Origin of the sequence: Dechloromonas agitata is5, from assembly GCF_000519045.1 — a bacterium.
Lineage (GTDB): Bacteria > Pseudomonadota > Gammaproteobacteria > Burkholderiales > Rhodocyclaceae > Azonexus > Azonexus agitatus.
Genome location: NZ_KI912532.1, coordinates 2,709,960 through 2,764,785, shown reverse-complemented (window position 1 = coordinate 2,764,785; position 54,826 = coordinate 2,709,960). Strand labels below are relative to the sequence as shown.

Below are 54,826 nucleotides of genomic sequence, written 5' to 3'. Positions count from 1 at the left end.
CGGACGGCAGCCAGTGCCGCGAGCAGTTCGGCCAGCACGAAGTCTTTGAGCAAATAGCCATCGGCCCCAGCCTGCATGGCTTCTTCGATGGTTTCCCGGCGATCGATGCTCGACAGCATCAGGATGCGGGTTTCCTGATCTACCAGGCGAATGGCCCGAGCGACTTCGATCCCCGTCGGGCCCGGCATCGCGATGTCGAGCAGGATGACATCCGGCTTATGTTGCAGGACGGCGGCGATCGCCTGATGACCATCGCTGCATTCGGCGACGAGTTCACACTCCGGCAAGGAATCCAGCAGGGCATGGATACCCGCCCGAATCAGCAACTGGTCGTCGGCGAGAATGATGCGAATAGTGTTATTCATGGCCGAACCTCATGAACTCCGACGAAATACATTATGCGCCGATTGCGGCAAACGGTTATCGCTGGTGTTCCTTCATGGCCCGCTGCGCCTCGCGCTTCGTGTCCTTTTCCATCGTGGCGGCGCGCTTGTCGTGCTGCTTCTTGCCCTTGGCCAGACCAATCTCCAGCTTGATGCGGCCACGCAGGAAATGCAGGTCGAGGGGCACCAGCGCGTAGCCGGCGCGTTCGACCTTGCCGATCAGCTTGCTGATTTCATGGGCGTGCAGCAGCAACTTGCGGGTGCGTGTCGGATCATGCCGGTTATGGGTCGAGGCGGTGGTCAAGGGGGTGATGTGCATGCCGATCAGGAACAACTCGCCCCCCTTGATGATGACGTAGGATTCCTTGATGTTCATCCGGCCGGCACGAATGGCCTTCACCTCCCAGCCTTCAAGGACGATTCCAGCCTCGTACTTGTCCTCGACGAAGTAGTCGTGAAAGGCTTTTTTATTGACCGTAATGCTCATGCTGCCTGGCGATCCATTAAAATTGCGATTCTACAGGATTCAGGATGCACTGCCGCTGCATGGCTCTGGTTGAAAAGACAGTATTGATCGAACAATCGGCCGAACGCATGTTCGAGCTGGTGGATCGTTGCGAGGACTACCCGGCCTTTCTGCCGTGGTGCAGCCACACCGAAGTCAAATTTCGCGATGCGATGAAGACGGTGGGAACTTTGCACATCAATTACCACGCGGTGAAATCGTCATTTACCACCGAAAACGACAAGGTTTTCCCGAATTCGATGAATATCCGCCTGGTTGACGGTCCATTCCGCCGACTGGAAGGGACTTGGCATTTCAAGGCTCTCGCCGAGAATGCCTGCAAGATCGAATTCCGGCTGCATTACGAATTTTCCAGCAAGTTGTTCGAAAAGGTCATTGGCCCGGTCTTCAGCCACATTGCCAACACCTTCGTCGATGCCTTCGTGCGTCGGGCTAACCACGTTTACGGAGTCGCCCATGGCTGAAACGTTGAATATCGAAGTCTGCTACGCCATGCGCGACAAGCAGGAAGTGGTTCGTGTCCGCTTGCCGGAAGGGGCCACGCTGCAACAAGGCCTGGAGTCCTCGGGTCTGTTGGCCAAGTACCCGGAAATCGACACCAAGAAAAACAAGTTCGGTATCTGGAACAAGTTGTCCAAGCTCGATGCCGTTCTGCGCGACAGGGACAGGATCGAGATCTACCGGCCGCTGATCGCCGACCCGAAGGAAGTCCGCAAGCAGCGTGCGGCGGAAGGGAAGGTCATGAAAAAAGGCGCCGGTGATGCCGACGCCTCGGAAGGCTGAACCGCCAAGCCGGTTGGCTTACTGGCAGGTTTCGGCGATGACCCGCTGGGCGCGTTCGATTTCCTGCTGACGCAGCGTGGTATCCAGCACCTTGCGTTGGCCGTTTTCATCCAGTGTGACCATCGGCTGATTGTTTTCCAGCGCGGTCAGGTTGCGCTTGGCTCGTTCGCAGTTTTCCCGCTTCTCGGCCGTGGCAGCCTCTTCCTTGGCCTGCTTGTCGGCTTTTTCCTTGGCTTCCTGCTGGCGCTTCTTGAACTCCATGTCCTTTTCAGCAGTCGTTTTCGGCCCTGCTGCAGCAGCCGTTTTTGCGCCGTCAGCCGCTTTTTCGACCGGCTTTTCGCTTACCACGCTGGGTTGCTGCCCTCCGATGGAGCGGCGGTTCTTGGCGGTGGCCGGCGGTGGTGTGTCGGAAATGATGGTTTGGCCGTTGCTATCCTTCCATTGAAAGGTTTCGGCGTGTGCTGCACTCCCTAGGCTTGACAGGGCAGTGGCAACTACACAAACAAGAAGGGTGTTCGAGGTCATCTGGGTTTCCTTGGCTTTTCTGTATAATACGATTTTGTGACCTTGGATCAAAGGCCATGCGACTGCTGCAAAAAGCCCTTACTTTCGACGACGTCCTTCTCGTCCCTGCACATTCTCAAGTCCTCCCGCGCGACGTTAGCCTGGCCACCCGGCTGACCCGCAACATTACCCTGAACCTGCCGCTGCTCTCGGCCGCCATGGATACCGTGACGGAAGGCCGACTGGCCATTGCGCTGGCCCAGGAGGGTGGAATCGGCATCATTCACAAGAACCTGACAGCGAAGGCCCAGGCGGCCGAAGTCGCCAAAGTCAAGCGTTTCGAGTCCGGCATCCTGAAGGACCCGATTACCGTCTCGCCGATGATGACGGTGCGCGATGTTCTTGAAATCACCCGGCAGTACCGCATTTCCGGTCTGCCGGTAATCGATAAGGCGGGGAAGGTGGTCGGCATCGTCACCAACCGCGACCTGCGTTTCGAGACCAATCTTGATCAGCCGGTCAAGTCGATCATGACCCCGAAGAAGCGCCTGGTCACGGTCAAGGAAGGCGCCAGCGTCGAAGAGGCCAAGGAGTTGATCCGTACGCATCGTCTGGAGCGTGTCCTGGTCATTGACGATGAGTTCCATCTGCGCGGTCTGATCACTGTCAAGGACATCCTCAAGTCTACCGAACACCCGCTGGCCAACAAGGATGCTTCCGGGCGTCTGCGCGCCGGTGCGGCGGTTGGCGTTGGTGCCGGCACCGAGGAGCGCGTCGAACTGCTGGCCGAGGCTGGTGTCGATGTCGTCGTTGTCGATACGGCGCATGGCCACTCGCAAGGTGTGCTGGATCGCGTCAAGTGGGTCAAGAAGAATTTTCCGCAAATCGAGGTTATCGGCGGCAATATCGCGACGGCCGACGCGGCGCGGGCGCTGGTCGACATGGGTGCCGATGGCGTCAAGGTCGGTATTGGCCCTGGCTCGATCTGCACCACCCGTATCGTGGCCGGTGTTGGCGTGCCGCAGATCACCGCCATCCAGAACGTGTCCGAATCCCTGAAGGGAACTGGCGTGCCGATGATCGCCGACGGCGGTATCCGCTACTCCGGAGACATTGCCAAGGCGATCGCTGCCGGTGCCGATACCGTCATGCTCGGCGGCCTCTTTGCTGGTACCGAGGAGGCGCCGGGTGAGGTCGAACTCTTCCAGGGGCGCTCCTACAAGTCCTACCGCGGCATGGGCTCGTTGGGCGCCATGCAGGCCGGTTCGAGCGATCGCTATTTCCAGGAAGCCACGGCAAACGTGGACAAGTTCGTGCCCGAGGGCATCGAAGGCCGCGTTCCCTACAAGGGCTCGGTACTCGCCGTGATTCATCAACTGATGGGCGGCCTGCGCTCCTCGATGGGCTACCTCGGCTGCGCTACCATCGCCCAGATGCACGAACAGGCCTGCTTCGTCGAGATCACCTCGGCCGGCATCCGCGAATCCCACGTGCACGATGTGCAGATCACCAAGGAAGCGCCGAACTATCATCTCGACTGATCGGTCGGATTCGGCACAGGGCGGCTCGGTGAGCCGCCTTTTTCATTCAAGCCCACCGTTTTCCGGATTGTTTCCATGAGCCACCAGAAAATCCTCATCCTCGACTTCGGTTCCCAGGTCACCCAACTGATTGCCCGCCGCGTCCGCGAAGCCAAGGTCTTCTGCGAAATCCATCCCTACGATGTATCGGAAGATTTCATTCGCAACTATGGCGCCAAGGGTATCATCCTGTCCGGCGGACCGAGTTCCGTGACCGAAGGCGATACGCCGCGCGCGCCGGATGTCGTTTTCGAGCTCGGGATTCCGGTGCTCGGCATCTGCTACGGCATGCAGACCATGGCCCAGCAACTGGGCGGCAAGGTGATGACCGCCGAGGCCGCCGGCAAGGCGCGCGAATTCGGTTATTCGGAAGTCCGCGCCCACGGCCATACTGCGCTGCTGAATGACATCGCCGACTTCTACAGTCCGGAAGGCCACGGCATGCTGAAGGTCTGGATGAGCCACGGCGATTCGGTTATGGAACTGCCATCGGGCTTCATCAAGATGGCCTCGACCGCCTCGTGCCCGATCGCCGCGATGGCCGACGAAAGCCGCAAGTTCTACGCCGTGCAGTTCCACCCGGAAGTGACGCACACCATGCAGGGGCGGGCCATTCTCGAGCGTTTCGTGCATGGCATCTGCGGCTGCGGTACCGACTGGGTGATGGGCGACTACATCGCCGAAGCGGTCGATGCCATCCAGCGTCAGGTGGGCGATGAGGAAGTCATCCTCGGCCTTTCAGGGGGCGTCGATTCCAGCGTTGCTGCAGCGCTGATCCACAAGGCGATCGGCGATCAGTTGAGCTGCGTCTTCGTCGATCACGGCCTGCTGCGTCTGAACGAGGGTGACATGGTCATGGACATGTTCGCCCGCAACCTTGGCGTCAAGGTCATCCGCGTCGATGCCGTCGATCAGTTCATGGGCAAGCTGGCGGGTGTCTCCGATCCCGAGCAGAAGCGTAAGATCATCGGCAAGGAGTTCGTCGAAGTCTTCCAGGCCGAATCGAAGAAACTGACGTCTGCCAAGTGGCTGGCCCAGGGCACCATCTATCCGGATGTGATCGAATCGGCCGGCAAGAACAAGAAGGGCGCCCATACCATCAAGAGCCACCACAATGTCGGCGGCCTGCCGGAAGACATGCACCTGAAGCTGCTTGAACCGCTGCGCGAACTGTTCAAGGACGAGGTCCGCGAACTCGGTGTCGCCCTCGGTCTGCCACGCGAGATGGTCTATCGCCATCCCTTCCCCGGTCCCGGCCTCGGGGTGCGCATCCTCGGTGAGGTCAAGCGCGAGTCGGCCAGTCTGCTGCAGCGTGCCGATGCCATCTTCATCGATGAACTGCGCGCGACGCATGCCACCGAGCGCGATGCGGCTGCCGGCCTGTGTAGCGAAAAGGATATTGGCAAGAGCTGGTACGACCTGACCAGCCAGGCCTTCGCCGTCTTCCTGCCGGTCAAGAGCGTCGGCGTGATGGGTGATGGCCGGACCTACGAAAATGTCGTCGCCCTGCGCGCCGTAGTGACCAGCGATTTCATGACTGCCCACTGGGCACACCTGCCGTACGAGTTGCTTGGCCGTGTGTCGAACCGCATCATCAACGAAGTGCGCGGCCTGAACCGTGTCGTATATGACGTTTCCGGCAAACCGCCGGCGACGATCGAGTGGGAGTAATCGGGCGCGTGGTCATCAGCCGGCTGGTATGCTTACGGTATGAAAAGCCATTACCAGACCCTTGGCCTGCCTTCGCCGCAGGCCACTCCTGAGCAGATCGAGGCGGCCTATCACCGCCTTGCTGCTGAATTTCCGAATAACGGCGACTTCCAGAAAGCCATTGCCGCAGCTCATGCTGCGTTGATCGACCCGCAGCGTCGGGCGGCCTACGACCGCCAGTTGCAGGTGAGCCAGAGCGCAGAAGCGGAGCAGGCAGGACGGATTCAAGCCACATCGGGGCGTGGCTGGCGTTGGCTGGGATTGGCCAGCCTCGCCTTGATTGCCGTGGGGTACTACCAGACCACGCAGCCCAAGCCGGCTCAGCCGGAAGGGGCGGTAGTGGGGCAGGGGGGCGACATGGCGCCGGTTGCAATGCCAGCCGAAGAAACGCCGGTCATGCAGCAGGCCATGGTGCCGTCGCCGCCAACGGCGATGGCACCTGAACCGATCGTTCGCCAGGCTCGTGAAACCCAGGTACGCTTTGTTCGCCCGGACCGTAAGCCCGGCTTCGATGCCGCCTACCTGGCCTGGACGACCTATCTGGTGGTGGGTGGCAGGAGCCGTGGCTCGGGTGTCATGGTGGCGCCGGACCGGATCTTGACTAATTGCCATGTCGTCGCCGGTAATGCGATGAGCGGCCTGATCGTCATCAACAGCGCCACGCATGAGCGGGCGAAGGTGGACAAGTACGCCAAGCTGGAGGACGACGAGGATATCTGTGTTCTGAGTGCTCCCGGCGCACCGCCCTACATCGCGGAATGGGGCCGATCCGAGTCGCTTGATCCGGGCGCACCGACGCATACCGTCAGTTTTCCGGGCAACGAAGGGCTGACCTGGTCATCCGGCACGCTTATCCGGCGCGAAATGCCGCTGGGCATGGAAGTCCTGGTCACTTCGAACTACTGTCGGCCAGGCGTTTCCGGTGGCCCGCTGTTCGACGACAAGGGGCAACTGATCGGCATCACGTCAGCCGGCCGGATATTCCGTGGCGGCGGCGGTGAATGCATGTCCCTGACTGCCGAAACCGCGAAGAAGGTACTTTACAAACCGATGGTGCCGATTGGCCTGGCACCGGCGCAATACGATCCGGCCATGTTGAGACGATGAACGATGAATTTTTCATGCGCGAGGCGATTTCGCTGGCGCGCGCAGCCGAATGCCTGGGTGAAGTGCCGGTCGGAGCCATCGTGGTCCGCGAGGGACTCATTGTCGGGCGTGGCTTCAATACGCCGATCGGCGAGAACGACCCGACCGCCCATGCCGAAATCGCAGCCTTGCGCGATGCGGCACGCAATCTGGGCAACTACCGTCTGCCGGGGTGCGAATTGTTCGTTACCCTCGAACCGTGCGCGATGTGTGCCGGGGCCATCATGCATTCGCGGATCAGCCGTGTCATTTACGGGGCACGAGACCCCAAGACCGGCGTGCACGGCAGTGTGGTCGACCTGTTCGGCGTCGAGCGCCTGAACCACCACGCGACGGTGGAGGGCGGTGTGTTGGCCGATGAATGCAGCGCGTTGCTGTCGGCCTTCTTTGCCAGCCGACGCCGGAAAGCATCATGAAACTGCATGTCTCGGTGGGGCGCCAGCGCATGCAGGTGCTCGATGACGAGGGCAATCTACTGCGCGAATATCCGGTGTCGACAGCCCTGGCCGGGGTTGGTGAGCTTTCCGGCAGTTACCGGACGCCGCGTGGCAGCCACATCATCCGGGCCAAGATCGGCGCGGGTTTGCCGGAAAACACCGTATTTGTCCGCCGTCGCCCGACCGGCGAAATCTGGACGCCGGAACTGGGCGAGCAATATCCCGGGCGCGACTGGATCCTGACGCGTATCCTGTGGCTTTCCGGCTGCCTGCCAGGCTTCAATCGGCTGGGATGCGTCGATACCATGCGTCGCTACATCTACATCCACGGCAGCCCGGACCACGCCGAAATGGGCACTCCCGGCTCACATGGCTGCATCCGCATGCGCAACACGGATATCGTCGAACTGTTCGACCTCGTTCCCTGCTATTCCCCGGTGGAAATTGCCGAGGACTGAAGCGGCTGGCCATAGGGACCAAAGCACCTTTCCCGGATGGTAACGCCACCGTCGCGGTGCAGCCAGGTCAGCGTGGATGCCCGTGTGCCATAGGTTTCCGACTTGACGAAAACGGCTGACAGCAGGCGTTCCCAGGCCAGCGGCACGCCGGTGTTGGGCAGGTTTTCGTCGGCAACGATCTGCTCGTCGGCCAATATCCGGAAAAACGCGTCCGTATCCGGCAAACCTGGCAAGGCTTTGGAGAAAGCCTGGCGGGCCGCCAGCAACTTCGGCCACGGACTGTCGAGCAGGTGGTTGGATAAGCCGTAGACCCCGGGGGCCAACGCGCGCGGCTCGCCGTCGCGATTCGAGCAATAGACCAGCGTGTCGCCGTCGGCCAGCAGCAGGTTGAAACCCGAGTAATCTGCGTAGGCGATGGTGTCAGCGTAGTGCTTGGGCGGCAGATCCGTAACCAGGAAATTCCGTGTCAGTTCGCCGCGCGACAGGGTTCCTTTCGCCATACCTGGTTCGCGGACATTGGTGACGGCAGCAAAGCGACCGCCTTCAGCGATACCCAGCCACGTGCCGCCCGCTTCGAGGTCACGCCCACCGATGACTTGCGGCGCCTGCGGCCAGCGCCCGATGGGCGTGCTCGGGCGGGCATAGAACTCGTCGCGGTTGGCGGCGACGACCAGCGGGTAGTCGGGATGAACCCGCCAGCCGACGACGATCAGGCACATGCCGCCCGGCTCAGGGATTGACGGCGACTGCCTTGACGACCGGACCGTCGAGCGAGCCGAGGCGGACGTTTTCCGAGTAATTGGACTGCACCACGGCCAGTGCCTCGTAGCCACCGGCCGGCGAGGGCGCGGCGGTCATCACCATGCCGCAGGACTGGTCCGGGTTGTCCGGCGAGTGCAGGACATCGCCGGGCTTGAGTGCCTGGGTACTGGTCAGCCGGAAGAGGTGGCGCTTGACCTTGCCGAGGTATTGCGTACGCGCGACAACCTCCTGACCCGGGTAGCAGCCCTTGTGGAAACTGACGCCGCCGATCTTTTCAAAATCGGCCATTTGCGGAACGAACTCTTCCTTGGTGGCCAGCGTGACCAGCGGGAAGGCAGCCTGGATGTCGAGCCAGCGCCAGGCAGGAAGGCCGGCCGGCCGTGCCTTGACGGTCAGCTTCTGCCACAGCCCGGCCATCGCCGACTCCGGGGCGACGATCAGCAGGCGTGAATCATCGAGGCGGATGACGGTCGTTTCGTCCTGCATCGCCATGGTCAGTGGGGTGGATGGGCAGGGCAATCCTGCGTCGGCCAGGGACTCTTCCGCCTGCGGGCCGGAAACGCCAAGCATCAGAGTGGTATCGGTCAGGGCCGCCAGCTTGACCTTGGCGCGCAGAACGAACATCTGCAGCCGCTTCAGGGAGGCTTCCTGCAGATCGGCTGAAAGGGCCAGCAGATAGCGTTCGTCCTGGCGCCAGGTCAGGAAACTGGCCTGCATCCGGCCTTTTGCCGTGCACCAGCCGGCATGTTGTGCCAGGCCTTTGCCGAGGTGATTGACGTCGCTGGTTAATTGATTGTGCAGGAAGGACTTGGCGTCTTCGCCGCTGGCCTCGATCAGCGCCAGATGGGTGAGCGGTACGACAATCGTTTGCTGCCTGGCAGCCAGCAGTTCGCCGGGTGCATCGCCAAAGCTGAGTAGTTCAGTCGAATCGCCGTCGAAAAGAGCTTCGGCGGATTCCAGAAAGCTGCGCCAGTGGGGGTTCATGGAGGCTCCAGAGTGGTTTCGGATATTATATCGCCCGTTATAACGTGCTCGTTCTTCACGGGCAAGACCTGGCAAACTGCCAACGAGTTCCCGTGCGCCTACCCATCAAACTATTTCTGGCTTGCCTTCTGTCCATGGCCGTTTCGGCTGGTGGACTGTTGTGGTGGGCGGAGCAGCCGATCACCCTGCGCAGTTCGCCGCTCGATTTCCGTATTGCCGCTGGCAGCAGCTTGCGCTCGGCCATCACGCAGATGCGTGAAGCGGGTATTGAGATCAATCCGACACTGCTCGGTTGGCTGGCCCGTGCCCATCGTGCCGATACCGCCATCAAGGCCGGCAGCTATGCCGTAAAGGAAGGCACCACGCCGCATCAATTGCTCGACAAGTTGCTCAAGGGCAAAGTGACGCAGGGCGATCTGACTTTGGTCGAGGGCTGGACCTTCCGCCAGTGGCGCGCCCGTCTCGACCGGCATCCCGACCTGCGGCACGACACACAGGGCCTCAGCGAGGCGCAGATCATCGAACGTCTCGGCTTGACAGCACCAAGCCTGGAAGGCCTGCTGTATCCCGACACCTATCTCTTCGACAAGCAATCCAGCGATCTGGATCTGCTCGCCCGGGCCAATCGGGCCATGCAGCGCAAGCTTGAGGCGGAATGGGCACAACGTTCCGGAGGTTTGCCTTATAAATCGCCGGGAGAGGCGTTGATCATGGCTTCCATCATCGAAAAGGAAACCGGACGTGAAGCCGACCGGGAGTTGGTTGCCGCGGTTTTTGTCAATCGTCTGCGCAAGGGCATGTTGTTGCAGACCGATCCAACCGTGATCTACGGCCTGGGGGAAAGCTTCGATGGCAACCTGCGCAAACGGGATCTGCAAACCGACACCCCGTACAATACCTACACGCGCCCCGGTCTCCCGCCAACGCCGATCGCCATGCCCGGCCAGGCCTCCTTGCGGGCTGCCTTGAACCCGGCGGCGAGCGATGTACTCTATTTTGTGGCGCGGGGCGATGGCAGCAGCGTTTTTTCGCGGACGCTCGACGAACACAATCAGGCAGTCAATAAATTTCAGAGAGGTGGGAAGTGAAAGGAAAATTCATCACTTTCGAGGGTATCGACGGTGCCGGCAAGAGCAGTCATGTCGAATGGCTGGCTGAAACATTGCGCCAGAGCGGCCGCGTCGTCCATGTCACCCGGGAACCCGGGGGGACAGAATTGGGCGAAAAGCTGCGCGAATTGCTGCTCAACGAACCGATGCATCTGGAAACAGAAACCTTGCTGATGTTCGCGGCGCGCCGGGAACATCTCGCCCGGTTGATCGAACCAGCCTTGGCGCGGGGCGAATGGGTGGTCTGCGACCGCTTCAGCGACGCGACTTACGCCTACCAGGGCGGGGGGCGCGGCCTCGATCGCGCCAAATTCCTCACGCTTGAACATTGGGTGCACGCCCACCTGCAGCCCGACCTGACCCTGCTTTTCGACCTGCCGCTTGACGTGGCACGCGAGCGCATTGTTTTGGCCAACCGCAGCCTTGACCGCTTCGAGCAGGAGCGGGTCGATTTTCACGAGCGGGTGCGCCTGGCCTACCTGGAGCGGGCGCATGCCAGCCCGGCAAGGTTCCGTGTCATCGACGCCAATCAATCCATCGACAATATTCGTAAACAACTTGAACAAACAGTCTCAAGTATTTGTTCATGAACGTAATTGAGCTTCATTCACGAATCTGGCTGTCGCTTCAGGAGCGCCGCCAGCGCTTGCCGCATGCCTTGTTGCTGGTTGGGCAAAAAGGACTGGGCAAGTTCGACCTGGCTCGGCGTTTTGCAGCCAGCCTGCTGTGCGAATCGCCCCGACCGGATGGCTTGGCATGCGGATCCTGTCTGGCCTGCAACTGGTTCGAGCAGGGCAACCACCCAGATTTCCGCCTGTTGCAACCGGATGCGTTGGGCGATGAGGCCGAGATCGACGAGGGCAAGAGGAAGCCGAGCCAGCAAATCACCATCGACCAGGTACGCAGCCTCGACGAGTTCTTCAACGTCGGCACCCATCGGGGTGGCTTGCGCATCGTGCTCGTCAATCCGACGGAGGCAATGAACCGGAGCACGGCGAATTCGCTTCTTAAGACACTTGAAGAACCGGCGCCAGGTACCTTGTTTTTAATGGTTTCGAGCGAGCCAATGCGCTTACTGCCGACTATTCGCAGTCGCTGCCAGGTGGTGCCGGTCCCGGTGCCTCCGAGCAAGCTGGCGGCGCGCATTTTGGCTGATGAGGGGCTTGAGCAGGCCGAGCGCTGGCTCGCCCTGGCCGGCGGTGCCCCAGGTCTGGCCTTGGGATTGGCAGAATCCGGCCAAAGCGCCTGGCTCGACTTGCTGGCCAGGAGACTGGCGGCCGGCCGCACGACAGACCCGCTCGCGACGGCAGCGGAACTCGAAAAGGCGGTGAAAGACAGCAAGGGCAAGCTGCAGTTGAAACAGGTTGTCGAAGCGCTACAGAAGTGGCTGGTCGACTTGACCCTGTCCCGGAATGGTTTGCCCGCACGTTATTTTCTGCAGCAGCAAGCCACAATTTCAGGGCTGGCTGATATGATTCCGCCTGCACGCCTGATACAGTCGTACCGTGTAGCGATCAACCGCCGCCAGGAGGCGGAGCAACCCCTCAATGCCCGGCTTTTCCTGGAAGGCCTGTTTCTGGACTATCGAGCCCTGTTCGCCAATTGATCAACGATGAGTGAAGCAAAACCCGCTCCCCAGCGCCCGAGCGTTCTCTCGCTGAACATCAATTCCAAGTCGGCTCTCTACGCGGCCTTCATGCCGCACCTGAAATCCGGCGGCATCTTCATCCCGACGACGCGTGGCTACAAGATTGGCGACGAGGTTTTCATGCTGCTTTCCCTGATGGAAGACCCGGCGAAGCTGCCGATTGCCGGGACGGTCGTCTGGGTGACGCCGGCGGGTGCGCAGAATGGCCGGGCACAAGGCATCGGCGTGCATTTCAACAATGATGAAAGCGGCCAGGAAGCGCGCCGCAAGATCGAAGGCCTGCTCGGCGGCGTGATGCAGTCGGCCCGCCCCACGCACACTCTCTGATCGGCGGCATGCTGGTCGATTCCCACTGCCACCTCGATTTTCCCGATCTCGCCGGCCGTTTGCCGGAGGTTTTGCAGCGCATGCGGGAAAACCAGGTCGACCTGGCTGTCTGCATTGGTGTCAATCTCGAAGACTATCCGCGTGTCCTCGCCTTGGCCGAGGCACAGGAAAACCTCTATGCGACGGTGGGAGTGCATCCGGAATATACGGATATCGAGGAGCCGACCGAGGAAAGACTGGTCGCCCTGGCCAGCCACCCCAAGGTCATTGCCATCGGTGAAACCGGTCTCGACTACTACTGGCAGAAGGACAAGCCGGAATGGCAGCGCGAGCGTTTCCGTACGCACATCCGTGCTGCCCGGGCCAGTGGCAAGCCGCTGGTCGTCCATACGCGCGAATCGGCTATCGATACGCTGCGCCTCCTGAAGGAGGAGGGCGCCGATACCGTCGGCGGCGTGATGCACTGCTTCACAGAAAACTGGGAGATCGCGCGCCAGGCGCTCGATCTCGGCTTCTATCTGTCGTTTTCCGGCATCGTTACCTTTAAGAACGCCACCATCGTCAAGGAGGTGGCGCAAAAATGCCCGCTTGACCGGATGCTGGTCGAAACTGATGCGCCATACCTGGCTCCGGTGCCTTATCGCGGCAAGCCGAACGAACCGGCTTACGTGCGCTATGTCGCCGAAGAGATCGCTCGCCTGCGTTTGTTGAGTTTCGAGGAGGTTGCCTGGGCGACTACCGAGAATTTCAGCCGTCTGTTCAAAATTTCCAACATTCGCTGTTCATCATGAAGAAAAAACTGCTGGGTACGCTGCTGGTTCTCGCCTTCTCGACTGTTGTCGGTGCTGCCACCTACGATGATCTGATCAGCAGCGCGAAGATGGGTGACACGGCTGCGATTTCCGAACTGGTGCGTAAGGGCGCTTCGGTCGACACCACCGATATCGACGGCAACACCCTGATGATGCTGGCGGCGCGGGATGGGCATGCCGAACTGGTCAGCTTCCTGATCAGTCAGCGTGCCAAGCTCAATGCACGCAACTCGGCCGGCGATACCGCACTGCGCCTGGCCGCCTTTCGCGGCCACCTGCCGGTTGTCGAACTGCTGATCAAGGCGGGAGCAACGGTCAACATGAGCGGCTGGACCCCCTTGTCTTATGCGGCATTCAGCGGACATCTGGAGATTGCAAAGCGCCTCGTCGAGGCGGGAGCGGATGTCAATTCGCCGAGCGAGAACGGCACGACGGCACTGATCGCAGCGGCGCGCGGCGGTCATGCCGATGTCGTTAAACTTCTTCTTTCCAGAAAGGCTGATCCCAACCTCAAGCTGGATACTGGGGAGACCGCGCTGGATATCGCGTTGAAGAACGGCAATACCGATATCGCTGCTCTTTTGCGTCAGGCTGGCGGCCATTCCGGACGCAGTGTGACCATCGAGGTCCGTTGATCGGCAATTGAATGGCCGGTGGCCCTGCAACCGGCCAATGGGCAAGTGGACTGCCGCGTCAACGGACAATCGCCGTGATGATATCTACATCACGCTCCTGCATTGGCTTGTTGCTGCCGGGCTGTTTTTTTTCATTCCCATTCCGGTTGGGCGACCGGTTGCTTCCGTTGCGGCGTTCATTTTTCTGCACAACCTGCTTGAGCGCTTTGTCGGATGTGGCAGCTGCCGGTTTTTGCCGGCGATATTCCGCATCGGCCAGACTGGTGCGGGCATTTTCCTGAACAACCTCAGATGCAAGGCGCGGCGCCGGGACAGAAGCATTGATTGTCGCGCTGTTGTTGGCGAGTGGGGGGGCGGGCAGTTCACTCCCGGCGACGGGAATCTCCTTTTTGGCATCTACGCCATCCGTCCCCGAATTTTTGCCAGGTGCCGTCGATCGTAGCGACGGCACCACTTCGGCGGCTTCTTTCCTGACCGGACGGTCAGTTGCGAACCAGTAGACCGATCCCAAAACAAGCAAGAGTACCCCCATCCATGTCGTGGCCTTGGGAGTCATCAAGGGTTGTTTGTGAAGTTTTGCGTACTGCGGATCCAGATCTTGCAAGATGCTCATTGCGGTCTTTCTGATGTTCTATCGGGCTATGCATTGATGCTGATCGCTGATCGATATTGGATTTCAGCGAGAATCGCCGCAAGACTACGATAAGTTCATAAAAAAATCCATTTGCATTAAAATAGGACGGATGACTAATGACGCCTGCATTCGTGGCTATTCGGCTGGCGGATTCAGGCCTGTACCGTGAGATTGATGCGTGGTTCCGGCTGTAGTGTTGGCTTATTTTCTGATTGTTGTGACCGGTGTGGCGGTGCTTGTTTTTCCTGCCTGTCGCGATCGACTTTTCGCCGCCCTGGCTGCTTTCCTGAACGCTGGAAAGTGGCCGTTCTTGCGCGCCGGCTGCTGGTTTTTCGCGAGTTCACGACGCCTGAATCTTTCACTCAAACAATCGGCTGGTGAGGGGAAACTATTTATTTCAAGCAATCCCGCCCTCGTGTTTGGCGCATTCCTCGTACTCGTTACACCGGCGTCGCTCGCGCTGCTCATCAAAAAACCGGCGGTCTTTGATTTTGCGGATGAGTTGAGTGTTGCTGACCGGCAGATCGCCATCCTGCTGGAAGGCGAGCAACTGGCGCCACCTTTGCCGTTGCCGCCAGAAGCATTCACGACGCGTGAGGTCGAAATGGTTCGACCGGATGCTGCTCAAGCCAGTCGCAACTGGCAGCTGCTTGATCCCGAATTCATGCAGCGCCTGCTGGTTGTCTTCCGGCTGATGAAGGAACGGCATGGCTACGAGATGGTGTTGATCGAGGGATATCGCAGCCCGGAGAGGCAGGCCAGCCTGTTTGAACTGGGCGCGCACGTCACCCAGGCGGCGGCAAACATGAGCTATCACCAGCACGGACTGGCAGCGGACTCAGCCTTTTTCCGGGATGGCAAGGTAGTCATCTCCGAGCGCGACCCCTGGGCCATGCGGGGCTACCAGCTCTATGGCGAGATCGCCGCACAGGTCGGGCTAACTTGGGGGGGCAACTGGAAAATGCAGGACTACGGTCACGTCGAGTTGCGCCGCGCCGGCGTACTGGGCCGGGGAATACAAAGCACAGGGAGTCGTGGATGAGCAGACCGTTTATTTTGCTGGGCGACAAGACTGATCATGGCGGGGTGGTCATCTCGGCCTCGGAGACCAGCGACTGCAACGGCAAGGGTGTAGCCCGTGTCGGTGACAAGGTGACCTGCCCGAAGCAAGGACATGGGCGGGTGACGACCATCGTGACGGGTGATCCGAGCATGTTGATCGACGGTCGCCCGGCAGCCCGTCATGGTGACAAGACAGCCTGTGGTGCAACCTTGATCGCCAGCCAGTCGCTGACCACGGACTAGGTGTTAGAGACGAAATGTGGCCAAACGGATTGAAGCTGCTCGGCGGCTGCCTGCTCACCTTTGGGCTGGTTTGGGGCCTGGTTCTCGGCTGGTGGCAGTCGAACGACCATGCGCCGAGCCAACTGGATCTGGGCTTGTACCTGGTGGCATTGCCGCTGGCACTGGTTGGCGGATTCCTGCTGCTGCGTGGCTTCATCGACCATTTGAAGAAACCGCCGGAAGCATTGCCGAGGCCAGAATCCGGCCTGCGCGATGAGGATCCGCTGGCTCTGGCCACAGCCAAAACAGCGGCGGCCGAGCGGGCTTTTACGCTTGGTTTGATCGATGCGTTCATCGTGACGGCTGGTGGCGATACGGTCGACGATACGCTGGCGGCGTTGGCCGATGGCAAACGCCCGGAACCGAGCACGCGCCTGACCAACGACAGTGGCTATCCCGTCTTTGTGGCAGAGGTACCCGACCTCGATGTCGACACGCTGATCGACACCTTGATCGAAGAATCTGCCGCCCCACGCGCCTTTGTTGAGCGGGGGGAGGTGATGCGCGCCTTGGCCCTGGCGGAGCGAGTTCTGGAGGCGAGTATCGAACGGTTGCGTGATCTGCTCGAACAGATGGAAGAAAAAGCCAGCCTGCGTGTCGACTGGCTCGTGCCTGCCGCCTGGATGGAACTTGATCTCGCCCCGCTGAAGACATGGTTGCAAGGTTGCCTAGCCACCAGGCTGCCGGAGGAAAGCTTGACGATCACCCTGCGGTCGGCCACACACGAACTCGATGCCCTGCTGGCGCTCGATGAGCTTATCTTGCGAGCCAATCGTGATGCCCCCCCTTCCGAAATACGCCTTCTGCTTGGTGCATCCTCGGCGGTCGACGAGCAGACGGTGGCCCGCTGGGAGTCGGAGAACCGCCTCTTTTCGGCACACCAGCAACAGCGACAGATCCCGGGCGAAGGTGCGGTTGCGCTCATTCTTGCCAGACAGGAGTTGATCGCGCTACTGGATCTGGTCGATGGTGTGTGTGTCACCCGCCTCAACGCCGCACGGCGTGACAAGCCGGTCGACGCGGGCGGGCGAATTGGCGGCAAGCTTATCGAGCAGTTGGTCACCGGTTTGCTTGACCTGACGGGGGTTGAGCCGGCCGCAATCAAAGCGGTCCTGCTCGACACCGATCATCGCCCCCGTCATCTGACCGAGGCGCTGGAAGGGCTTGGCCCGCATGGCGAGCATCTCGACCCGATCCAGGACTGCCTGGCACTCGGCACACTGGTTGGCACGCTATCGCCCATCGGCAGCCTGGCAGCGCTGGCCTGCGCCCGGGGCAAGGTCCTGGCCAGTGAGGCACCCGTCCTGTGCATCAGCAACCAGCACCCGCTCGAGCGGGGCGCACTTCTCGTCCTGCCTTTTGCCCCCAACCCCGACACCCAATCCAGCAGCACTTGAGCAAAGTCCAATCACGATGTACCAACTTCGCAACTTCCTGACTGACTCCCGCTTCCTTTCCTTCATCGGCATCGCAGCCATATCCACATTTTTCTTCCTGGGAGCGAAGACACTCAAGGTCGCCATGCTCTGGGCGGTAATTGCCAGCGCGGTCATCCTCGCCGTCTGGGGGGGCGTATGGCTTTATCGCCGGAAAAAGTCGCGGCAGGCGAGCGAAGCCATCGGCTCAATGCTTGAACAGCAGGCCGACAAGGCGAGCAAGCGAGTGAGCGGGGCGGCCGCGGCTGAAATCCAGGCGCTTCGACAACGCATGCTGGAAGCCGTGAAAACGATCAAAACCTCCAAACTTGGTCAGATGTCGGGGGCGGAAGCGCTCTATGAACTCCCCTGGTACATGACGATTGGCAATCCGGCAGCCGGCAAGAGCACGGCTGTGGTCAACTCCGGCCTCAAGTTTCCGTTCGACGACGGGGGTGATGCCGTCATCAAGGGAATTGGCGGGACGCGAAATTGCGACTGGTTCTTCACCACCGAGGGCATTCTGCTCGACACGGCCGGGCGTTACTCGGTGCATGAGGAAGACCGTGAGGAATGGCTGGGATTTCTCGGTCTGCTCAAAAAGAACCGGCCACGGGCGCCGATCAACGGCATCATCGTGACGGTCAGCATCGGGGAATTGATGGGCAATTCGCCCAGTTTTGCCATCAACCTGGCGAAGAGCCTGCGCCAGCGGGTGCAGGAATTGACCGAAAAGCTCGAGGTATTCGCACCGGTTTATGTGCTCTTCACCAAGGCAGACCTGATCCCCGGTTTCCACGAATTTTTTGTCGATCTCGACTGGAATGAGCGGGACCGCGTGTGGGGGGCGACCATACCCTACGCACAGGCTAGCGGCAATGAACTGATAGCGCTGTTCGACAAGCATTTCGACGAGTTGTATGAAGGCCTCCGCGCCATGAGTGTGGCCCAGATGTCGCGCCAGCAGGGCGAGAACACGCCGCCCGGGTTGCTGACCTTCCCCTCCGAGTTCGCGTCGATCAAGCCGGCCCTCAAGGCGTTCATTGCGACCCTGTTCGAGGACAACCCCTTCCAGTTCAAGCCGGTTTTCCGCGGCTTCTACATCACCTCGGCAATCCAGGGCAATGATATCCAGCCGGTGACGAATGACCGCATCCTGCGCAAGTTCTCGTTGCAGGGCGGTAGCTCTGGTCAGGTCCGTGCGGCGCTCAGCCATGGCTATTTCCTGAAGGAGCTGTTCTCCAAGGTGATCTTCCCGGACCGCAACCTGGTTCGTCAGCACACCACCCGGGCCAAGGCACGCCTGCGCCAGTTTGCGGTGCTCGGTGCGCTGTGCTGCCTTGGTCTGGCTCTCGGCGGCTGGAATTGGTCCTATGTGAACAACCGTAGCCTGCTGGCCAATGTCGAACAGGATCTGGTCAAGGCTGTCCGGATTCAGGAGGGCAGGATCGACCTGCAGTCGCGTCTCGAAGCCCTGGAAATCATTCAGGACCGGCTGGCCCAGCTCGAACAGTTCAACCACGAACATCCGTTGTCCATCGGCCTTGGCCTCTATCAGGGAGAACGGATGGCCGAGCGCCTGCGCCACGAATATTTCGCTGGTGTCAGCAATCTGATGCTGCAACCGGTCAAGGAAAATCTCGAAGCCTTCTTGAATGAGGTCAATGCGCACGGCGACCGGCTCAAGCCGCAAGCGGCCACGACGGCCAAGGCGAGTGGCAGCAGACAGTACAAGGATGCCTCGCCGGCTGATGTTGAGGACAGTTACAACGCACTGAAGACCTATCTGATGCTGTCCAGCCGCGAGCATGTCGATGTCGGACATCTGTCCGACCAAGTCACCCGCTTCTGGCGCGGCTGGCTGGAAGCCAATCGCGGCACCATGAGCCGGGAGCAGATGATCCGCTCGGCTGGCCGTATCCTGACCTTCCACCTCGAACACGCCAATGACCCGGCCTGGCCGCTGATCGCCAATAACTTGGTGCTGGTCGACGATGTGCGCGACAAACTGCGCCAGGTGGTGCGCGGCATGCCTGCGGCTGAGCGGGTCTATGCCGAAATCAAGGCCCGTGCCTCGACCCGCTTTACGCCTGTGAGCGTAGCCACCATCGTCGGGCAGGACAATGCGGCGCTGGTGGCCGGGAGCCATGTCGTGTCGGGTGCCTTTACTGTCGAGGCCTGGCGGGATTACGTGCAGAATGCCATCAAGGACGCAGCCACCAACGAGCAGAGCAACACTGACTGGGTGCTGCAGACCTCGACCAAGGATGATCTGACGCTTGAAGGCAGCCCGGAACAGATCCAGAAATCCCTGGTTGCCATGTACAAGCGTGATTACGCGGAGGAGTGGCGGCAATTCGTGCAGGGGGTCAGCGTCGCTTCCTTCGAAACCTTCCCCGAAGCCGTTGCCGCGATGGATCGCTTGGGCGATCCGCAAATGTCGCCGATTGGCACCGTGATCAAGGTGGTATTCGACCAGACAGCCTGGGACAACCCGGCGATGGCCAATCTCGGCCTGGAACGGGTGCAAAAGGGCTTCATCGAGTGGTTCAAGCGCTCGGTGCTGCAGATGGCGCCGAGCCGGGTGCAAGTCGATGTCAATGTTTCCGGCAAACAGCACGAAATCCCGATGGGGCCGATCGGCAAGGAATTCGCCGGTTTTGGCCGCCTGGTCATGCCGCGCGACAAGGCCGATCCGCTGGTCGATACCTATCTCAAACAACTGTCGAAGGTGCGTACCCGCTTGAACCAGTTGAAGAACCACGGCGATCCCGGGCCAGGCTCGCTCAAGCTGATGCGTGAGACGATCGACGGCAATGGCTCCGAACTGGCCGAAACCTTGCGCTTCGTCGACGAGCAAATGCTGACCGGCCTGCCGGATAACCAGCGCGCTGTGCTGCGCCCGCTTCTGGTCAGGCCCCTGCTGCAGTCCTATGCGTCAATCATCCGACCGGCTTCGGAGGAGCTGAACAAGACCTGGGAAGCCCAGGTTTATGAGCCGTTCAACCGCAAGCTGGCAATCAAGTACCCCTTTGCCGCCAAGTCGAATATCGAGGCATCGCCGACCGAAATCGGCCAGATGTTTGGCCCGGAAGGCGCCATTTCCAAGTATGTCGAAAGTGCGATGGGGCCGCTGGTCGTCCGGCGTGGCAACACCATCACGCCGCGCACCTGGGGCGATCTGGGTATTACATTGCAGGCAGAATTCATGAATGATTTTGCCCGCTGGGTTTCGCCGCTCGAAGGTGGTGCGGCCGGTGCGGCGGGCGGCAACGCGGGGAGTGGCAGTGAGGCACAAACCGCCTTCATGTTACGCCCCCAGGCTTCGCCGGGCACTACCGGCTACGTGATCGAAATCGATGGTCAGAAATTGAATTACCGCAACGGCGTCGCGCAATGGGCCAATTTCGTCTGGCCAAATCCATCCGGAGCGCCGGGCGCCAAAATTGTCGCCACCACTTTCGAGGGCAAGGTCGTCGAGGTGGTCAATGTTCCCGGACGTTTTGGCCTGGAAAAGATGATCAACGCAGCGAAGCGTACCCGCCTGCCCGACGGAGCCTTTCATTTGACCTGGTTGACCGATGGAGTCGAAGTCGGCATCGATCTAAAGATTGTTAGCAGCCCAGATGTTCAGGCGAGCACTGGCAGCGAGGGACAGCGTGGTCTGGCCGGCATTGTCCTGCCGCGTGCGGTGGCCTCCGGCAAGGCCGGCAGGGCACCAGAGCAGGGGGCTGAAGCCAGTCCGGCCACCGCTTCCGAGACGGCTTCGGCCAGCCAGGGAGGGAAGGGCGCATGAGCAAGCTCATCTCATCTCCGGCGACTTGTTTTGGCAAGATTCCGTCGCGCGGCGACTTCATCAAGGGAAATAGCCAGCACCAGCTGATCGGTGTGCTTGACCGCTGGGTGTCGCAAGGCATGGAACGCCTGTCGGAAGACCCGCGCTGGAAGATGGCCTACGACACCGCTTGTAGCGTCGATTTCGTCTTCGTCGGGGCACGCAGCCGCCTGTCGGTCGCCGGCCACTTGCGGCCCAGCCTGGATTCATCGGGACGCCGCTTCCCTTTGATCGTTGCCGCTACCATCGAGCGCGACGATGCGCTGATGTTCCGTTGCGCCCCTGCCGGATTGGCGCATTGCTTCGGTGTGCTGGCCGGCATTGCCGAATCCGGCACCAGCGGGGCCGAAGTGGCGGAAATCATGGCGGATCTGGATACCGTGGATTGCGCAGCCGATTTCGAGGCCGCAATGGGTAGTGATCCCCTGGGCAATTTCGTGCGGCGCAGCAGTCTCGATTCGCTGGCATCGCTGATCGGTGCTCACAGCACCGACGCCGTCAGGCGCATCATTCTGGCTATCGGTTTGCTGATGCGCCCGGCACTGGGTCAGGGGCACATCGCTATCGACAAGGAGATCGTGCTGCCGTTGCCGGCCGATGAACGGAATCGCAATCTGGTCGCCGCATTCTGGCTCTATCTGCTGACCGCCTTCCTGCGCCGGACGCTGGTCGAACTGCAACTGATCGTCGAGCGACGTGACCAGCAACCCCGCCTGATCATCGGCTTCAACGGCTCCTCACCGGCAACGCTGGTCGCAACCTTGTCGCCGGACAGCGCAGCTGATCGGCTCATTCCCCTGATCGACCCGGAATGGGTCGAGGATCAATCGGCGCTGATCGATGACTACGGTGTAGCGAAGTTGTCGTCGTACTTGGCCCAGCCGCATATCTCCCTGGAACAGGCGATCAGCACGTTCCGTGAAGTATTTTTAGGCGAATGAACATGAAATTCTCCCTCTTTGTATTAGTTTCCTGTCTGGCCTGCCAGACTGCCGTCTTCGCCGAGACTGCCCATGTTCCTGCGAAACCAGCCGAGGAGCCAGGAAAGGTGGTGGCCAGCGGAACCGTGCCCGATGAAGCGGCTCGGGCTGCCATCCTGACTCGCTTGCGCGAACTCTACGGCGCGCAGAACGTGGTCGATCGCCTGGAGGTGGGGGGCGTTGTGCCACCACCGAACTGGTCGGAAAACATGGCCAAGATCCTGACGCCCAACCTCAAGCAGGTGCATAAGGGGCAGCTGCAGGTGAATGGTACGCAGATCGCCATCAAGGGCCAGGTTGGCAACGAGGCGCTCCGCCAGCAGGTGGTCAGCACCCTGGCAACCTCGCTCAACCCGACCTATTCCATCGACAACGGCTTGGTGGCGGCCGGTGGCGAGGCACAAAGCCTGCTTGACAAGACCTTGTCGAACCGTGTGGTGGAGTTCGAAAGCGGCTCGGCAACGCTGACCCCGGCCGGCCGGACCATCCTCGATGAAATGGCGGCGGTGATCCGGCAAATCGGCAATCCGAAAATTCAGTTGATCGGCCATACCGACAATCTGGGTAACCGCCAGGGCAACGTCATGCTCAGCCTGGCGCGAGCCGATACGGTACGGCAGTACCTCGCCGAGAAGGGCGTTCCGGCCGATTCACTGAGCGCCGTAGGCGCTGGGCCGGATCAGCCAGTGGCGCCCAACGACACCGTGGAAGGCCGCGCGAAGAACCGACGTATCGAGTTCCGTCTGGCCGGCCAGTGAAATAGGTGGCCGCCAGCGAGGCGGCCGGCAGATCAGCGGGGCGTTTCGCTACCTGGTTCGACGCCGAGCAACTCCTCCATCCGCAACAGCGCGCTGTCGTCCTTGACCACTGTGCGCAACCATTCGTGCAAGGACATGCTGCCCCAACGGGCAGCTTTTTCAGCCAGGTAGGCAACCGGGCTGTGCGGTTCGGTGCGCCGGAAGAAACCGGCAATTTCCTGCAATTGGCGAATGGCCTCTTCCCGTGAGCCGATGGGCCCGGAAATGGTTGCCGGGCATTCCCCGAAGCTTGGCTCGATGCGCTCGCGGTGCTGAGGGTTGGGGCTGGCAGGCTCCGTCGGTGCCCCAACGGCTATCGCCCCTGTGTCGCTTCCGGCATGGCGTTGAAAGAAACGGGCAATGTCTTCCAGCACATCGAACGCCTGCCCGAATGCCGGTGAAAGCTTCCCCATACGGGAATCCAGCAGGATTTGCACTGCCTTGATGGCATTCCTGGTTTGTTCGGCCTGGTATAGCCCATCGGCGAAGTATGCTCGGGTGGTATCGCTGACGGCGGCCTCGAATTGCTCCAGTGAAACGCCAGCCTGCCGGGTGATTTCTTCTGCTTGGCCGGGGTTGCGTTCAATTTGTCTGGCGACAGCACGCGCCGCCTCCAGGTCGATCAAGGAAAACTTGCCTCTTGTCGAATCGGTGAGGGCGATATCGCGCAGCAGCCGAGGTGTCTGGTTGGCCAGCCAGTCGAGAACGCCGACGCGTTGTTCGAGGTCGCCATCCTCTGGCTGAGGATGGATGTCATTCCAAAAGCTTTCACATAGCGCAGCAAGCAGCGTGTAAGCCTCAGCCAGACCAGCCAGGCCATCGATCTTGCAACGCGCTTCGATCAGCCAGCAGGCAACACGCAGATCCTTGGATTTATTGGCCAGAATGCCCAGGCAAAGGCGCGCAACGCCGGGCCAGTCGGCTTCCTTGATCTCGACCACCCATTCTCCCTGCGAAATCGATGGGTCATCGAAGCGGCGCGCCTCCTGAATGGCATCAAATTCTGGCGAAAAAATCAGATCTTCACCGCAGGGTCCAAGCGGCGGGGGGAGGGGAAGGGTCAAGGATGCGATATCCATAATGCATTTCCTGTGTGGAAAATGAATATTTTATACGCATATTCATTTGTCGTATAACTTCAACCCCATGCTCTTGCACCCCGATGATTCTGAACGGGCCAAAGTGATGATTCCATTTCCATAAAAAGGCTTTTTAGTATGGCATTCGTCACGTAGAATTACATGCCATTTGAATTTGCAACGAACGGGACTTGCCCGTTGCGAACGCTAGAGGCTACTCACAGACCATGCTGCCTGTCTTTCTTTCGGACACCCGCCTATTTGAAATGGCCTGGCGCGACGGCGCCGGGCCGGAAATACCTGTTGAAGCCTGGTGGGGGAGGGAGGCGTTATCGTCCGGGTTCGAGCTGTGCATTGATCTCCTTTCGACTGATGCCCATCTTGAACTCAAGCAATTCCTCGGGCGCGCCGTGCGGCTGGACAGCCGCCTCTCGGACGGCAGCAAGGCCAGCCGCACGGGGCTTGTTCGCGCCGCCCAAAAGCTCGGTACCGACGGTGGTTTCGCCCGCTACCGCCTCACCGTCGTTCCCTGGATCTGGCTCCTCGAGCGCGGCCGGCATAACCGTGTCTTTCAGGAAAAGACCGTCATGCAGATCGTCGAAGCCGTTTTTGCCGACTACGCCGACATTTCCGCCTGGCAATGGAGCGAAGAAGTTGCCGGCTTTCTCGCCGATGCCCGGCCACGCAGCTACTGCGTGCAATACGGTGAAAGCGACTACACCTTCGTCTCCCGGCTGCTGGCCGAAGAAGGCATCGGCTGGTGTGTCGAAGACGACAAGGATGCCCCGGCTGGCCACCGCCTGCGACTCTTCGCCGACAGCCAGCGCTTCCCCGAGGACACTCTGTCGCAATCCCCCAACGGCGGGCTGGGCATCCGCTATCACCGGGCCGACTCGCAGGAGGACCAGGACAGCATCCTCGCCTTCGGCCAACACCGGCGCCTGACTAGCAACCTGCTGAGTGCCGTCAGCTACGACTACAAAGCCAAACAAAGCATCAACCTCAACATTCCCGGCGCCAAGCGCATGGGGGGGGCGAATGCGCCGCTTCTCGAAAGTTACGACGATCCCGGTGTCTACGCCTGGGCCAACGCTGCCGAAGCGGAGCGCTACGGGCGGCTCGCCATGGAAGCCCGCGAAGCGCGGCAAAGTGGCTGGCTTGGCCGGAGCACCGTGCGCAGCCTGCGCCCCGGCACCTGCTTCGACCTCGTCGGTTTACCGGTCGATCCGGCCAATCCCTCCGCTGAACATCGGTACACCGCCACCGACATCCTGCACCTTGGCATCAACAATCTCAACAGCGAAACGATTGCCGCCGTTGCGCAAAGGTTGGGGCAGGGCAATCTGCGTACGGAGGGGGATGGCCTGGCCACCGACGATCCGGTCAATCCGCTCGCCGCTCCCGCGTCACTCCCTGCCGAACTCCTCCAGCTTGCCCAGTCCCACGGCTACGGCAACCGTTTCGACGCCCACACCGCCAACACCCCTTGGCGTCCCCAACTCGAAGACCGTTCGGGCGCCCGCCTCAATCCCCGGCCCACCGCGCCCGGGCCGATGAGCGCCCTCGTCGTCGGCCCTTCCGGTGAAACTCGCCCGAATGGGGCCGACGAGCTCTGGTGCGACGCCCTCGGCCGGGTCAAGATCCGCTTCCACTGGCAACAAGCCGAAGCGCCGGACGATAGAGACTCCTGCTGGGTCCGTGTTCTCAGCCGGCAAACCGGCGCCGGGATGGGCTGGCAATGGCTCCCCCGTATCGGACAGGAAGTCCTCATCGACTTCATGGGCGGCGACATCGACCGCCCCGTCCTCCTTGGCGCCCTCTACAACGGGCAAGGGGAGGGCGGTGTGACTGCGACCCCGGGCGGCCAGGGCCAGGCCGAAGCCGGCGATGCGCTCTTCGATCCCGCCACCGACCACCGCCCCAGCGGCCAGGGCAACACCACCGGCGGCAACAGCCCCGCCTGGCACGGCAGCGCCGCCGGCGGCCATCGCCACCACGCCGCGCTGACCGGCTTCAAGAGTAAGGAATTCGGAGGGCAGGGCTACAACCAGCTCGCCCTCGACGACACCGACCAGCAACAACGCATCCAACTCGCCACCACCCAGCACAGCAGCCAGCTCAACCTCGGCCACCTCATCCACCAGGCCGACAACTACCGCGGTTCCTTCCGCGGCACCGGCATCGAACTCCGCACCGACGCCTGGGGCGCCCTGCGTGCCGGGCAAGGCATGGTCATCACGACATGGGCCGGCACCCCGGAACAACCCGCCGGCGACATGGCCCCCGCCATCGCCCTGCTCAAACAAGCCGATACCCTCGCCCAAACCCTCAACCAGGCCGCCGCCACCCACCAGACCGTCCAACTCGCCAGCAGCCTCGGCACGCAAGGCAACAACCAAAGCAAAATCGACGAACAGGCCGCTCCACTCAAAGCCCTGCACACCCTCAGCCGGGGCATGGTCGATCCGAAAGACCAGGGCACCGCCCAAAGCGACGCCCAACAAAAGAACACGGGTACCACCGACAAACTCCCGCACCTCACCGATCCGGCCATCCTCCAAAGCGGTAAGGCCGGCATCGGTAGCATCGCCGGCCAGAGCCTGCAGTTCGCCAACGGCGAAGCCCTGACCCTGGCCAGTGGCGAAGACACCAACCTCGCCGTTGCCGGAAAGGCCAGAATCCACACCGGCCAGGCCATCGGCCTGCTGGCTGGCGCCATCGCCCCGGGTGACGGCAACACCGGCATCAAGCTCATCGCCGCCAAGGACGACATCGACCTGCAAGCGCAAAGTGACGAAATGAAGTTCTTGGCGAAGAAAGACGTGAAGCTTGTCTCAGCCACCCAATACATCGACTTCGCCGCCGCCAAGAAGATTCACCTCGCGGTAGCCGGTGGCGCCAGCATTACTATCGACGGCGGCATTACCGTGCAGTGCCCGGGAACGATTACGGTGCATGCGAGCAAGAAGAGTTTTATGGGACCAGAGCAGGGCGACTATGCGTTGCCGGTGTTTCCACAGAATGTGTGTGTGGCGTGCCTATTGAAGGCCATGAATAGCGGTTCTGCATTGGCCAAGGTCTAATAATCCCCATGGCTTACTACGCAGTCAGATCGTACGATTTCCCGGCATTGCTAGCTGATTTGTTCGGACGAGTGGTGAATGCCGCCGAGGGGCACTACTGGTATGCCTTGGTCGACACAGCTTTCGATCACGAGGGAAAAACGCTTCGCATCCCTGGCTGCGAAGGATTGGCCTTGTATCAGCAAGGCCAGTTAGCCGCGCTATCCGGCGTTTCCCCTGCCCTGTATGCGTTGTCGACCGATGATACTGATCAATTGAAGCGTCAATTGTCACGCATTTTGCATCATTGCCAAGGCCGCCCGATGCTCAGTTTCATCCGTTCGAAATTACGGGTAAGCGATCTGAGCAAAGGCTGGCAGAGGTTGCTCGAAGTCGAAACTGAAGAGAAAGAGCGCTACCTGCTGCGTTTTGCCGATACGCGGGTGCTTCCAACGCTCGCCGGTCAGGAAAAGATATGGAAGCGTCTGGCTGCTGACGCAACAGCATGGTGGACTATTGGGCGCGATGGTCAGTTACTGGATTTGGCATTGCCGGCATTGCCAGAGCACAACGAAGAAACGCTGCAAATCGACAACGACTGCTTGGCGGAGTTACTCCGCGCCGGGGAAGTCGATGCCATGGCAGATTACATGGCGGGCAATTTTCCGGATCTGCTTGCAGTTCGTGACGGCTATGCCAACTACGAGATACTCGACCAAACACTGAGGCTTTGTTCAGGGCAATGTGTATTCGGGACAACCGATCAATACGCATTAGGTGTAGCGGCGTTATTTACGGATGGCCGACTACTAACCGCCCCTGAGACTTCGACTTGGCTATCAGAGAAAACTTGGGGCGAAAAAGGCATCGAAGATGCATTGGCAGAATTTATGGAAAACAAAGGATTTTCATGAGCAAACAGCTTCAATCGACGAAGGGCTGGTTATTGGTATGCTTGATAGGGGTCGTGCTGGGGGCCTGTTCCGGAGATGAAACCGTCGCGGTGAGCTATGCGGCATACAACCACACGGATAAGAGCATTGTTTCCATCATCATCAACGGCGAAGGTGGCATTTTGGATGCCTCTGCCCACGGAGGAGGTGGCAGCATGTGCTGTGTCATTTTGCCCAAACGTTGGCGTCCGGGATTGATGGCGACGATTAAATGGCAAGAAGACGATATTCCGATATTCAACCGAGACGGCACGCGAAAAGTGATTGATGGCGTGCCAGCAACGAAGGAATCGCCATGGAAAGAACGGACGGTAGAAGTGCCAAAGTACAAGGGTGAGATGGGAACGTTCTTTATTCACATCTTTCCGGGTGACGAGGTAAAGGTACTGATGAATATATATGACGCCGGAAGTCCGCAGCATCCACTCCCCCATCCCTCAGGATTTAAGAGAGAGGGCTAATTCATGACAACGATTTCGCCTCCACCATTTCCCGAATCCGGCCAGCGCAAGCTTTCTGCGCGGGAGGCCATGCAACGTGCCAAGGCGACTGCCTGCACGGTACCCAAAGACAATAAGCCAACCTGTTCCGGGCAGGTCTTTGTTGGCCTGTTTTTCGATGGCACCGGCAACAATCTGGTTGCGGACTATGAGGAGCCACCAGTCGAGGAGCGCAAGCACAGCAATGTTGTGCGGTTGTTTCACACCTTTCGCGATGAGCGGGAAAAAGGCTATTTGCGGCACTACATTCCGGGTGTCGGTACCAAATTCCCCAAAATTGGTGATGACAATACTTACCTTTTCAAGAAAAACCGGGGTGCCATCGGCGGCGAGCGGGGTGAGAACCGCATCATTTGGGGGCTACTCCAACTGCTGAACTCGCCGCATATCTATGTCACGGGCGCCCCCCTGATATTGGATGACGCAGCAGCAAACATCGCCAACACCTTGGCAGGTTTCGGCTCGCCAGAGGCGCAGCGACGTATGGCGCTTCGAACATGGCAGGATAAGCTTGCGGCAGCGTTGAAAGATCGCAAGCCGGCTGTTGAACAGATCAATGTCTCGGTGTTCGGCTTTTCGCGCGGCGCGGCGGAGGCACGGGTTTTTGTGAACTGGTTGTTTGAGGTCTGCAAACAGGAGGGCGGTGGCTGGACGTTTGCCGGCATTCCCATTCGGTTACAGTTTCTCGGCATCTTTGATACGGTGGCCTCAGTGGGCTTAGCGAACCTATCCGACTCAGGAACCCTCGCCGGTCACCAAGGCTGGGCGGACAATACGCTGGAAATCAATCCGGCGGTGGAGCGTTGCGTGCATTTTGTGGCCGGGCACGAAGTCCGTGCCTGTTTTCCGCTCGACTCAGTGCGCGTCAAATCCGACTACCCAGCGAATGCCATGGAGGTGATGTATCCCGGCGCTCACTCCGATGTTGGCGGTGGTTACGCACCCAAAGCGCTGGGGGTTTCGCCGGTGCCGGATGCCTTCATGTCCATCATCCCCGGAAAGAGGATGTATGAGGAGGCAATCAATGCCGGGGTGCCCTTGAAGGAGTGGGAGCATCAGTTGGAGGAACGTTTCAAGAAGGATCTCACGCCTTCTGCAGCGGCCATCGCCGATTTCAATGCCTATATCAAGGCGGCCAAAATCGGATCGGGCCCGGTCGAAGACTTGGGACGGAAGCATATGGCGTATTACTTCAGCTATCGCTTCAAGCACCGTAACGCCTTTTTCCAGCGCTCACCGTATACCACCGCTTCAGCCAAGGATCAGGGTTACCTACGATCTACACAAAACTGTTTCATTAAGCGTCTCAGTTCGTTGACGCCCGCGTTTGATCCGGGCAAACCGCGCTCCGATCGTGATCAGATCGCGTTGTCCTCTGATTTTGATCCAGTCAAATCAGCGGAATTGCATGAAAAAATGCTCAAGGCCGCAGGGTTGCCGCTCAGTGCCGCGGATAAGCATGCTATTCGTGTCGCAAAGCAACTTGATGCCAGATCAGTAACGCCGGAGATGGAAACGTTCTTTGATCGCTATATCCATGACTCCATGGCTGGCTTCATTGATATGGGAATGGATGAATATCAGATGAACAGCATTGGTATTCTGAAATTCAGAACGGTATTCAAGGGGAATGATTGACTAACCAAGGGATTCTGGGAAAAACTTTAGATTATCGACTTGCCGCCTCGACGGTGGTTTCGCCCGCTACCGCCTCACCTGGGTCTGGCCGCTCGGGCGCAGTCGGCACTGAGGTGCCCCCGGTTTTAGTGCCAAGGGCGTTTTAGTAAAAGTCCTTGGGTTGTACCGTTAAAGACATTCTTCGGCGGCTGGCTGGGCAGAGGTGGTTGCCCGATGCTCGGCCGCGAACTCTGCCGGGGTTTGATAATTCAATGCGCTGTGCGGCCGATGCTGGTTGTAGTCCCGGCGCCAGGCGGCGATCAGGATACGAGCCTGTGGCAAGCTCGTAAACCAATAGTCATTCAGGCACTCATCTCGGAAGCGTCCGTTGAAGCTCTCGATGAACGCGTTCTGCGTGGGTTTCCCGGCCTGGATCAGTTTGAGCTGAACGCCATGCTGGCAGGCCCACTGGTCGAGCGCTTTGCCGGTAAATTCTGGTCCCTGGTCAGTTCGAATGGCCTTGGGGTAGCCCCGGAAGCGAGCCGCCTGATCAAGAACACGCGTAACGTAATGGCCTGAAATGCCGAAGTCGACCGCGAGATCGATGGCCTCCTTGCTGAAATCATCGACGATGGTCAGCACCTTGATCCGGCGGCCATTGGCCAGCGCGTCACTGACAAAATCCATCGACCAAACTTGGTTGGGCTCGGTAGGGCGTTCCAGTGCCTGCCGCTCAACAGCCACACCATGTCGCTTTTTGCGGCGCCGAACTGACAGACCGGCATCACTGTAGAGCCGATAAATCCGTTTGTGATTGGCTCGAACGCCCTCTCGCCGAACCAGCGCATGCAAGCGGCGATAGCCGAGCCGGCGGCGCTCGCCGGCCAGTTCGACCAGCCTGGCTTGCAACTGCTCGTTCTCCGGCTGCGCCTTCGATACGTAATGCAGGACCGTGCGTGACAAACCCACCAGCTGGCAGGCACGGCGTTGGGAAATTGCTGTCGCTTTCCGCATCACCATGACTGACTCACGCTTTTGCTGGGGGCTCAGCGCTTTCGGCCCAAGGCCGCTTTGAGAGCTTCGGCATCAAGGATCGATTCGGCCAGTAGGCGTTTGAGCTTGGCGTTCTCGGCTTCCAGTTCCTTCAGGCGCTTCGCATCCGGAACTGACATGCCGCCGAATTTCGCCCGCCAGTTGTAGAACGAGGCGTCACTGAAGCCGTGTTGCCGGCACAGTTCCTTGATCGCCACGCCGGCTTCCGCCTGCTGCAAAAAACCGATGATCTGCTCTTCTGAAAACCGCTTCTTCAAGTCCATTCTCCTTCTCGAAAACGGACTTTACTAAATTGCCGGTGGCACTGATTACGGGGGGCACCTCAGAAAAAACGCAAGTTTTTGGAAAGTTTTAGTTATCTGGAAGGCGCATAATTTGTATTATGTAAAATTATTATACAACCTCGGCAGCGCGAAGCCTGAAATCGTCCATTTTCAGAAAACCATTACCATTTGTTGCAACAAATGGTAGCTGACTCGGGTGACACAATTCTGTCCCTCAGATTCGAAGATTCATGGTCACAATTTAGCCCCCTGTGACTACAAACTAACCCAGCATACTGATTTTCTAACACCTTCAAAAAACAGTTGGCGACAAACATACCCCGTTCACTTAGCGAGCACGATCACGGTCAATTCTGTCCCTTGTATCTGCAATTCAGTTCAATAGCGGCTTCCATTTGCTTGACTATCTTCTGGAACTCACCAATCTCTGCTTTGGCCGACGTCCCCCCGTTTTCAGTAGCAGAGTGCTTTAGAGTCCGTGGGTAATTTACCCGATTTTTGGGTGAGTGATTTGGCATAAGCCGCAGGCGTCAAACCGCCCAGGGATTTTTTCGGTCGCTCCTCGTTGTATTCACGGCGCCAGCCTTCAATAACAATCTGAGCATGGCGTAGGCTGGTGAACCAGTGTTCGTTCAGGCATTCATCCCGGAAACGCCCATTGAACGATTCGATATAGGCGTTCTGATTGGGCTTGCCGGGTTCAATGAGGAAGAGTTGAACGCTACGGGCATGCGCCCAGGTCAGCATGGCACGACTACAGAACTCCTTGCCGTTGTCCGTCCGGATCGCCTTGGGCAATCCCCGTGTTTTGGCTAACTGATCGAGCACTCTGGTGAGTTGCATGCCACCGATCGCACGCTCCGGGACAATCGCAACCGCCTCGTGCGTTGCATCATCTACAACGGTCAGGCTTTTGATGACTCGTCCTTCCGCCGTCCGGTCAAACACGAAATCCATTGACCAGACCTGATTGGCTGCAGAAGGACGCTCTAGCGGGTGGCGATCCGATACAGGGATCTTCTTACGCTTTCGCCTTCTCACTTGCAGACCGGCCTCGGCGTAGAGCCGATCCACCCGCTTGTGATTCACCACCATGCCGGCCTGCCGCAGTTTCAAATAGATCATCCCGGCTCCGTAGCGCCGATGGCGTTGGGCGAGTGTGACGATCCGCTCCTTCAAAGCCGCATTGCGATCCGTCACCGGCCGGTAACGGAATGAGCTCGGACTCATCCCGATAAACCGCAATGACCTTCGCTCGCTGAGCCCCTTGTCGATCAGATAGCGCACCAGATCACGCCGTGATGGTGCGCTCACCACTTTTTTCTCAGGGCTTCCTTGGCGATCTCATTTTCCAGCATCGTTTCGGCCAGCAGCTTCTTCAAGCGCGTGTTTTCCGTTTCGAGCTCCTTGAGCCGCTTGGCGTCCGACACACTCATGCCGCCGAACTTGCTGCGCCAGAGGTAGTAACTCGCTTCTGAGAAGGCGTGTTTGCGGCACAGTTCCGCAACCGGCATCCCTGCCTCCGCTTCCCGCAGGAAACCAATGATCTGTTCTTCGGTGAATCGCTTCTTCATGTCCAATCTCCTTATCGTGAAAGATTGGACTCTAAAGTCAGCCGCTACTCAATTCCGGGGGGACGTCGGACGCTCCGCAAGTGCCGGTTCGTAAACTGTCGGCCAGGTGCTCAAGTCCTCGTGGGCTGTACCTGACAAGCCTTTAATCTGTCTCGCGAGGGGAAATGGGTAGTTGGACATCGCTGACTCCTCCACTACCAGCCCTCCTAAGAATTCAGAAGGTGCCTCTCGTCAGCATAGATGTATTTATTGGAAAAGACATCGCGTCAGGCAAATTTATTCCATATAGACGCCAAGATGTTGAAAATATCCATAGGAGCTATATTTTTATGAAATATTTTGTTTCAACAAATTGATACCAAACAACCCAAAAATGGTGAATTTATGTAGGCGCATTGGCTACATTTTTTTGAAACTCAACGGAAATGAGTCAATTCAACTCCCCCTCATCCAACTCTGGCAAACGCAGTATCGCAATCCCTTCATCTCTCAATTCATCGCACTCGTCCACTGTCGCATGGCCACGTATGGCGCGTTCAGGTGCTTCGTTGTAGTGAATTTTTCTCGCTTCGTCTGCAAATGACCGCCCCACATCTTCGCTGTTGGCCATGATTGTCTGTACCAATTGTCGATACAAGGCCATGGCTTGGGCACCTACCGGCATCAGGGCCGTACTATCCACGTTAGTGTTCGGCGCTGAAACCTGTTGAGCGTTTTTTGCTATGGCGACTGCAGATGGAATACGACGAATGCTATGACAATCGCACTGAGGACACATCACAAGGTGTGACTCAAGTTGCCGCTGGAAATCTTCGGCACTGCGAAACCAACCTTCAAATTGGTGATTGTTGCTGCAGCTTAGGTCGAAAATTATCATGTGCTGCCCGAGACAGGTCTGAACAAGGATTGGGTGGTGCCCGGGACGGGGGTCGAACCCGTACGCCTTTCGGCTCCGGATTTTAAGTCAACACTATTCACAAACAAGCACAACACGACACCAGATAACACATTGATTAATAAGATTATCTGCGTCTAAAAAAGTGCTGCATTGTGGTCAATAACGCCGGAAAGTGCGCTATGTTACACACGAATTACGCACTAAACCATGTTCCAAACGCACATCTAGACGATAGAATGCGCGGCTTGTCGAGTTCCCCCCTTGCCCGGGTGGTGAAATTGGTAGACACAAGGGACTTATAGATTGAGCACCGGGAAGCGAAAGCGCCCGCGTGAATCCCCTCAAATTCGGAGAAACCCCTGGCACATCGCCGAGGCAACGCCGAGCCAAGCCTAGCAATAGGAAGGTGTAGAGACTAGACGGGGGGCACCTACAGCGCATTGCGCCACGGTGAAGGCATAGTCCAGCGCACGAACAGCTAATGCTGGCGGCGAAAGCCGTAGTGTGAAGAAAATCCCTCGCCGAAAGGCGTACGGGTTCGATTCCCGTCCCGGGCACCACTCCCCTGCTCTGCTTCATACAGTAGTTTTGTATCATTGCCTCATGTACTGTACGCATAAACAGTATTTGGGGCTTATTGTATGGCACACGTCGAGATTTGGTATCGCTGGCGCTACTTCTGCGAGATCAGGCAGAAGTCATTTATTACCCGGTACCACTGCTCAGAATCGCAGATCAGAATTGAGCATCCCGACGCTGTGCCGGTAGAGTCATCCAGACGCGAGCAGGTCGTTTATGACTCTCAGGAGGAAGCACTAGCGGCAACCTCTACTGCTTGCCTAGCCAGGCCAAGGGATCAATAAAAACCCACCTGCTTGGTGGGTTCGGTTCGCTACTAGATAGCTCCAACACTCTCTACTGCAATACTTCGTGGCCTAACCTCGGCAACGATCAGATTGCCACCGGCAGCAGCATCTGGCGCATGCTCACGAATGGCTTTGACTTGGCGGCTGGTTAGCTCGATCAAGCCTTCCCGGCTAGCTGTAATGCCTTCCAGGCTAATCCCCAAGTCACCGGGCAGGATGGCATTTGCAATGTCTAGGTGCGCTTCTGTGTCATGGCCGATACCCTCGCAGCGGATCAGGTGAATAACGACTCTCCCGGCCTTCTGTGAGTACCCGGCAAGCACCATTTCAGCCCCGTGCGCGTACTTGTCCAGATGCTCGGTGCTTCCCTGCTGCGCCAGTGCGTAACTCATAACCAGTTCGGCACGCTCTGCCATCTGATCGAAGTTCGACATGGTGCAAAACTCGGCATGGGCCTTTTGCAGGAATGCCAGCGAGCCACGACAGGCGATAACCGCATTGAGGTGGGGAATGGTTAGCAGCTTGCTAACTTGGCCGCGAGAGCCATCGGGAAACACGGCTTCAGAGTCGGCACTAATCAAGGCGTGGTCGCCCATGTTGAGAGCGTTAATCAGGCTCATTGCGTAGACTCCAAGTGAATATTGATTGAAGGCGATCCAACGATCCCGACAGCAGCCTGGGCGGCATAGCCATATCCGGCACCCATTGCCAGACCTTCCTGGCCACCGACATAAACGCCGGTGTAGTACGCAACCACGGCAACGACGATCATCATGATGACTTTTGTTACATCTGAGCCACCATCGCCGCCACCCTGCGGAAGAAACACGACTGCCAGCGTGTCGCCATCTTTAACTTCCTCGTCCCAACTGGCGCGCAAAACGTATCCGCCATTGCGAACGACAACGACAGGCTTATTGGTTTGCGGCACCAGGGCGCGGATTGCTACAGGCTCATCCAATACCTGAAACTCGCGGCCCCGCATCGGATTAAACGGGTTATGGACGGTCAGACAATGCGCGGTAAAGCTCATTGTTCGTCACCAGAGGGCATTTCCGGCCCTTCCTGTGCGTTTTCTTGTGCGTTTGATGGGTGGGCTTGGCTTTCCTGCTTGGCGAGCTGATAAGCCTCTGCAATGGCCTGTGCGAGCAATTCCTGATTAATCATGTTTGGCATCCTTTAATGCTTGAATCTCTAGTTCGGTGTAGATCCAGGCGGCAGCTTTCGAGTCGAAGGTCTTGACGTTGTAGCGGCTCGGATTCATGGCCAATAGGCCGATGGCGGCGCGTAGCTGCTGCTTCCTGATCGCTGGCGACCAACGTTGATACTTAATCGAGCAGTTGGTGCAAATCGCAAAGACGAAATACACGCCTGCGTCGTCCTTGTTGGCAATCATCCCGTCCGGCCTGCCCAGTTTCAGACGGCACATAGGGCAGTTCTTCGTCGTCGTCATCTGGGGTTTGTCCGGAGAATTCTGGTTCATACTCAATCGGCATACATTTCCCACGGTTTCGGCGTGTTCTTGCCTGGGCGGGTTCCAGCACTATCGGCACGAATGCGGCTCGATACGGGAAGGCGCAGCTTTGTTGCCAGTGTCGCCATGGCCTTGAGTTGCAAATCCCGAATGGCAATCGCCGGGTGCGGTTTTGAGCCGTCAGCAGTGAAAATGCCTTCCTCGGCTAAAGCCTTGTTGGTTTGTTCCAGAATCAGAACGCAACGAACAAAGTTATCAAGCAGTGGCAGATCGCCGGCTGAAAAGTGATCGGCTGGATATGCGCCAACAATGTCATCCCACAGCGATACAGCATGTTTCGGCAGTCCTTTCGGTGCTTTGGGGCGCGGTTGTTCCAGATTGACGACACAGAGCCGCTCTACAGTAGATTTCGGGCCTCTTAGTCCCATTTCGTGCTCCTAGAAAAATACGGGTAACTCACAAGCGCATTAACCGGTCGGTGTCCTGTTTTTAGCCTTTTTGACTTTGCTGGGGCCTCCGGGGGGTGTGCGGCCACCGTTCTGCATTCATGGCGCCGCACTGCCGGGGTTGCTGTGAGCGCGGTACTCACCGGCTTATCCGCGTCCGGGATAACCTCCCGGAAGGTCGAGGAGCTATCGGTCAGTAACCGGCTTTGGTTCAAGCTCTTTGATATGAACATCAGCCAGGTCACAGGTAATCACGCTGACGCCATACCCGGTAATCCACCATGCGTTCTTGCCATACGGCATGACAGATAAACCTTTGTCCTGGCAGTAGCGCAGGATGTTCTTGCGGCGTCGTTCGTTAATGAAGTCCTGAGCAGCCATTACAGGGCGGCGACGGCGCGGCGTACTTGGCGAACTTCATTGAGAATCAGGGCCAGGCGCAGTTGCTGGAAGTCGTGAGCAATGGCGATTTTGTCGATAAGGTTCATGGGGTGTCCTCTAGAGGTTGAAGGGCCAGCCGGAGCCAGCCCTTATGCTCAGTCGTTAGGCTTTCGGCGTGATCAGGCGAGCAGCACCCACCGCACGGAACGTAGGGATGAATCGCACTTCGCCCAGGATGGTGCGAATGTTCTTGGTGAAGTCATCGCTATCGGTGCCAACCTCGATCGTCATCTGATCAACGATCAACAGTTCAATGTGGGCGGTATCCAGCAGCAGAGCCTTGCCAGCGGTAACAGACGGCGACAGCACCACGTTCAAGCCACGCAGCGCCATCGGCAGAGCGCCGAGGTAATTGCCGCTCAGGTAGTGATCGTTAGCCGTACCGCGTGCGGTAGTCAGCGCCAGCCAATCGGCCGGGTTCAGCGCAACAGAATCCGGATTGAAGCCAGCCAGTTGCATGGTGGCCACGCCTTCGGAAATGGCATCGGCCAGAGCGGTGTACACCAGGCTGGTGTAAGCGGTAGCGTGAGCCAGCAGGCCGTTAGCGCCGCCCCAAGAGCCAGAGCAGAGATAGGTATCCATCGCGGTGCCGATACTGCGCACCAAAGTGGAATCAACGGCGGTTTTCAGTTCGGCGCTATCCGTCAGCGCCTGCTTGGAAATCTTGCTGTAGCCTGCGATGGTTGCCGCCGGTTGAACAATCAAGCTGAAGGTAGGACGAACAGCGGCCTTCGCTGCGCCTTCGGATGCTTGCTTGGCAGCAGCACCTTCAAGGGCCAGGAAGCGGCTATATTCAACAGCAGAGGTAGCGCCGATAACACGACGCGGCAGAGCGTTGAAGATACCCAGCGGAGCGCCTACCGGGATACCGACGCCAGCGGATTGAATGGTGCGAGCATCGGAGGTGGTGAGCGCATCGCCAGCGGCTTTGATCTCAAGGCGAACATTCGGGGCTTTCGCCAGCAGTTCGGCATTCTCAGAGAAAGCCTTCGATACCAGGCCAGACAGATTACCGCCCTTGGTTTGCAGACCATCGTTGTCGGGTTGCATAACGCCACGCTGCTTGATTTGCAGAAGTTCGTCGGCTAGTTCCTTGGTTTTAGTGGAAACCTCTTCAAACTTGGAAGCAAAACCATTTTCAAATTGAACAAGGGCGCGCTCGATAGTTTCTAAAGTACTCATTTGTTAAATCCTTTCGTGGGTGTGGTTATTTGAAAACTGTTCCGCAACCTGTTTTTTGGCATCCTTAATACTCATGCCCTCGGAGCGCAGGAGTTTTTCAAAGCGGCGTTTTGCACGGACAAGCTCATAATCCGCTTCATGTTTGGATTTTTGCTTGCTGGCAATCAGGTTTGATAGAAAAGTTTTCATAACCAACAATTTATCAGTTATCACCGCCATTATTTGCCGACATTTTTCTAGCGTGTTCAATATCACGCTGTGCGGTTCGGTAATCCCCCCAGAATTAGGGGCGATCAGAAGTAGAGCTACGCGGCCATGGCCAGCCGCTGTTTTGGCGTGATGCCGCCCAAGGCCATGTTTGGGCGGTCGTGATTGTAGTCGTACATCCACTGGGTGGCGAAGAGCTGGACTTCATCGAGGTCTGCCCAGCAATATTGCGATAGCCACTCGTAGCGCACTGTCCGGTTGAAGCGCTCGACGTAGGCGTTCTGCTGGGGCTTGCCCGGCTGGATGTAATCCATCTTGATCTGCCGCTTTTCTGCCCAGTTTTGCACCAGGCCGCTGATGTTCTCCGGGCCATTGTCACATCGAATGGCGGCTGGTTTCCCCCGCCATTCGATGATCTGCTCCAGGGCACGGATCACCCTCTCGGCCGGCAGCGAGAAATCGATCTCGATGCCCAGGGCTTCCCGGTTGAAGTCATCGATCACATTGAACAACCGGAAACAGCGCCCGTCTTCGAGCTGGTCATGCATGAAATCCATAGACCACACCTGGTTGATGGCAGTCGGCACGGCCAGCGGTTCCGGTTTCTCCCGCACCAGCCGTTTCCTGGGCTTGATCCGCAGATTCAATTCCAACTCCCGGTAAATCCGATACACCCGCTTGTGATTCCAACCAAAGCCCTTCACGTTGCGCAGGTACAGGAAGCACAGCCCAAATCCCCAGTTGCGGTGGTTGTCGGTTAGCCGCATCAGCCAGTCGGCGATTTCCTCATTCTCGGCATTCTTCTTGGCCGAATACCGATAGCAGGTCTCGCTCACCTGGAAAATGTCGCAGGCCAAGCGGATCGAAATTCGCTTTCCGGCCACCACTTCCTTGGCCATCTCACGCCGGCGAGATGGCCGACCTACTTTTTTCCCAGGTACTCCTTCAGAATATCCGCCTTCAGGCGCTCCTCGGCGTACATCTTTTTGAGCCGCGCATTCTCGGCTTCCAACTCCTTCATCCGGGCCATCATGGACACGTCCAGGCCGCCGTATTTCGCCCGCCATTTGTAGAACGTCGCCGAGCTGATTCCCAACTCCCGGCACAACTCCGGCACCGATAGCCCACCCTCGACCCGCTTCAACGCCTCGATGATCTGGCTGTCCGAAAACTTCGACTTCTTCATGCAGAACTCTCCCTTTACGAGAAAATTCTACCTCTGACCGCCTTTATTGGCCGGGGGGATTACCGTTCGAGTTGAAACGCCAAACCGTTTAGCGATTGCCTGGGTAATTTCATCGTAGGCCATGCCATTCGCCAGCATGTTTGACGCGGCTTTAATCCGTCTCTCGCTCCTGCTTTGCATCGGCAGATAAATCGTAGTCCCAGCGTACTTGTCCAGACAGGCCAATAACATTAACTCGGCCCGACCATCGGGCATTGCCTTGATTAACTCGGCTATGAACTGCTCGCCGCGAGGGGTGGTGGTTTTCATGATTACCCCCCGTGGTTGGCTTCATGCTTCAGCACCTCATTAATCAGCGCAGTCGCAGCGTGAATTTTTATTTCAACGTCAGCTAACGAGTGAGCCGGGGAAATAATGGCCTTCTGTGCGTCAGCCAAAAGGTGGGCGATTTGTTCGCGGGTGTTTTCGGTGGTGAATTCGTTCATTGGTGTCTCCTTAGTCCTTCCAGATGTAGCGGTAACGGCTGGCTTGATTGCCTGCGCCTCGTTTAACCAGTTGCAATACGTCATCAGCACAAAGGGCATACAGCACCTTGCTAGCGTCGGTGAAATGCAATCCGATCAATTCCCCGGCCTGCCTGGCTGAGATAAAGAACGGATCGTCGCCTGCGTTTTTCTGAAGCTGCCGACAGATACGGCAGAGAAGAATTGTTTTTTCTCCATACCCCAATTGCGAAAGGCTCGCGGGTAGGTCGTCATTCATGTCGATTTCTCCAAGTATTCGATTCAGCACAGAGCCATAGGGAAATTGGACGCTTTCCCATGCCCTTTGAAAGTCACCCCAGGATTCGGAAAAGTCCGATGTGCCGATGTAGGGCAATGCCTGCCTATGCCAGTCGGTGATGATTTCGCGTAGCTCTGCCTTAGTCGCGGCCGGCTGAGTGCCTTTCAGATAGCGGGCCAACTCGAAAAGCCGCTTGTTTCTCTGGCCGATTGCTTCAGGGATAAAGGCACTACCTACAGAAGAGACAGAAGAGACTGAAGATGACTGCTGTGTCATCTGTTTCTTCTGTAGGTCTGGAGGCAATAAATCCTGAAGGTGATACTCACCCGGCGTCGAGTCGATTACATGAACCATGTACGGCTCAGACTTGCGGTGAATGAATCCAGGCAGGCGCAGAACCCGGGAGCGATCAGAACAACTCGCATCGGCCTTGTACTTGGTGATAAGTTGCTTCAATGCAGGCTCGCATTGATCAAGGCCACAGTCGGCAACACGCCAATAGGCATGAAACCGACCAGGACTACTTTCCACGGTGATATGCGGCGGCGTAGCGGCTTTTTGCAGCGGTTCAAGAGGTGCGCCATCAAGATCGACAAATAACGCCCGTATGCGCGTTATATCGGCCTTGGTGCGCCCCTTTCCGTTCGTCTGATTCACGGTGACGAAGATCCCGGCACCTTGCTCATTCAGTTTGGACAAGGTGTCCTTGTGCTGCTCCAGGCTACCGAATAGTCGCCGGGTCAATTTCTTGTTTCCCGGCTTCCCATCGTCGAAGGTCTGAAAACAGAACTCGTCGGAATCTTCATCAAGTGCCGTTAGGAACGACTGAGCTTGATTGAGATTAGGGGTCATCAAGCGCCCTCGATGATCCAGTAGCGCAGGACACGCACTCCACGCTCAGTAAAGCGGCAAGGTACTGTTTCCCACTGGCTAATTAGCTTGCTGCCGTAAATGCTGCGAATAACGGCTACGGTGCTATTAAGGCAGGTGTCGCCAAGCCTGGCGGCCTCGAATCGGTTCAAGCCGTGCGGTAGGTGAAGCGCCGCTATTACGCGATCAATCTTCGTGGTACGCTTAGATTTGGTAGATGTTTGTTGAGCCGCTTCGCCCTGGCAGGGGCTGGCGGCTTTTTCTTTGGTGGTCATTGCGGCCACCTCACTTACCGGCATTAGCAGCAAGCCATTGTTCGTAACGGCTCTGGCTGATAAGGATGCGCTTCCCTGCTTTGACGCAGCAGTTAGCGAGTCCGTTCTCGTAGCGGTGGCGAAGTTGCCAGCGCAACAGCGGAACGGTTAAGACCTGGGGATTTACCTCAACAAGTCCCTCAATGGTTTTGAGGTCGTTGATGGTGATTACTTCTGTGTTGCTGTTTTCCATCTTGTACTCCTACGTGGTGTGTTGCGGTAGGAGTCAAGATACTTTTCGCTAAATATGTTCGCCGAAAGATAAGAACGATTTTTGCTAGAAATCTTGCGGTCGGTAATATTCCCAGTAGTCAGAGCTATTCAGGTCAGCACGAATTGTTGCATCGGTAATGGTTTCATCTCCAGTAAGGAGATAGAGAAATTTAACCAGATTCTCCATGGAGTGTCTTGCACCATTCCCATATAGAGATCCAACTACACGCCCAAGTAATTTCTGTCTTAATGCAGATTTGCTATGTATCTTACGCGGTCCTTTTCTTGGTTCTGCTTGGCTAACAAGATTCGCTAGTGAATTTAGAATTACATGAATCGGAGGGAGACCAAGACCAATATACATTTTTGGGTTCCGCTTTTTCTTTTCTGCTATTTTAATAAATTCAGGGTGAGTTGTTTTTAGGGCTTTTTCTGTGTATTCGTCAGGAATAAATGCAGACAAGTTTGTTGGAATATCTGGGTTTCCATAGTGTTTAGATAGCTTAATAGACAGCCTCTTGGCTAAATCAACAATCTCGTCTCGATCATCATTGAATTCTTTATTTGTTTGTCGCGGCGATCTATACCAATCCTCAATCACCAAGCTAATAGAATTCCATGGATAAACAATGTCTATCTCTCCAATCCACTCCCAAACCGATCTAGCATTATCGTCATTGCATAGTGAATAAATGATTTTTTTGTAGTGATCTATATAGCTAATATATTGATCCCATGATGAAAACTGCTTAGATTCAGCAAGTTGTTTTTTTTCAATTGCAGATGGGTTTCGCTTCTTTGTTTCCTCTTCAAACGAAACGATATCTTCGTAAATCCTTACTAGATATTCTGGTGCCCATGGTTGCATAGCGATCCTTCCTCGCTCCTTCGTTAAGTGCCACCCCCAGGCCGGTGAAGGTTTCCGGCTTTTCGCTCCGTCGAGCTAGGGGGGGCTTACCCGGTTAATGCTTGGCTTCGGTATCGCCAGCCAGGAGCATGCGGCATAGCGCGGATTCTGCGATCTCGGCAAGTCCTTGGGTGTGGTGCTTGAATGCCTCTACTGCTTCGAACATTTGCAAGAACGCTTCCGGCTCGTTGTCCCGCAGTTCGCGGAGCTTGTCGGATGAAGTGGCACAAGCGAGCAGGGCTAAGCGCCGTTGTTGGCCTCTGTCTTTTGCTGACTGCTCCAGGCTTTCAACTTGTTCCGCTGTGAGTGCCGGTTCGAACTTGGCAGATGCTTCTTCGGTAAAATTGACGTTAGGCATGATTAACTCCTATCAGTTGATTGTGTTTAGGGCTGGCCTTGCGTTGCAGTCGCTTGGCTTGCCCGTTTTGCCTGAGTCCGTCAGGCGGCGGTGTTGCTCTGTTTATCGTCGTCCTCGGCCAGTAGCTTCTGAGCTACATCAACGGCATCCTGTGCGGCGAGGTGGGTATATCGCTTAAGCATAGACAATGTTTTATGGCCGGTGATATTCGCCGTCTGTGCGATGTTTGCGCCCTTCTTGAGCAGCTTGGTAGCAACCGTGTGGCGGGTAGAGTGCAAAACAACTTGGTCTAGCGGGTCTTCTCGATCCTGATAGAGTCCGGCGCGGATGCGTACCTGCTTCCAGCTTTCCCCGATGTTCATGGGCTTGCTAGGGTGCTTTGGATCAAAGAAGACGTAATCAGAGGAAATCGGTTTGATCTTCTGCGCAGCGGCCAAAGCTGCCTTTACGTCAGAGACCAAAGGAAGCGCCCTAGCCTCGTCGTTCTTCGTCTTCGAAATTACCGCGATTGATTCATCAAGATGGACGCTCTCCCACTTGAGCTTCAAAACCTCGGACTTTCGCGCCCCTGTGGTCAGACACATGCGCAGGAATAGGCGCATCATCGGCCAGCGTGATTGATCTGCTGCGGCGTATATACGCTGTTCTTCGTCGGCGTTTAGGATGCGCCGCCGTCCTCCACTTTCCTTGAGCTTCTTAACCTTCCCGCCCTTGATTGGGTGGGCATCGATGATTTCAAGGTTCAGCGCGTAGTTGAGAATGCTGGATAGGCTGGCCAGATAACGATTAACGGTAGCTGGCGTGATTACCTTGTCGGTGGTGCGCTTGCCGTCAAATGATCCTCTAACCACGTTGCGCACCTGTAGGGCGCCTACCCCGGCATTGATGTCGGCTCGGGTAATGGAATTGATCTTGCGCCCTTTAAAGCGCTCATTCCAGAAATCTAGGTGTGATGGGTGCCAGTATTTCGTACCGCGAACAGGGGGAGCCTTTACGAAGGTTTCGACAACCTCGGAGAACAACGGCCCACTTCCGGACGAAAGCGCCTTAAGCGCATCTTGGTTTTCGTTCTCGGCTATCCAGTCTTTAGCCTCCTGGCGAGACTTGCAGACCTTTGACGAACCGACAGACTTGCCATTTACCTTGCGGCGAACGAAAGCGCGATAGACAACGACCTTCTTACCGTTGCGATCTACCTTCTCCTGCTTGGTGATGGAACCCATCCGGACAACCTCCAAGAGTAAGAACTGAACGGATTACACACATTTACACACCAACGTGTCTAATCTGTTGATAATTCTACACTCCTGAGTGATTTTAAGTCCGGTATGTCTACCAATTCCATCACCCGGGCGGATGCATCCTATATTCTGGCGCCCCGATATGAAAAAGGGAAAGCGCCTTGCGCTTTCCCTTTGAATTTGGAGCGGGAAACGAGTCTCGAACTCGCGACCTCAACCTTGGCAAGGTTGCGCTCTACCAACTGAGCTATTCCCGCAAATTTTTTGGAGGCGCGGGCCGGAGTCGAACCGACCTACACGGATTTGCAATCCGGTGCATAACCGCTTTGCTACCGCGCCCCGCCTTCACTACTACATGTTCGACTGGAGCGGGAAACGAGTCTCGAACTCGCGACCTCAACCTTGGCAAGGTTGCGCTCTACCAACTGAGCTATTCCCGCGCCGAACAGAGCGCGCATTATAGGCCATACAAGGAGGAAGTCAACATCCAACGCCTATTTTTCTGCACTCCTTTTCGCGATTTCCGGCCAGGCCATGCGCAAGTAGTAGCCCATCGACCACAGCGTCAGCAAAGCTGCGATCCAAATCAACCAGTTACCGACTTCCTTCATATCGAAGCCAGCCAGGGTGTCGTAGTAAAGGAGCATCGGCAAGGCAAGCATCTGGGCCGTGGTCTTGACCTTGCCCAGCATCGACACGGCAACACTTTTTGCGGCACCGATCTTGGCCATCCATTCGCGCAGTGCTGAAATCGTGATTTCCCGGCCGATGATGATCATCGCGACGATGGCGTCAGCCCGGCCGAGTTGCACTAGAACGATCAGCGCCGCAGCGACCATCAACTTGTCGGCGACTGGGTCGAGAAAGGCGCCGAAGGCTGATGTCTGATTCAGCTTGCGCGCCAGATAGCCATCCGCCCAATCAGTCAGGGCCGCAGCGCAAAACAGCAGCGTTGCCGCCAGATCGCGTTCATGCTGGGTGACCCAACCAGGGGGTAGGTAATAAGCCGCAATCAGTAAGGGTATGGCTACGATGCGTAGCCAGGTGAGCAGGATGGGGAGATTGAAAGGCATGCTTCAGTGTAATGCGGAATAAATGTTTTCGGCCAATTCCCGGCTGATTCCCGGAACTTCTGCGAGTTGCTCAGCCGTTGCGGTCAACACTCCGGGCAGTCCGCCGAATCTGGCAACCAGCGCTTTGCGGCGGGCCGGGCCAACACCGGGTAGGCTTTCCAATGTGGACGTCTTTCTAGCCTTGCTGCGCTGAGCTCGATGACCCGTGATCGCGAAACGGTGAGCTTCGTCCCGAACCTCTTGAATCAGGTGGAGCGCTGGGTGGGAGGACGGCAGGTTCAGCGGCTCCCGGTCGTCGGGGAAGATCAACGTTTCGAGGCCGGGCTTGCGTTCCTCGCCCTTGGCGACGCCGATCATCGGCAGGTGCGTCAGCCCGAGGTCGGCGAGCGCAGCAAATGCAGAAGCAACCTGCCCCTTGCCACCGTCGATCAAGATCAGGTCAGGCGCCCTCCCCTCGCCCGACGCGATGCTGTCGTAACGCCGGCTAACAGCCTGGCGCATGGCGGCATAGTCATCGCCAGGCTGGATATCGCGAATGTTGAAGCGGCGATAGTCGCTCTTCTTCATCCGATTCCCCTCATAGACGACGCAAGAGGCGACGGCCGCTTCGCCCATCGTATGACTGATGTCGAAGCATTCGATACGGGTGATCGGATCGGCAAGTTGCAGCGCCTCCTGCAGGGCAGCCAGCCGCATTTCCTGCTGGGCGCTGGCCTGATTGCGGGCAAGGATGGCCAGACGGGCGTTCTGCAACGCCATATCGACCCAAGCCTTCTGGGTCAGGGTGCGCGCCTCTTGGAGTGGCACCGCGCGACAGGCCAATTCAGCCAGGGCCGCCTCGCATTCGCTTCGTTCATCCTCGGCTGGCGAGGGATGGACCAGGATGCGAGCCGGCGCCGGATGGGCGGCATAGTGCTGACGAATGAAGGCGGCCGTAGCGTCCGCCGCTTCCGACTCGCCGGCATTGATCGGAAAGAACGGCCGGTCACCCAGGTGCCGTCCGCCCCGGATCATCGCCAGATTGACGCACAACTGCCCCGCCTCCTTCAGCGCGACCAGCACGTCAACATCCTCACCCTTGGCGCTGGAAACGAACTGTTTTTCCTGAACCTGATGCAAGGACTGGATCTGGTCACGGAATATCGCGGCCTGCTCGAAGGCGAGGCGGCTGGACGCCTCCTCCATGGCCTTGGTCAAGCGACGTGTCACTTCCTGCTGCTTGCCGAGCAGGAACATGGCCGCCATCTGAACATCGGCGGCGTAGTCGTCGCGACTAATCAAGCCGACGCAGGGAGCGCTGCAGCGCTTGATCTGGTATAGCAGGCAGGGGCGTGAGCGATTGGTGAACACGCTCTCCTCGCAGGTACGCAGACGAAACATCTTCTGCAGCAGGTGGATGCTGTCGCGCACGGCCCACGACGACGGGTAGGGGCCAAAATAATCTGCCTTGCGATCGGGATTGCCCCGGAAGAACGCCAGCCGCGGGAACTGTCCCTTGCTCAGGATGATGTAGGGGTAGGATTTGTCGTCGCGGAACAGGATGTTGTATCGCGGCGCCAGCGACTTGATCAGATTGTTTTCGAGGATCAGCGCTTCTGCTTCGGTACGAGTTGAGGTCGTCTCGATGTGCGCAATCTGGCTCACCATGTGTGCAATGCGCGGACTCGACAGGTTTTCCCGGAAGTAGGAAGCAACCCGTTTCTTCAGGTTCTTCGCCTTGCCAACGTAGAGAACCGCACCGTCGGCACTAAGCATGCGGTACACACCCGGCAGATCGGTCAGCGTGGCAAGGAAGGCCTTGGCGTCGAAGCTCATGAAAAACTAGTTGATCAGCGCGGCGACCCCGGCGAATACCGCCTCGAAACTCTCCCGCGTCAGGCGGCCGGTGCGCCAGTTATAGCCGCTGCAATGATAGCTGTCGACCAGCACCCGGCTGTCCGGCAAGGCATGGCGGACGTTGTGGCCGAATGCGTATTCCTTGACCTTGAGGCCGTAAGACCAGAGCAGCGCCTGATGGGCAATGGCCCCCAGCGCGACGATGACCTTCAGCTGGGGCATGGCCTCAATCTCTTCCCGCAGGAAGCGATTGCACTGGCGAATCTCGGGGGTTGTCGGTTTGTTGGCGGGCGGCAGGCAGCGGACCGCATTGGTGATCCGGCAGTTGCTCAGGCTCATCGCCGGATTGGCCCAGCCATCGGACCCGAGCGGCGCAGGGCTGCTGGCGAATCCGAAACGATGCAAGGCCGGATAGAGCAATTCGCCGGCGACATCCCCGGAAAACGGACGGCCTGTGCGATTGGCCCCTTTTTCCCCGGGGCCCAGGCCAACGACCAGCAACTGCGCATCCAGTGAACCAAAGGCTGGAACAGGGCGGGCATGCCAATCCGGGTCGCGCTGACGAATCATGGCCAGATGCTCGGCCAGGCGCGAGCAGGCGGTGCACGCGATGGGGTCTTCAAATCTCGACATGGCCGGGATGTTAGCATGGCGCCCATGCAGCTTCATTGGGACATCTTTTGCCGGGTCATCGACAATTACGGCGACATCGGCATTTGCTGGCGACTCGCCCGGCAACTGGCGGCTGAGCACGGCCGGCAAGTCAGGCTTTGGGTGGACGACCTGGGCAGTCTTCAGCCCCTCTGTCCGATTGTAGACCCGGCACGTGAACGGCAATCGGCGCAAGGTGTCGAGATACGGCACTGGGGTAATCAGTTCGCAGCTGAACCGTGCGCCGAGGTGGTTATCGAGGCCTTCGCCTGCGAATTGCCCGAGGCTTACCTGCAGGTCATGGCCAGGACCGAACGCAAGCCCTGCTGGGTCAATCTGGAGTATCTGACCGCCGAACCCTGGGCTGAGGAATGGCACGGCATGGCCTCCCCTCACCCCACCCTGCCACTCACCAAATATTTTTTCTTTCCCGGATTCTCCGGACGCTCCGGTGGTTTGCTGCGCGAGGCAGGATTGCTGGCAGAGCGGGATGCTTTCCTGAGGCGCTTGCCTCCGCGCGATCATCTCGAAATTAGTCTTTTCTGCTACGACACAGCGCCGGTCGGCGCCCTGCTTGACGCCCTGGCTGCCTTGCCGGGGACTTCGATGGTCCATGTGCCGCCCGGCAAACCCCTGCAGGCCGTCACCCGACATCTTGGCGGCATGCCCCCCTGGCTGCACGGCCAGGCGCGCATCGAAGCACTTCCTTTCCTGCCGCTTGACGAATACGACCGCCTGCTCTGGCAATGCGACATCAACTTTGTGCGCGGCGAAGATTCTTTCGTGCGGGCCCAGTGGGCGGGCAAGCCCTTCGTCTGGCAAATTTACGAGCAGGATGAAGAGGCTCATCTGGCCAAGCTTGCGGCTTTCCTTGACCGCTACTGCGTCAGAATGGATGCCGATCTCGCAAAAGTTACACGAAACCTCTTCACTGCCTGGAACGGTGAGACTACCGATCTGGCTTCGGCATTGCACGGCTTCATCGACAAACGCGATGCCCTGGCGAAAACCAGCCTTGCCTGGAGCCAACACTTGGCCGCCCAAGCTGACTTGGCTTCCACGCTCGTCAAATTCTGTGCCGCCAGGGTATAATTTAACGTTTTTCTTTTTCTGACTTAGAGACTCCCGAATGAAGACCGCACAGGAACTCCGCTCTGGCAACGTGATCATGGTCGGCAACGATCCGCTCGTTGTCCAGAAGACCGAATACAACAAGTCCGGCCGTAACGCCGCCGTCGTCAAGATGAAGCTGAAGAACCTGCTGACGGGCGCTGCTTCGGAAGCCGTTTACAAAGCCGACGACAAGTTCGAACAAGTCATCCTCGACAAGAAGGAAGTCACCTACTCCTACTTCGCCGACCCGATGTACGTGTTCATGGACGCCGAATACAACCAGTTCGAGGTGGAAGCCGAGAACATGGTCGACGCGCTGAAGTACCTGGAAGACGGCATGCCGTGCGAAGTGGTCTTCTACGACGGCAAGGCCATTTCTGTCGAATTGCCGACCATGCTGGTCCGCGAAGTCGAATATACCGAGCCGGCCGTCAAGGGCGATACCTCCGGCAAGGTGATGAAGCCGGCCCGTATCAAGCCGACTGGTTTCGAACTGCCGGTTCCGGCTTTCGTTGAAATTGGTGACAAGATCGAAATCGACACCCGTACCGACGAGTATCGCAGCCGTACCAAGTAAGCGTCAGCTTTTCGGCAGGACTTGAATCGGGCAGCTTCGGCTGCCCGATTGCATTTCAGGCCATCAATCGGCTGATAGTCAGCAAGGCCGATTGATAATTCGGTTCAGCCTGAAGTTCCTCCCAGGATTTTGCCGGCGCCGTGGCGAGCAAGGCCTTGATACGTCGGCTACGGTGAGCATCGACCGCCGGTTTCCAGTTGGCCAGCACCTGACCGACGGCGTCCGGTGCATTACAGACGAGCAGCATGTCGCAACCGGCCGCATACGCCGTCTCGACCCTGGCCAGCATATCGCCAACGACACCAGCACCGGCCATCGACAAATCGTCGGTGAAAACCACACCGTCAAACCTAATCTGATTTCTCAAATAATCGATCCATTTATTTGAAAATACAGCTGTATTGCAATCCATGCAGTTGTAGATAACATGGGCGGCCATGATCCCGTCGAGGCCAAGCTGCCGGTAGGGTTCAATATCCTCCTGCATGGTCTCGAATGCCCGGTCATCGACGGGCAATTCGACGTGCGAATCCGGGACGACGTAGCCATGCCCCGGAAAATGCTTGCCGCAGGTTCCCATGCCGCCTTGCCTCAGCCCCTCGCCCAATGCTGCGGCCAGCGCGACGACCGCCTCAGGACGGCGGTGAAAGGCACGGTCACCAATGACGCGCGATGGACCGTAGTCGAGGTCGAGCACCGGGGTGAACGAGTAATCGACGCCACGAGCCCGTAATTCGGCTGCCAGCACATAACCGACTTGCCGGGCAGCCTCGCAGCCCTTTGCCGCATCGCTGTCCCACAACCGCCCCAGGGCAGCCATCGGCGGCAGCCGGGTAAAGCCGTCACGAAAACGCTGAACACGCCCGCCTTCATGATCGACGGCAATCAACAAAGCCGGTGAACGCAGTTCATGAATGGCTGCCGTCAGGGCTGTCAGTTGTACTGGATCGACATAGTTACGCGAAAACAGGATGATGCCGCCAACCAGAGGGTGGCAGAGACGTTCGCGGTCCAGATCGGTCAATTCGGTACCGGCGATGTCGATCATCAGCGGCCCGAGCGGGAGTTCCTTCATGCTTGCTCCAGAATGACGTAGGCGACGGCGTAGTCCGCTTCGTCACTGATCGAAAGGTGGGCTATCAGATGCTTTTCTTCCAATAGTGCCGCTAGCGCCGGGGAAAACGTCAGAATCGGCTTACCCAGATCGTCATGCCCGATTGCAATCGCCGGCAGTGTCGCCGGCGGCCGGATTCCCGTGCCGAGGGCCTTGCTGAAGGCTTCCTTGGCGGCAAAGCGCTTGGCCAGGAAGCGCCCCTTGTCGGCGGCCCGGGCGAATTCCGCAATTTCCTGAGGAGCCAGTATCCTTTCCACGGCCCGTTCGCCGTGCCGCTCCCACAGACCACGCAGGCGGGCCACCGCGGCAATGTCGGTGCCGACGCCGTGGATCATTCGCCGATTTGCGCCGCTTCGCGCATCAAGGCTTTCATTTCCCGTACTGCCTCACGCAGACCAACAAAAACCGCCCGGCTGACGATGGCATGGCCGATGTGCAATTCGCGGATGCCGGCCAAGCGGGCAACCGGCTGCACGTTGTAGTAATTCAGCGCATGGCCGGCATTGAAGCGCATACCCAGCTCACGGATCACCTGCCCGGCCAGGCGAATCTTGTCGAGTTCGGCCAGCACCGCCGGGGCTTCGGTATCGCGTCCCTGGTCATGGAAGGCATGGGCATAGGGCCCGGTATGAATCTCGCAAACCCGCGCCCCAATCCGGGCAGCCGCCTCGATCTGAGCAGGATCGGCATCAATGAAGACGCTGGTTACGATGCCGGCGTCGGCCAAACGGGCGATGACTGTTTTCAGACGATCTTCCTGAGCCAGGATATCAAGACCGCCCTCCGTCGTCACCTCGTGCCGGCCCTCAGGGACGAGCATGGCCATTTCCGGCTGCAATCCGCAGGCGATACCGATCATTTCGTCGGTAGCGGCCATTTCCAGGTTCAGCTTGATCTGCGTCGTGTCGCGCAAACGCCGCACGTCAGCATCCTGAATGTGCCGGCGATCCTCGCGCAGGTGCACGGTGATTCCGTCAGCTCCGGCCAGATGGGCCTCGACTGCGGCCCAGACCGGATCCGGTTCGTAGGTTCGGCGTGCTTGGCGGATGGTTGCGACGTGGTCGATATTGACGCCCAGTTCGATCATAACTCCTGCATCTCCTTGAATAGTTTGCGGGTTTCCAGTTCCTTGCCGGCCAGATAGTACGCCATCAGGGTGCGCATCAAAGTCTTCGCCTCCTGACGCGAACGCGGGTCGGAAAAATCTTCGGCATCAAGATCGAGCAGTGTCTTGCCGATCACCACCTGCGCCGCACTGCTCTCCGACGACAGACGAACCGGCCCCTGCTCGATCAAGTAAGTGTAGTGCGCCCCGGCAGCAATCGGGACTCCAGTACTGTCATGGGTCAGGGTCAGGCCATAGCCGAGTTCCTGCAGCAAGGCTTTCTCGAAACTGCGCAAATCGGCCTCATGGACCTTACCGGCCGGGTCGGCCGCCAAGCGTTTGAGCATTTCGGCATAGCTGGCAAACAGTCGCTCATGCGCGTCCTCGCGCGGCAGAAGGTGGATCAGCAGTTCGTTCAGGTAATAGCCGCAGAACAGCGCTTCGCCAGCCAGGAGCGGCTGCCCCCCCTGCCATTCGGCTTTCATCAGGGTGAGCACCTCCCCCTTGCCGGCCCAGCCGATCTCCAGCGGCTGGAATGCCATCAGCAGTCCACGTATGGCGGAACGCGGCCGGCGTGCACCGCGGGCGAGCAAGGCCAGCCGCCCGAAATCGCGGGAAAACACTTCGACAATGAGGCTGGTTTCCCGAAAGGGATGGGTGTGCAGAACGAAGGCGGGCTGGCCGTCGACCTTGCTGCGCTGGTTCATTCGTAGCCGAGGCTTTTCAGCAGGCGCTCGTCATCGTTCCAGCCGGATTTGACCTTGACCCACACTTCCAGATAAACCTTGCCGTCGAACAGTCGCTCCATGTCCTGCCGCGCCTCGCTGGCGATGCGCTTCAGCGATTCACCGCCCTTGCCGATGACGATGGCCTTGTGATTCTCGCGATCGACGACAATGGCAGCGTAGATGCGACGAACCGCGCCCTCGACCTCGAATTTCTCGATTTCAACGGCTGTCGCATAGGGGAGTTCGTCACCGAGCAGGCGGAAAACCTTCTCACGGATGTATTCGGAAGCCAGAAAACGCTCGCTCTTGTCGGTCAGATCATCTTCCGGGAACATCAGGCCCTCGTTGGGCAGATGCTTGCGAGCTTCGGCCAACAGCTCATCCGTCTGGCGCCCCTTGGCGGCGCTGACCGGAACGACGGCGGCGTAGTCGAAATCGGCCGCGACGGTCGCCAGGAATGGCAACAAGGCGTTGCGCTCCTTGAGTTGATCGGTCTTGTTGATCACCAGCACGACCGGCCGATCCTTGGGCAGCAGGCGGACGACCGCCTTGTCCTTGGCATCGTAGCGCCCGGCCTCGATGACAAAGAGCACAAGATCCACGTCGTTCAGCGTCTGCGTGACACCGCGATTCATCGCCCGGTTCAGCGCATTGGAAAACTTGGTCTGAAAACCCGGCGTATCGACGAAGACAAACTGCGCATCATCCGTGGTCAGGATGCCGGTGATCCGATGACGCGTGGTTTGCGCCTTGCGCGAGACGATGCTGATCTTTTCGCCAATCAGGCGGTTAAGCAATGTGGACTTACCGACATTGGGGCGGCCAACGATGGCGATGTAGCCGGAGCGGATTTTTTTCATGCGTGTAGTTCTTTCAAGGCTTGTTCGGCAGCTACCTGCTCGGCGATACGCCGACTGGGGCCATGCCCGAGGGTGCGCAAGGCGGGAGATTCGATCTCGCAGGCCACCTCGAAGCGCTGGTCGTGCGCCGCGCCGGTCGTTTCCAGCACGTGATAGCGTGGCAAGGGCTTCTTCCGACCCTGCAGCCATTCCTGCAGGCGGGTCTTGGCATCCTTCTGGAACTGGCCCGGCTTCAATTCATCGAGCAAGGGAGAGTACAGCCTTTCGATGACCGCCTGCGCTGCCGAAAACCCGGCATCAAGATAGATCGCGCCAAACAGCGCTTCCAGTGCATCCGCCAGGATGGAGGGGCGCTGCGCGCCCCCACTTTTCAACTCACCTTCGCCAAGGCGCAAGAAATCACCCAGTTTCAGGTTAAGCGCGAGGCGGTGCAGGGAATCCTGACGCACCATGTTAGCCCGCAAGCGGGAAAGGTCGCCTTCCGGCAATGTTGGAAAACGATGGAACAAGGAGGCGGCGATGACGCAATCGAGAATGCCGTCACCAAGAAACTCTAGGCGCTCGTTGTTCGGCGTTCCGAAACTGCGATGCGTCAGGGCAGTCCTCAGTAACGCTTCGTCGGAAAATACGTGACCGAGCTTCCGGGCAACGGATTGCGCAGTCATACCTCAGGATCCAGCGGTTGAGCCCTTGTAATCGATCAGCAGTGAGACGTTCCAGAACAGCGGAATACGCTTTTCATACGCAAACTCGATGACGATCTTGCCGCCATCCTTGCTCACGTCGAGATCGCTGGACTTGAAATCCAGCATGTCGATTTCGGCAAACTTGTCAAACGTGCGCCGCACATCGGCCACTGTCGACTCCGGGCCAACCTGATTGACCGTCGCCTTGGCATCCTTGAGGATTTTCTGGTACTCGATGAACGTGGGAGCTACCTTCATGCCGAGAACGGCAACCAGCACCAGAATGATGCTCCAGAACAACAGCCCGGACAGAGCTACGCCACCTTGTTTTTTCATTTGTCTCCCCTTATTTGAAGGAACCAATGCGGCCGAAATCGCTGAAGTTCAACCAGATGAAGAACGCCTTCCCGACAATGTTTTCCTCGGGAACAAATCCCCAGGCCCGGCTATCCCGACTGTTATCACGGTTATCGCCCATCATGAAATAGTGTCCCGGTGGAACCGTGCAAACGACACCTGCTGCATTGTAGGTGCAATTTTCCCGGTGCGGGAAGCGCGCTGCATCCGGAATGAATGCCGGAGCGTCCGCATCGTTCAAGGCACGATGTTCGACCTCGCCCAGTTTTTCCTGGAACTGCTCCGAATAGTAAAGACGTTCGGGATGCAGGTAGTCCCCTGTTTTTCGCGTAGGAACCGGCTGGCCGTTGATCACCAGCTTTTTGTTCTGGTAAGCCACCGTATCGCCCGGCAGGCCGACGACACGCTT

Annotated in this window: 63 protein-coding genes and 3 tRNA genes (2 of these 66 only partly in view); 25 read left to right on the top strand and 41 right to left on the bottom strand. The window is 58.2% G+C overall.

Going from position 1 to position 54,826, the window contains the following annotated elements; genetic code table 11:
• Positions 1-365: the 5' portion of a response regulator transcription factor gene (locus K420_RS0113520; RefSeq protein WP_035854827.1), read on the bottom strand. 274 nt of this gene lie to the left of the window's left edge; the window shows 365 of its 639 coding nt (coding positions 1-365); it begins with the start codon at positions 363-365; its stop codon lies off the left edge, out of view.
• Positions 366-420: 55 nt separating this feature from the next.
• Complete coding sequence (gene smpB / locus K420_RS0113515; RefSeq protein WP_027458532.1) at positions 421-870, bottom strand: SsrA-binding protein SmpB; 450 nt, start codon at positions 868-870, stop codon at positions 421-423.
• A 59-nt stretch (positions 871-929) separates the two neighbouring features.
• On the opposite strand from smpB, the gene K420_RS0113510 reads away from it, so the two are divergent.
• Positions 930-1,373, top strand: a complete 444-nt coding sequence (locus K420_RS0113510) for a type II toxin-antitoxin system RatA family toxin (protein WP_027458531.1) — start codon at positions 930-932, stop codon at positions 1,371-1,373.
• On the top strand, positions 1,366-1,692 hold the full coding sequence (locus K420_RS0113505) for an RnfH family protein (RefSeq protein WP_027458530.1): 327 nt from the start codon (positions 1,366-1,368) through the stop codon (positions 1,690-1,692). Before K420_RS0113510 ends, K420_RS0113505 begins: the two co-directional genes overlap by 8 nt.
• A gap of 18 nt (positions 1,693-1,710) precedes the next feature.
• On the opposite strand, the gene K420_RS0113500 is transcribed toward K420_RS0113505, so the two are convergent.
• Positions 1,711-2,217 carry a DUF4124 domain-containing protein gene (locus K420_RS0113500; RefSeq protein WP_027458529.1) on the bottom strand — a complete coding sequence of 169 codons (507 nt, stop codon included), beginning with the start codon at positions 2,215-2,217 and terminating at the stop codon, positions 1,711-1,713.
• A gap of 56 nt (positions 2,218-2,273) precedes the next feature.
• Between K420_RS0113500 and guaB the strand changes: the two genes are divergently transcribed.
• The 5 genes from guaB to K420_RS0113475 all read left to right on the top strand — a co-directional run bounded on the left by guaB (position 2,274) and on the right by K420_RS0113475 (position 7,527).
• Entirely contained in the window at positions 2,274-3,737 is a 1,464-nt protein-coding gene (gene guaB, locus K420_RS0113495) for an IMP dehydrogenase (RefSeq protein ID WP_027458528.1), read from the top strand.
• A 75-nt stretch (positions 3,738-3,812) separates the two neighbouring features.
• Positions 3,813-5,447: a glutamine-hydrolyzing GMP synthase gene (guaA, locus tag K420_RS0113490; protein ID WP_035854825.1), complete on the top strand. Its 1,635-nt coding sequence runs from the start codon at positions 3,813-3,815 to the stop codon at positions 5,445-5,447.
• Positions 5,448-5,486: 39 nt separating this feature from the next.
• Positions 5,487-6,593 (top strand): S1 family peptidase, encoded by a 1,107-nt coding sequence (locus K420_RS0113485; RefSeq protein WP_027458526.1) that lies wholly within the window; start codon positions 5,487-5,489, stop codon positions 6,591-6,593.
• Positions 6,590-7,048 carry a tRNA adenosine(34) deaminase TadA gene (tadA, locus tag K420_RS0113480; RefSeq protein ID WP_027458525.1) on the top strand — a complete coding sequence of 153 codons (459 nt, stop codon included), beginning with the start codon at positions 6,590-6,592 and terminating at the stop codon, positions 7,046-7,048. The genes K420_RS0113485 and tadA overlap by 4 nt, the downstream gene beginning before the upstream one ends.
• Positions 7,045-7,527, top strand: a complete 483-nt coding sequence (locus K420_RS0113475) for a L,D-transpeptidase (RefSeq protein WP_027458524.1) — start codon at positions 7,045-7,047, stop codon at positions 7,525-7,527. The genes tadA and K420_RS0113475 overlap by 4 nt, the downstream gene beginning before the upstream one ends.
• Here K420_RS0113475 and K420_RS0113470 read toward each other — a convergent pair.
• A complete protein-coding gene (locus K420_RS0113470) occupies positions 7,497-8,246 on the bottom strand; it encodes an NRDE family protein (RefSeq protein WP_027458523.1) in 750 nt (249 codons plus the stop codon). The two genes, K420_RS0113475 and K420_RS0113470, sit on opposite strands and share 31 nt — an antisense overlap.
• A gap of 10 nt (positions 8,247-8,256) precedes the next feature.
• Positions 8,257-9,273 carry a CAF17-like 4Fe-4S cluster assembly/insertion protein YgfZ gene (gene ygfZ, locus K420_RS0113465; protein WP_027458522.1) on the bottom strand — a complete coding sequence of 339 codons (1,017 nt, stop codon included), beginning with the start codon at positions 9,271-9,273 and terminating at the stop codon, positions 8,257-8,259.
• 134 nt (positions 9,274-9,407) lie between these two features.
• On the opposite strand from ygfZ, the gene mltG reads away from it, so the two are divergent.
• Genes mltG through K420_RS19045 form a run of 6 tightly spaced genes read left to right on the top strand, consistent with a single transcriptional unit; the run spans position 9,408 to position 13,804 of the window.
• Positions 9,408-10,361, top strand: coding sequence for an endolytic transglycosylase MltG (gene mltG / locus K420_RS0113460; protein WP_035854824.1), 954 nt, complete (start codon positions 9,408-9,410; stop codon positions 10,359-10,361).
• Positions 10,358-10,972, top strand: a complete 615-nt coding sequence (tmk, locus tag K420_RS0113455; RefSeq protein ID WP_027458520.1) for a dTMP kinase — start codon at positions 10,358-10,360, stop codon at positions 10,970-10,972. The genes mltG and tmk overlap by 4 nt, the downstream gene beginning before the upstream one ends.
• Positions 10,969-11,988: a DNA polymerase III subunit delta' gene (gene holB, locus K420_RS0113450; RefSeq protein ID WP_051453140.1), complete on the top strand. Its 1,020-nt coding sequence runs from the start codon at positions 10,969-10,971 to the stop codon at positions 11,986-11,988. Before tmk ends, holB begins: the two co-directional genes overlap by 4 nt.
• Before the next feature lie 6 nt (positions 11,989-11,994).
• Positions 11,995-12,357: a PilZ domain-containing protein gene (locus tag K420_RS0113445; protein ID WP_027458518.1), complete on the top strand. Its 363-nt coding sequence runs from the start codon at positions 11,995-11,997 to the stop codon at positions 12,355-12,357.
• Positions 12,358-12,365: 8 nt separating this feature from the next.
• Complete coding sequence (locus K420_RS0113440; RefSeq protein ID WP_027458517.1) at positions 12,366-13,148, top strand: TatD family hydrolase; 783 nt, start codon at positions 12,366-12,368, stop codon at positions 13,146-13,148.
• Positions 13,145-13,804 (top strand): ankyrin repeat domain-containing protein, encoded by a 660-nt coding sequence (locus K420_RS19045; protein WP_051453139.1) that lies wholly within the window; start codon positions 13,145-13,147, stop codon positions 13,802-13,804. Before K420_RS0113440 ends, K420_RS19045 begins: the two co-directional genes overlap by 4 nt.
• A 58-nt stretch (positions 13,805-13,862) precedes the next feature.
• Here the strand turns inward: K420_RS19045 and K420_RS20550 are convergent, their stop codons facing one another.
• Positions 13,863-14,417, bottom strand: coding sequence for a hypothetical protein (locus tag K420_RS20550; RefSeq protein WP_157275100.1), 555 nt, complete (start codon positions 14,415-14,417; stop codon positions 13,863-13,865).
• A gap of 214 nt (positions 14,418-14,631) precedes the next feature.
• Between K420_RS20550 and K420_RS0113425 the strand changes: the two genes are divergently transcribed.
• Genes K420_RS0113425 through K420_RS0113400 form a run of 6 tightly spaced genes read left to right on the top strand, consistent with a single transcriptional unit; the run spans position 14,632 to position 22,770 of the window.
• The gene (locus tag K420_RS0113425) at positions 14,632-15,480 is read left to right on the top strand and encodes a M15 family metallopeptidase (protein WP_232422837.1); all 849 of its coding nucleotides are present in this window, start codon (positions 14,632-14,634) and stop codon (positions 15,478-15,480) included.
• Positions 15,477-15,743, top strand: a complete 267-nt coding sequence (locus K420_RS0113420) for a PAAR domain-containing protein (RefSeq protein ID WP_027458514.1) — start codon at positions 15,477-15,479, stop codon at positions 15,741-15,743. The genes K420_RS0113425 and K420_RS0113420 overlap by 4 nt, the downstream gene beginning before the upstream one ends.
• A gap of 29 nt (positions 15,744-15,772) precedes the next feature.
• Positions 15,773-17,179, top strand: coding sequence for a hypothetical protein (locus tag K420_RS0113415; RefSeq protein ID WP_027458513.1), 1,407 nt, complete (start codon positions 15,773-15,775; stop codon positions 17,177-17,179).
• A 16-nt stretch (positions 17,180-17,195) separates the two neighbouring features.
• Positions 17,196-20,993 carry a type VI secretion system membrane subunit TssM gene (gene tssM / locus K420_RS19040; protein ID WP_051453138.1) on the top strand — a complete coding sequence of 1,266 codons (3,798 nt, stop codon included), beginning with the start codon at positions 17,196-17,198 and terminating at the stop codon, positions 20,991-20,993.
• A complete protein-coding gene (gene tagF / locus K420_RS0113405; RefSeq protein WP_027458512.1) occupies positions 20,990-21,973 on the top strand; it encodes a type VI secretion system-associated protein TagF in 984 nt (327 codons plus the stop codon). Before tssM ends, tagF begins: the two co-directional genes overlap by 4 nt.
• Before the next feature lie 2 nt (positions 21,974-21,975).
• Entirely contained in the window at positions 21,976-22,770 is a 795-nt protein-coding gene (locus K420_RS0113400) for an OmpA family protein (RefSeq protein WP_027458511.1), read from the top strand.
• Between the two features lie 32 nt (positions 22,771-22,802).
• On the opposite strand, the gene tssA is transcribed toward K420_RS0113400, so the two are convergent.
• Positions 22,803-23,888 carry a type VI secretion system protein TssA gene (tssA, locus tag K420_RS0113395; protein ID WP_051453137.1) on the bottom strand — a complete coding sequence of 362 codons (1,086 nt, stop codon included), beginning with the start codon at positions 23,886-23,888 and terminating at the stop codon, positions 22,803-22,805.
• Between the two features lie 266 nt (positions 23,889-24,154).
• Between tssA and K420_RS19035 the strand changes: the two genes are divergently transcribed.
• From K420_RS19035 to K420_RS19020, 4 genes are read left to right on the top strand one after another with little or no spacing between them, the layout of a single operon-like run.
• Positions 24,155-26,971 carry a type VI secretion system Vgr family protein gene (locus K420_RS19035; RefSeq protein ID WP_232422783.1) on the top strand — a complete coding sequence of 939 codons (2,817 nt, stop codon included), beginning with the start codon at positions 24,155-24,157 and terminating at the stop codon, positions 26,969-26,971.
• Positions 26,972-26,979: 8 nt separating this feature from the next.
• Positions 26,980-27,864, top strand: coding sequence for a DUF4123 domain-containing protein (locus tag K420_RS19800; RefSeq protein ID WP_051453136.1), 885 nt, complete (start codon positions 26,980-26,982; stop codon positions 27,862-27,864).
• Complete coding sequence (locus tag K420_RS19795) at positions 27,861-28,364, top strand: DUF3304 domain-containing protein (protein WP_051453135.1); 504 nt, start codon at positions 27,861-27,863, stop codon at positions 28,362-28,364. The genes K420_RS19800 and K420_RS19795 overlap by 4 nt, the downstream gene beginning before the upstream one ends.
• 3 nt (positions 28,365-28,367) lie before the next feature.
• On the top strand, positions 28,368-30,041 hold the full coding sequence (locus K420_RS19020; protein WP_198293851.1) for a T6SS phospholipase effector Tle1-like catalytic domain-containing protein: 1,674 nt from the start codon (positions 28,368-28,370) through the stop codon (positions 30,039-30,041).
• Positions 30,042-30,209: 168 nt separating this feature from the next.
• On the opposite strand, the gene K420_RS0113370 is transcribed toward K420_RS19020, so the two are convergent.
• The 26 genes from K420_RS0113370 to K420_RS0113245 form a co-directional block, all read right to left on the bottom strand.
• Positions 30,210-31,330, bottom strand: a protein-coding gene (locus tag K420_RS0113370; RefSeq protein ID WP_088177879.1) for an IS3 family transposase whose coding sequence is annotated in 2 segments (ribosomal slippage) — positions 30,210-31,081 and positions 31,081-31,330 — 1,122 coding nt in all. Because the reading frame shifts where the segments join, the coding sequence is not laid out codon by codon here.
• Between the two features lie 480 nt (positions 31,331-31,810).
• A protein-coding gene (locus tag K420_RS0113360; protein WP_157275099.1) for an IS3 family transposase occupies positions 31,811-32,931 on the bottom strand; the annotation gives its coding sequence in 2 pieces (ribosomal slippage) (positions 31,811-32,679 and positions 32,679-32,931; 1,122 coding nt in all).
• A gap of 430 nt (positions 32,932-33,361) precedes the next feature.
• Positions 33,362-33,808, bottom strand: a complete 447-nt coding sequence (locus K420_RS20205; protein ID WP_027458505.1) for a DUF1178 family protein — start codon at positions 33,806-33,808, stop codon at positions 33,362-33,364.
• A gap of 916 nt (positions 33,809-34,724) precedes the next feature.
• Positions 34,725-35,315 carry a hypothetical protein gene (locus tag K420_RS0113345; protein WP_027458504.1) on the bottom strand — a complete coding sequence of 197 codons (591 nt, stop codon included), beginning with the start codon at positions 35,313-35,315 and terminating at the stop codon, positions 34,725-34,727.
• Positions 35,312-35,728 (bottom strand): ubiquitin family protein, encoded by a 417-nt coding sequence (locus K420_RS0113340; RefSeq protein WP_157275098.1) that lies wholly within the window; start codon positions 35,726-35,728, stop codon positions 35,312-35,314. The genes K420_RS0113345 and K420_RS0113340 overlap by 4 nt, the downstream gene beginning before the upstream one ends.
• Positions 35,725-35,862: a hypothetical protein gene (locus K420_RS20545; protein WP_157275097.1), complete on the bottom strand. Its 138-nt coding sequence runs from the start codon at positions 35,860-35,862 to the stop codon at positions 35,725-35,727. The genes K420_RS0113340 and K420_RS20545 overlap by 4 nt, the downstream gene beginning before the upstream one ends.
• On the bottom strand, positions 35,855-36,178 hold the full coding sequence (locus tag K420_RS0113335; RefSeq protein ID WP_198293850.1) for a hypothetical protein: 324 nt from the start codon (positions 36,176-36,178) through the stop codon (positions 35,855-35,857). The genes K420_RS20545 and K420_RS0113335 overlap by 8 nt, the downstream gene beginning before the upstream one ends.
• A 2-nt stretch (positions 36,179-36,180) precedes the next feature.
• Complete coding sequence (locus K420_RS20540; RefSeq protein WP_157275096.1) at positions 36,181-36,597, bottom strand: hypothetical protein; 417 nt, start codon at positions 36,595-36,597, stop codon at positions 36,181-36,183.
• A 204-nt stretch (positions 36,598-36,801) separates the two neighbouring features.
• Entirely contained in the window at positions 36,802-36,996 is a 195-nt protein-coding gene (locus K420_RS20535) for a hypothetical protein (protein ID WP_027458501.1), read from the bottom strand.
• A gap of 162 nt (positions 36,997-37,158) precedes the next feature.
• Entirely contained in the window at positions 37,159-38,238 is a 1,080-nt protein-coding gene (locus K420_RS0113320; RefSeq protein ID WP_027458500.1) for a phage major capsid protein, read from the bottom strand.
• Between the two features lie 3 nt (positions 38,239-38,241).
• Positions 38,242-38,487 (bottom strand): hypothetical protein, encoded by a 246-nt coding sequence (locus K420_RS0113315; protein WP_198293849.1) that lies wholly within the window; start codon positions 38,485-38,487, stop codon positions 38,242-38,244.
• Between the two features lie 56 nt (positions 38,488-38,543).
• Positions 38,544-39,631 (bottom strand): IS3 family transposase gene (locus K420_RS0113310; RefSeq protein WP_198293780.1). Its coding sequence is split into 2 segments (ribosomal slippage): positions 38,544-39,379 and positions 39,379-39,631, totalling 1,089 coding nucleotides; the frame shifts between segments, so codons are not numbered across the junction.
• A 27-nt stretch (positions 39,632-39,658) separates the two neighbouring features.
• Positions 39,659-39,940, bottom strand: a complete 282-nt coding sequence (locus K420_RS0113300; protein ID WP_027458498.1) for a hypothetical protein — start codon at positions 39,938-39,940, stop codon at positions 39,659-39,661.
• 2 nt (positions 39,941-39,942) lie between these two features.
• Positions 39,943-40,116, bottom strand: a complete 174-nt coding sequence (locus K420_RS20530) for a hypothetical protein (RefSeq protein WP_157275094.1) — start codon at positions 40,114-40,116, stop codon at positions 39,943-39,945.
• Positions 40,117-40,126: 10 nt separating this feature from the next.
• Positions 40,127-41,266 (bottom strand): DNA-primase RepB domain-containing protein, encoded by a 1,140-nt coding sequence (locus tag K420_RS0113290; RefSeq protein WP_027458497.1) that lies wholly within the window; start codon positions 41,264-41,266, stop codon positions 40,127-40,129.
• Positions 41,266-41,559, bottom strand: coding sequence for a hypothetical protein (locus tag K420_RS19015; protein ID WP_157275093.1), 294 nt, complete (start codon positions 41,557-41,559; stop codon positions 41,266-41,268). The genes K420_RS0113290 and K420_RS19015 overlap by 1 nt, the downstream gene beginning before the upstream one ends.
• A gap of 10 nt (positions 41,560-41,569) precedes the next feature.
• Complete coding sequence (locus K420_RS20200; protein WP_084019661.1) at positions 41,570-41,791, bottom strand: hypothetical protein; 222 nt, start codon at positions 41,789-41,791, stop codon at positions 41,570-41,572.
• Positions 41,792-41,875: 84 nt separating this feature from the next.
• The gene (locus K420_RS20525; RefSeq protein WP_157275092.1) at positions 41,876-42,679 is read right to left on the bottom strand and encodes a hypothetical protein; all 804 of its coding nucleotides are present in this window, start codon (positions 42,677-42,679) and stop codon (positions 41,876-41,878) included.
• A gap of 94 nt (positions 42,680-42,773) precedes the next feature.
• Positions 42,774-43,076 carry a hypothetical protein gene (locus tag K420_RS0113280; RefSeq protein WP_027458496.1) on the bottom strand — a complete coding sequence of 101 codons (303 nt, stop codon included), beginning with the start codon at positions 43,074-43,076 and terminating at the stop codon, positions 42,774-42,776.
• An 80-nt stretch (positions 43,077-43,156) separates the two neighbouring features.
• Positions 43,157-44,299, bottom strand: coding sequence for a tyrosine-type recombinase/integrase (locus K420_RS19010; RefSeq protein WP_051453132.1), 1,143 nt, complete (start codon positions 44,297-44,299; stop codon positions 43,157-43,159).
• Between the two features lie 199 nt (positions 44,300-44,498).
• Positions 44,499-44,574 (bottom strand) — tRNA-Gly (locus K420_RS0113270).
• Positions 44,575-44,582: 8 nt separating this feature from the next.
• Positions 44,583-44,656 (bottom strand) — tRNA-Cys (locus tag K420_RS0113265).
• Positions 44,657-44,681: 25 nt separating this feature from the next.
• Positions 44,682-44,757: transfer RNA gene (locus K420_RS0113260), tRNA-Gly, on the bottom strand.
• A gap of 54 nt (positions 44,758-44,811) precedes the next feature.
• Positions 44,812-45,390: a CDP-diacylglycerol--glycerol-3-phosphate 3-phosphatidyltransferase gene (pgsA, locus tag K420_RS0113255; RefSeq protein WP_027458495.1), complete on the bottom strand. Its 579-nt coding sequence runs from the start codon at positions 45,388-45,390 to the stop codon at positions 44,812-44,814.
• A gap of 3 nt (positions 45,391-45,393) precedes the next feature.
• Positions 45,394-47,205, bottom strand: a complete 1,812-nt coding sequence (gene uvrC, locus K420_RS0113250) for an excinuclease ABC subunit UvrC (RefSeq protein WP_027458494.1) — start codon at positions 47,203-47,205, stop codon at positions 45,394-45,396.
• Between the two features lie 6 nt (positions 47,206-47,211).
• Positions 47,212-47,796, bottom strand: a complete 585-nt coding sequence (locus K420_RS0113245; protein ID WP_232422782.1) for a uracil-DNA glycosylase — start codon at positions 47,794-47,796, stop codon at positions 47,212-47,214.
• A gap of 6 nt (positions 47,797-47,802) precedes the next feature.
• Here K420_RS0113245 and earP point away from each other — a divergent pair, with 6 nt between their 5' ends.
• Both earP and efp read left to right on the top strand, forming a co-directional pair.
• Positions 47,803-48,969, top strand: a complete 1,167-nt coding sequence (gene earP / locus K420_RS0113240) for an elongation factor P maturation arginine rhamnosyltransferase EarP (protein WP_232422781.1) — start codon at positions 47,803-47,805, stop codon at positions 48,967-48,969.
• 37 nt (positions 48,970-49,006) lie between these two features.
• Positions 49,007-49,567, top strand: a complete 561-nt coding sequence (gene efp, locus K420_RS0113235; protein WP_027458491.1) for an elongation factor P — start codon at positions 49,007-49,009, stop codon at positions 49,565-49,567.
• A 55-nt stretch (positions 49,568-49,622) separates the two neighbouring features.
• Here the strand turns inward: efp and nagZ are convergent, their stop codons facing one another.
• The 8 genes in view from nagZ to lepB are tightly spaced (at most 23 nt apart) and all read right to left on the bottom strand, a layout consistent with a single transcriptional unit that may run on beyond the window.
• Positions 49,623-50,615: a beta-N-acetylhexosaminidase gene (gene nagZ / locus K420_RS0113230; protein WP_232422780.1), complete on the bottom strand. Its 993-nt coding sequence runs from the start codon at positions 50,613-50,615 to the stop codon at positions 49,623-49,625.
• A 23-nt stretch (positions 50,616-50,638) separates the two neighbouring features.
• Complete coding sequence (acpS, locus tag K420_RS0113225; protein WP_027458489.1) at positions 50,639-51,016, bottom strand: holo-ACP synthase; 378 nt, start codon at positions 51,014-51,016, stop codon at positions 50,639-50,641.
• Entirely contained in the window at positions 51,013-51,768 is a 756-nt protein-coding gene (locus tag K420_RS0113220; protein ID WP_027458488.1) for a pyridoxine 5'-phosphate synthase, read from the bottom strand. The genes acpS and K420_RS0113220 overlap by 4 nt, the downstream gene beginning before the upstream one ends.
• Positions 51,765-52,493, bottom strand: coding sequence for a DNA repair protein RecO (gene recO, locus K420_RS0113215; protein ID WP_027458487.1), 729 nt, complete (start codon positions 52,491-52,493; stop codon positions 51,765-51,767). Before recO ends, K420_RS0113220 begins: the two co-directional genes overlap by 4 nt.
• A complete protein-coding gene (era, locus tag K420_RS0113210) occupies positions 52,490-53,374 on the bottom strand; it encodes a GTPase Era (protein WP_027458486.1) in 885 nt (294 codons plus the stop codon). The genes recO and era overlap by 4 nt, the downstream gene beginning before the upstream one ends.
• Positions 53,371-54,039 carry a ribonuclease III gene (gene rnc / locus K420_RS0113205; protein WP_027458485.1) on the bottom strand — a complete coding sequence of 223 codons (669 nt, stop codon included), beginning with the start codon at positions 54,037-54,039 and terminating at the stop codon, positions 53,371-53,373. The genes era and rnc overlap by 4 nt, the downstream gene beginning before the upstream one ends.
• Positions 54,040-54,042: 3 nt before the next feature.
• Positions 54,043-54,396, bottom strand: a complete 354-nt coding sequence (locus K420_RS0113200) for a DUF4845 domain-containing protein (protein ID WP_027458484.1) — start codon at positions 54,394-54,396, stop codon at positions 54,043-54,045.
• 10 nt (positions 54,397-54,406) lie between these two features.
• A protein-coding gene (gene lepB / locus K420_RS0113195) for a signal peptidase I (RefSeq protein ID WP_027458483.1) crosses the window boundary here: on the bottom strand, positions 54,407-54,826 show its 3' portion. 369 nt of this gene lie beyond the right edge of the window; only the last 420 of its 789 coding nucleotides appear in the window; its start codon lies beyond the right edge, outside the window; the stop codon is at positions 54,407-54,409.

Coding starts and splice junctions, on each gene's coding strand:
- smpB (WP_027458532.1), bottom strand. CDS start 870: ATGAGCATTACGGTCAATAAAAAAGCCTTTCACGACTACTTCGTCGAG.
- K420_RS0113510 (WP_027458531.1), top strand. CDS start 930: ATGGCTCTGGTTGAAAAGACAGTATTGATCGAACAATCGGCCGAACGC.
- K420_RS0113505 (WP_027458530.1), top strand. CDS start 1,366: ATGGCTGAAACGTTGAATATCGAAGTCTGCTACGCCATGCGCGACAAG.
- K420_RS0113500 (WP_027458529.1), bottom strand. CDS start 2,217: ATGACCTCGAACACCCTTCTTGTTTGTGTAGTTGCCACTGCCCTGTCA.
- guaB (WP_027458528.1), top strand. CDS start 2,274: ATGCGACTGCTGCAAAAAGCCCTTACTTTCGACGACGTCCTTCTCGTC.
- guaA (WP_035854825.1), top strand. CDS start 3,813: ATGAGCCACCAGAAAATCCTCATCCTCGACTTCGGTTCCCAGGTCACC.
- K420_RS0113485 (WP_027458526.1), top strand. CDS start 5,487: ATGAAAAGCCATTACCAGACCCTTGGCCTGCCTTCGCCGCAGGCCACT.
- tadA (WP_027458525.1), top strand. CDS start 6,590: ATGAACGATGAATTTTTCATGCGCGAGGCGATTTCGCTGGCGCGCGCA.
- K420_RS0113475 (WP_027458524.1), top strand. CDS start 7,045: ATGAAACTGCATGTCTCGGTGGGGCGCCAGCGCATGCAGGTGCTCGAT.
- K420_RS0113470 (WP_027458523.1), bottom strand. CDS start 8,246: ATGTGCCTGATCGTCGTCGGCTGGCGGGTTCATCCCGACTACCCGCTG.
- ygfZ (WP_027458522.1), bottom strand. CDS start 9,273: ATGAACCCCCACTGGCGCAGCTTTCTGGAATCCGCCGAAGCTCTTTTC.
- mltG (WP_035854824.1), top strand. CDS start 9,408: ATGGCCGTTTCGGCTGGTGGACTGTTGTGGTGGGCGGAGCAGCCGATC.
- holB (WP_051453140.1), top strand. CDS start 10,969: ATGAACGTAATTGAGCTTCATTCACGAATCTGGCTGTCGCTTCAGGAG.
- K420_RS0113445 (WP_027458518.1), top strand. CDS start 11,995: ATGAGTGAAGCAAAACCCGCTCCCCAGCGCCCGAGCGTTCTCTCGCTG.
- K420_RS0113440 (WP_027458517.1), top strand. CDS start 12,366: ATGCTGGTCGATTCCCACTGCCACCTCGATTTTCCCGATCTCGCCGGC.
- K420_RS19045 (WP_051453139.1), top strand. CDS start 13,145: ATGAAGAAAAAACTGCTGGGTACGCTGCTGGTTCTCGCCTTCTCGACT.
- K420_RS20550 (WP_157275100.1), bottom strand. CDS start 14,417: ATGAGCATCTTGCAAGATCTGGATCCGCAGTACGCAAAACTTCACAAA.
- K420_RS0113420 (WP_027458514.1), top strand. CDS start 15,477: ATGAGCAGACCGTTTATTTTGCTGGGCGACAAGACTGATCATGGCGGG.
- tssM (WP_051453138.1), top strand. CDS start 17,196: ATGTACCAACTTCGCAACTTCCTGACTGACTCCCGCTTCCTTTCCTTC.
- tagF (WP_027458512.1), top strand. CDS start 20,990: ATGAGCAAGCTCATCTCATCTCCGGCGACTTGTTTTGGCAAGATTCCG.
- K420_RS0113400 (WP_027458511.1), top strand. CDS start 21,976: ATGAAATTCTCCCTCTTTGTATTAGTTTCCTGTCTGGCCTGCCAGACT.
- tssA (WP_051453137.1), bottom strand. CDS start 23,888: ATGGATATCGCATCCTTGACCCTTCCCCTCCCCCCGCCGCTTGGACCC.
- K420_RS19035 (WP_232422783.1), top strand. CDS start 24,155: ATGGCCTGGCGCGACGGCGCCGGGCCGGAAATACCTGTTGAAGCCTGG.
- K420_RS19800 (WP_051453136.1), top strand. CDS start 26,980: ATGGCTTACTACGCAGTCAGATCGTACGATTTCCCGGCATTGCTAGCT.
- K420_RS19795 (WP_051453135.1), top strand. CDS start 27,861: ATGAGCAAACAGCTTCAATCGACGAAGGGCTGGTTATTGGTATGCTTG.
- K420_RS19020 (WP_198293851.1), top strand. CDS start 28,368: ATGACAACGATTTCGCCTCCACCATTTCCCGAATCCGGCCAGCGCAAG.
- K420_RS20205 (WP_027458505.1), bottom strand. CDS start 33,808: ATGATAATTTTCGACCTAAGCTGCAGCAACAATCACCAATTTGAAGGT.
- K420_RS0113345 (WP_027458504.1), bottom strand. CDS start 35,315: ATGAGCCTGATTAACGCTCTCAACATGGGCGACCACGCCTTGATTAGT.
- K420_RS0113340 (WP_157275098.1), bottom strand. CDS start 35,728: ATGAGCTTTACCGCGCATTGTCTGACCGTCCATAACCCGTTTAATCCG.
- K420_RS20545 (WP_157275097.1), bottom strand. CDS start 35,862: ATGATTAATCAGGAATTGCTCGCACAGGCCATTGCAGAGGCTTATCAG.
- K420_RS0113335 (WP_198293850.1), bottom strand. CDS start 36,178: ATGAACCAGAATTCTCCGGACAAACCCCAGATGACGACGACGAAGAAC.
- K420_RS20540 (WP_157275096.1), bottom strand. CDS start 36,597: ATGGGACTAAGAGGCCCGAAATCTACTGTAGAGCGGCTCTGTGTCGTC.
- K420_RS20535 (WP_027458501.1), bottom strand. CDS start 36,996: ATGGCTGCTCAGGACTTCATTAACGAACGACGCCGCAAGAACATCCTG.
- K420_RS0113320 (WP_027458500.1), bottom strand. CDS start 38,238: ATGAGTACTTTAGAAACTATCGAGCGCGCCCTTGTTCAATTTGAAAAT.
- K420_RS0113300 (WP_027458498.1), bottom strand. CDS start 39,940: ATGAAAACCACCACCCCTCGCGGCGAGCAGTTCATAGCCGAGTTAATC.
- K420_RS20530 (WP_157275094.1), bottom strand. CDS start 40,116: ATGAACGAATTCACCACCGAAAACACCCGCGAACAAATCGCCCACCTT.
- K420_RS0113290 (WP_027458497.1), bottom strand. CDS start 41,266: ATGACCCCTAATCTCAATCAAGCTCAGTCGTTCCTAACGGCACTTGAT.
- K420_RS19015 (WP_157275093.1), bottom strand. CDS start 41,559: ATGACCACCAAAGAAAAAGCCGCCAGCCCCTGCCAGGGCGAAGCGGCT.
- K420_RS20200 (WP_084019661.1), bottom strand. CDS start 41,791: ATGGAAAACAGCAACACAGAAGTAATCACCATCAACGACCTCAAAACC.
- K420_RS20525 (WP_157275092.1), bottom strand. CDS start 42,679: ATGCAACCATGGGCACCAGAATATCTAGTAAGGATTTACGAAGATATC.
- K420_RS0113280 (WP_027458496.1), bottom strand. CDS start 43,076: ATGCCTAACGTCAATTTTACCGAAGAAGCATCTGCCAAGTTCGAACCG.
- K420_RS19010 (WP_051453132.1), bottom strand. CDS start 44,299: ATGGGTTCCATCACCAAGCAGGAGAAGGTAGATCGCAACGGTAAGAAG.
- pgsA (WP_027458495.1), bottom strand. CDS start 45,390: ATGCCTTTCAATCTCCCCATCCTGCTCACCTGGCTACGCATCGTAGCC.
- uvrC (WP_027458494.1), bottom strand. CDS start 47,205: ATGAGCTTCGACGCCAAGGCCTTCCTTGCCACGCTGACCGATCTGCCG.
- K420_RS0113245 (WP_232422782.1), bottom strand. CDS start 47,796: ATGATTCGTCAGCGCGACCCGGATTGGCATGCCCGCCCTGTTCCAGCC.
- earP (WP_232422781.1), top strand. CDS start 47,803: ATGCTCGGCCAGGCGCGAGCAGGCGGTGCACGCGATGGGGTCTTCAAA.
- efp (WP_027458491.1), top strand. CDS start 49,007: ATGAAGACCGCACAGGAACTCCGCTCTGGCAACGTGATCATGGTCGGC.
- nagZ (WP_232422780.1), bottom strand. CDS start 50,615: ATGATCGACATCGCCGGTACCGAATTGACCGATCTGGACCGCGAACGT.
- acpS (WP_027458489.1), bottom strand. CDS start 51,016: ATGATCCACGGCGTCGGCACCGACATTGCCGCGGTGGCCCGCCTGCGT.
- K420_RS0113220 (WP_027458488.1), bottom strand. CDS start 51,768: ATGATCGAACTGGGCGTCAATATCGACCACGTCGCAACCATCCGCCAA.
- recO (WP_027458487.1), bottom strand. CDS start 52,493: ATGAACCAGCGCAGCAAGGTCGACGGCCAGCCCGCCTTCGTTCTGCAC.
- era (WP_027458486.1), bottom strand. CDS start 53,374: ATGAAAAAAATCCGCTCCGGCTACATCGCCATCGTTGGCCGCCCCAAT.
- rnc (WP_027458485.1), bottom strand. CDS start 54,039: ATGACTGCGCAATCCGTTGCCCGGAAGCTCGGTCACGTATTTTCCGAC.
- K420_RS0113200 (WP_027458484.1), bottom strand. CDS start 54,396: ATGAAAAAACAAGGTGGCGTAGCTCTGTCCGGGCTGTTGTTCTGGAGC.